Origin of the sequence: Zavarzinia sp., from assembly GCF_049306435.1 — a bacterium.
Taxonomy (GTDB): domain Bacteria; phylum Pseudomonadota; class Alphaproteobacteria; order Zavarziniales; family Zavarziniaceae; genus Zavarzinia.
Genome location: NZ_JBAQRT010000047.1, coordinates 1 through 48,955, shown reverse-complemented (window position 1 = coordinate 48,955; position 48,955 = coordinate 1). Strand labels below are relative to the sequence as shown.

42 protein-coding genes and 1 tRNA gene are annotated in these 48,955 nt (G+C 66.6%); 22 read left to right on the top strand and 21 right to left on the bottom strand.

Features of this window, described 5'->3' with window-relative positions; all coding sequences use genetic code 11:
• The 3 genes from WAZ62_RS02535 to WAZ62_RS02525 form a co-directional block, all read right to left on the bottom strand.
• Positions 1 to 973, bottom strand: a 973-nt coding sequence (locus WAZ62_RS02535; RefSeq protein WP_422641962.1) for an ATP-binding cassette domain-containing protein, incomplete at its 3' end; no start/stop codon positions are given.
• Positions 974 to 978: 5 nt separating this feature from the next.
• Positions 979 to 1,992 carry a Rieske 2Fe-2S domain-containing protein gene (locus tag WAZ62_RS02530; RefSeq protein WP_422641959.1) on the bottom strand — a complete coding sequence of 338 codons (1,014 nt, stop codon included), beginning with the start codon at positions 1,990 to 1,992 and terminating at the stop codon, positions 979 to 981.
• Positions 1,993 to 2,017: 25 nt separating this feature from the next.
• A complete protein-coding gene (locus WAZ62_RS02525) occupies positions 2,018 to 3,142 on the bottom strand; it encodes a BMP family ABC transporter substrate-binding protein (RefSeq protein WP_422641958.1) in 1,125 nt (374 codons plus the stop codon).
• A 58-nt stretch (positions 3,143 to 3,200) separates the two neighbouring features.
• Here WAZ62_RS02525 and WAZ62_RS02520 point away from each other — a divergent pair, with 58 nt between their 5' ends.
• Together WAZ62_RS02520 and WAZ62_RS02515 are read left to right on the top strand one after the other, a co-directional pair.
• Positions 3,201 to 3,512, top strand: a complete 312-nt coding sequence (locus WAZ62_RS02520) for a hypothetical protein (protein ID WP_422641957.1) — start codon at positions 3,201 to 3,203, stop codon at positions 3,510 to 3,512.
• Between the two features lie 5 nt (positions 3,513 to 3,517).
• A complete protein-coding gene (locus WAZ62_RS02515; RefSeq protein WP_422641956.1) occupies positions 3,518 to 4,543 on the top strand; it encodes an isopenicillin N synthase family dioxygenase in 1,026 nt (341 codons plus the stop codon).
• Positions 4,544 to 4,605: 62 nt separating this feature from the next.
• Here the strand turns inward: WAZ62_RS02515 and greA are convergent, their stop codons facing one another.
• The 3 genes from greA to carA form a co-directional block, all read right to left on the bottom strand.
• Positions 4,606 to 5,079 carry a transcription elongation factor GreA gene (greA, locus tag WAZ62_RS02510; protein WP_422641955.1) on the bottom strand — a complete coding sequence of 158 codons (474 nt, stop codon included), beginning with the start codon at positions 5,077 to 5,079 and terminating at the stop codon, positions 4,606 to 4,608.
• Positions 5,080 to 5,179: 100 nt separating this feature from the next.
• Positions 5,180 to 8,407: a carbamoyl-phosphate synthase large subunit gene (gene carB / locus WAZ62_RS02505; RefSeq protein WP_422641954.1), complete on the bottom strand. Its 3,228-nt coding sequence runs from the start codon at positions 8,405 to 8,407 to the stop codon at positions 5,180 to 5,182.
• Positions 8,400 to 9,605 (bottom strand): glutamine-hydrolyzing carbamoyl-phosphate synthase small subunit, encoded by a 1,206-nt coding sequence (gene carA, locus WAZ62_RS02500; RefSeq protein ID WP_422641953.1) that lies wholly within the window; start codon positions 9,603 to 9,605, stop codon positions 8,400 to 8,402. The genes carB and carA overlap by 8 nt, the downstream gene beginning before the upstream one ends.
• Positions 9,606 to 9,803: 198 nt before the next feature.
• Here carA and WAZ62_RS02495 point away from each other — a divergent pair, with 198 nt between their 5' ends.
• From WAZ62_RS02495 to WAZ62_RS02470, 6 genes are all read left to right on the top strand, one after another.
• Positions 9,804 to 10,259 carry a GatB/YqeY domain-containing protein gene (locus WAZ62_RS02495; protein WP_422641952.1) on the top strand — a complete coding sequence of 152 codons (456 nt, stop codon included), beginning with the start codon at positions 9,804 to 9,806 and terminating at the stop codon, positions 10,257 to 10,259.
• Between the two features lie 203 nt (positions 10,260 to 10,462).
• Positions 10,463 to 13,009: a tetratricopeptide repeat protein gene (locus tag WAZ62_RS02490; protein ID WP_422641951.1), complete on the top strand. Its 2,547-nt coding sequence runs from the start codon at positions 10,463 to 10,465 to the stop codon at positions 13,007 to 13,009.
• A 13-nt stretch (positions 13,010 to 13,022) separates the two neighbouring features.
• Positions 13,023 to 13,715 carry a hypothetical protein gene (locus WAZ62_RS02485; RefSeq protein ID WP_422641950.1) on the top strand — a complete coding sequence of 231 codons (693 nt, stop codon included), beginning with the start codon at positions 13,023 to 13,025 and terminating at the stop codon, positions 13,713 to 13,715.
• Positions 13,709 to 14,377 carry a hypothetical protein gene (locus WAZ62_RS02480; protein WP_422641949.1) on the top strand — a complete coding sequence of 223 codons (669 nt, stop codon included), beginning with the start codon at positions 13,709 to 13,711 and terminating at the stop codon, positions 14,375 to 14,377. The genes WAZ62_RS02485 and WAZ62_RS02480 overlap by 7 nt, the downstream gene beginning before the upstream one ends.
• A 33-nt stretch (positions 14,378 to 14,410) precedes the next feature.
• Positions 14,411 to 15,802, top strand: a complete 1,392-nt coding sequence (locus WAZ62_RS02475) for an MBOAT family O-acyltransferase (protein ID WP_422641948.1) — start codon at positions 14,411 to 14,413, stop codon at positions 15,800 to 15,802.
• 12 nt (positions 15,803 to 15,814) lie between these two features.
• Positions 15,815 to 16,945, top strand: coding sequence for an alginate O-acetyltransferase AlgX-related protein (locus WAZ62_RS02470; protein ID WP_422641947.1), 1,131 nt, complete (start codon positions 15,815 to 15,817; stop codon positions 16,943 to 16,945).
• Between the two features lie 6 nt (positions 16,946 to 16,951).
• Here WAZ62_RS02470 and WAZ62_RS02465 read toward each other — a convergent pair whose 3' ends face one another.
• The gene (locus tag WAZ62_RS02465; RefSeq protein WP_422641961.1) at positions 16,952 to 17,752 is read right to left on the bottom strand and encodes a GDSL-type esterase/lipase family protein; all 801 of its coding nucleotides are present in this window, start codon (positions 17,750 to 17,752) and stop codon (positions 16,952 to 16,954) included.
• A gap of 237 nt (positions 17,753 to 17,989) precedes the next feature.
• Between WAZ62_RS02465 and WAZ62_RS02460 the strand changes: the two genes are divergently transcribed.
• From WAZ62_RS02460 to WAZ62_RS02430, 7 genes are all read left to right on the top strand, one after another.
• The gene (locus WAZ62_RS02460) at positions 17,990 to 18,610 is read left to right on the top strand and encodes a YceI family protein (protein ID WP_422641946.1); all 621 of its coding nucleotides are present in this window, start codon (positions 17,990 to 17,992) and stop codon (positions 18,608 to 18,610) included.
• Positions 18,611 to 18,616: 6 nt separating this feature from the next.
• On the top strand, positions 18,617 to 19,186 hold the full coding sequence (locus WAZ62_RS02455) for a cytochrome b (RefSeq protein ID WP_422641945.1): 570 nt from the start codon (positions 18,617 to 18,619) through the stop codon (positions 19,184 to 19,186).
• Positions 19,183 to 19,743, top strand: a complete 561-nt coding sequence (locus WAZ62_RS02450; RefSeq protein WP_422641944.1) for a YceI family protein — start codon at positions 19,183 to 19,185, stop codon at positions 19,741 to 19,743. The genes WAZ62_RS02455 and WAZ62_RS02450 overlap by 4 nt, the downstream gene beginning before the upstream one ends.
• Before the next feature lie 73 nt (positions 19,744 to 19,816).
• Complete coding sequence (gene dnaG / locus WAZ62_RS02445; protein ID WP_422641943.1) at positions 19,817 to 21,724, top strand: DNA primase; 1,908 nt, start codon at positions 19,817 to 19,819, stop codon at positions 21,722 to 21,724.
• Between the two features lie 52 nt (positions 21,725 to 21,776).
• A complete protein-coding gene (gene rpoD / locus WAZ62_RS02440; RefSeq protein ID WP_422641942.1) occupies positions 21,777 to 23,744 on the top strand; it encodes an RNA polymerase sigma factor RpoD in 1,968 nt (655 codons plus the stop codon).
• 154 nt (positions 23,745 to 23,898) lie between these two features.
• Positions 23,899 to 24,516 (top strand): carbonic anhydrase, encoded by a 618-nt coding sequence (locus tag WAZ62_RS02435; RefSeq protein WP_422641941.1) that lies wholly within the window; start codon positions 23,899 to 23,901, stop codon positions 24,514 to 24,516.
• Positions 24,517 to 24,596: 80 nt separating this feature from the next.
• Positions 24,597 to 24,672, top strand: a tRNA-Ile gene (locus tag WAZ62_RS02430).
• Positions 24,673 to 24,767: 95 nt separating this feature from the next.
• On the opposite strand, the gene WAZ62_RS02425 is transcribed toward WAZ62_RS02430, so the two are convergent.
• From WAZ62_RS02425 to WAZ62_RS02415, 3 genes are all read right to left on the bottom strand, one after another.
• Positions 24,768 to 25,187 (bottom strand): Zn-ribbon domain-containing OB-fold protein, encoded by a 420-nt coding sequence (locus WAZ62_RS02425; RefSeq protein WP_422641940.1) that lies wholly within the window; start codon positions 25,185 to 25,187, stop codon positions 24,768 to 24,770.
• 1 nt (position 25,188) lies between these two features.
• On the bottom strand, positions 25,189 to 26,469 hold the full coding sequence (locus tag WAZ62_RS02420; RefSeq protein WP_422641939.1) for a thiolase family protein: 1,281 nt from the start codon (positions 26,467 to 26,469) through the stop codon (positions 25,189 to 25,191).
• A gap of 370 nt (positions 26,470 to 26,839) precedes the next feature.
• Positions 26,840 to 27,766: an AraC family transcriptional regulator gene (locus tag WAZ62_RS02415; RefSeq protein ID WP_422641938.1), complete on the bottom strand. Its 927-nt coding sequence runs from the start codon at positions 27,764 to 27,766 to the stop codon at positions 26,840 to 26,842.
• A 96-nt stretch (positions 27,767 to 27,862) separates the two neighbouring features.
• Here WAZ62_RS02415 and WAZ62_RS02410 point away from each other — a divergent pair, with 96 nt between their 5' ends.
• Both WAZ62_RS02410 and WAZ62_RS02405 read left to right on the top strand, forming a co-directional pair.
• Positions 27,863 to 28,609 (top strand): SDR family oxidoreductase, encoded by a 747-nt coding sequence (locus WAZ62_RS02410; protein ID WP_422641937.1) that lies wholly within the window; start codon positions 27,863 to 27,865, stop codon positions 28,607 to 28,609.
• Positions 28,610 to 28,819: 210 nt separating this feature from the next.
• Positions 28,820 to 30,529 carry an ABC transporter ATP-binding protein/permease gene (locus WAZ62_RS02405; protein ID WP_422641936.1) on the top strand — a complete coding sequence of 570 codons (1,710 nt, stop codon included), beginning with the start codon at positions 28,820 to 28,822 and terminating at the stop codon, positions 30,527 to 30,529.
• Between the two features lie 9 nt (positions 30,530 to 30,538).
• Here the strand turns inward: WAZ62_RS02405 and WAZ62_RS02400 are convergent, their stop codons facing one another.
• Complete coding sequence (locus WAZ62_RS02400; RefSeq protein ID WP_422641935.1) at positions 30,539 to 32,164, bottom strand: hypothetical protein; 1,626 nt, start codon at positions 32,162 to 32,164, stop codon at positions 30,539 to 30,541.
• A 102-nt stretch (positions 32,165 to 32,266) separates the two neighbouring features.
• Here WAZ62_RS02400 and WAZ62_RS02395 point away from each other — a divergent pair, with 102 nt between their 5' ends.
• The gene (locus WAZ62_RS02395) at positions 32,267 to 32,614 is read left to right on the top strand and encodes a cupin domain-containing protein (RefSeq protein ID WP_422641960.1); all 348 of its coding nucleotides are present in this window, start codon (positions 32,267 to 32,269) and stop codon (positions 32,612 to 32,614) included.
• Between the two features lie 17 nt (positions 32,615 to 32,631).
• On the opposite strand, the gene WAZ62_RS02390 is transcribed toward WAZ62_RS02395, so the two are convergent.
• The 7 genes from WAZ62_RS02390 to WAZ62_RS02360 all read right to left on the bottom strand — a co-directional run bounded on the left by WAZ62_RS02390 (position 32,632) and on the right by WAZ62_RS02360 (position 40,779).
• Entirely contained in the window at positions 32,632 to 33,510 is an 879-nt protein-coding gene (locus tag WAZ62_RS02390; RefSeq protein WP_422641934.1) for an RNA methyltransferase, read from the bottom strand.
• The gene (cimA, locus tag WAZ62_RS02385; protein WP_422641933.1) at positions 33,507 to 35,177 is read right to left on the bottom strand and encodes a citramalate synthase; all 1,671 of its coding nucleotides are present in this window, start codon (positions 35,175 to 35,177) and stop codon (positions 33,507 to 33,509) included. Before cimA ends, WAZ62_RS02390 begins: the two co-directional genes overlap by 4 nt.
• 4 nt (positions 35,178 to 35,181) lie before the next feature.
• A complete protein-coding gene (gene cysS / locus WAZ62_RS02380) occupies positions 35,182 to 36,570 on the bottom strand; it encodes a cysteine--tRNA ligase (protein ID WP_422641932.1) in 1,389 nt (462 codons plus the stop codon).
• Between the two features lie 91 nt (positions 36,571 to 36,661).
• Positions 36,662 to 37,720: a GGDEF domain-containing protein gene (locus WAZ62_RS02375; RefSeq protein WP_422641931.1), complete on the bottom strand. Its 1,059-nt coding sequence runs from the start codon at positions 37,718 to 37,720 to the stop codon at positions 36,662 to 36,664.
• A gap of 198 nt (positions 37,721 to 37,918) precedes the next feature.
• A complete protein-coding gene (gltX, locus tag WAZ62_RS02370; protein WP_422641930.1) occupies positions 37,919 to 39,238 on the bottom strand; it encodes a glutamate--tRNA ligase in 1,320 nt (439 codons plus the stop codon).
• A 68-nt stretch (positions 39,239 to 39,306) separates the two neighbouring features.
• On the bottom strand, positions 39,307 to 39,786 hold the full coding sequence (locus tag WAZ62_RS02365; RefSeq protein WP_422641929.1) for a L,D-transpeptidase family protein: 480 nt from the start codon (positions 39,784 to 39,786) through the stop codon (positions 39,307 to 39,309).
• 45 nt (positions 39,787 to 39,831) lie between these two features.
• Positions 39,832 to 40,779: a Gfo/Idh/MocA family oxidoreductase gene (locus tag WAZ62_RS02360; protein WP_422641928.1), complete on the bottom strand. Its 948-nt coding sequence runs from the start codon at positions 40,777 to 40,779 to the stop codon at positions 39,832 to 39,834.
• Positions 40,780 to 40,860: 81 nt separating this feature from the next.
• Between WAZ62_RS02360 and WAZ62_RS02355 the strand changes: the two genes are divergently transcribed.
• Positions 40,861 to 41,751: a sulfite oxidase heme-binding subunit YedZ gene (locus WAZ62_RS02355; protein WP_422641927.1), complete on the top strand. Its 891-nt coding sequence runs from the start codon at positions 40,861 to 40,863 to the stop codon at positions 41,749 to 41,751.
• Here the strand turns inward: WAZ62_RS02355 and WAZ62_RS02350 are convergent.
• Positions 41,672 to 43,087 carry an MFS transporter gene (locus tag WAZ62_RS02350; RefSeq protein ID WP_422641926.1) on the bottom strand — a complete coding sequence of 472 codons (1,416 nt, stop codon included), beginning with the start codon at positions 43,085 to 43,087 and terminating at the stop codon, positions 41,672 to 41,674. The genes WAZ62_RS02355 and WAZ62_RS02350 overlap by 80 nt on opposite strands.
• A gap of 299 nt (positions 43,088 to 43,386) precedes the next feature.
• Here WAZ62_RS02350 and WAZ62_RS02345 point away from each other — a divergent pair, with 299 nt between their 5' ends.
• Both WAZ62_RS02345 and WAZ62_RS02340 read left to right on the top strand, forming a co-directional pair.
• On the top strand, positions 43,387 to 43,833 hold the full coding sequence (locus WAZ62_RS02345; RefSeq protein ID WP_422641925.1) for a MarR family winged helix-turn-helix transcriptional regulator: 447 nt from the start codon (positions 43,387 to 43,389) through the stop codon (positions 43,831 to 43,833).
• Positions 43,834 to 43,891: 58 nt separating this feature from the next.
• Complete coding sequence (locus tag WAZ62_RS02340; protein WP_422641924.1) at positions 43,892 to 45,064, top strand: acyl-CoA dehydrogenase family protein; 1,173 nt, start codon at positions 43,892 to 43,894, stop codon at positions 45,062 to 45,064.
• 37 nt (positions 45,065 to 45,101) lie between these two features.
• Here the strand turns inward: WAZ62_RS02340 and WAZ62_RS02335 are convergent, their stop codons facing one another.
• Positions 45,102 to 46,559: a flavin-containing monooxygenase gene (locus tag WAZ62_RS02335; RefSeq protein WP_422641923.1), complete on the bottom strand. Its 1,458-nt coding sequence runs from the start codon at positions 46,557 to 46,559 to the stop codon at positions 45,102 to 45,104.
• Positions 46,560 to 46,735: 176 nt separating this feature from the next.
• On the opposite strand from WAZ62_RS02335, the gene ilvA reads away from it, so the two are divergent.
• Complete coding sequence (gene ilvA / locus WAZ62_RS02330; protein ID WP_422641922.1) at positions 46,736 to 48,253, top strand: threonine ammonia-lyase, biosynthetic; 1,518 nt, start codon at positions 46,736 to 46,738, stop codon at positions 48,251 to 48,253.
• A 5-nt stretch (positions 48,254 to 48,258) separates the two neighbouring features.
• On the opposite strand, the gene WAZ62_RS02325 is transcribed toward ilvA, so the two are convergent.
• Positions 48,259 to 48,955: SDR family NAD(P)-dependent oxidoreductase (locus tag WAZ62_RS02325; RefSeq protein WP_422641921.1), on the bottom strand; the 697-nt coding region annotated here is incomplete at its 5' end.

The window sequence follows — 48,955 nt, the reverse complement described above, 5'->3', positions numbered from 1 at the left end:
GGTCGATGCCGTCGATCGTCAGGCGGCCGGCGGCGGTCGCGGCGAGGCCGATCAGGCCATCGGCCAGCGGCTGCTGGCCATTGCCGCCGACCCCGGCGATGCCGAGGATTTCGCCCGCGCGCAGTTCGATATCGATCCCCTCGACCCCCAATGTGCCATCGGGTCGGCGGACGGAGAAGCCGTCCAGCTTCAGGCGTATGGGGCCCGGCGCGATGGCGGCGCGGGGCGGCGGCGGTGTCCGCTCGCCCACCATCAGCCGGGCGAGTTCGCCGGTGTCGAGGCCCGTCGTCGTCGCATCCGCCAGCACGGTCTTGCCCTGGCGCATCACGGTCACCCGGTCGGCATGTTCGAGGACTTCGCGCAGCTTGTGGGTGATCAGCACGACGGCGGTGCCGGCGGCGGCGAGGCGGCGCACGAACTCCAGCATGGCGCGGGATTCGGCGTCGGTCAGCACGGCGGTCGGCTCGTCCAGGATGACGATGCGGGCGCCGAGGATCAGCACCTTCAGGATCTCGACCCGCTGGCGCTCCGCGACCGAGAGCGTGTCGATCCGCGCCGTGGCATCGACGGCGAGGCCGACCTCCCGGCCCTTGGCCTCGATGGCGGCGGCGGCGCTGCGCAGGCTGGTGATGCCCGGCACCTGAGTGCCGGCGGCCAGCAGCATGTTCTCGGCCACGGTGAAACTGCCGACCAGGCGGTAATGCTGGTGCACCATGCCGATGCCGGCCCTGGCCGCGTCGGCCGGGCCGCGCAGGGGGAACTCCTGCTCGTCGACCTCGATCGTGCCGGCGTCGGCGGCATAGACGCCGGTCGCGACATTCATGATCGTCGACTTGCCCGCGCCATTCTCGCCGAGAAGGGCGTGAACCTCGCCCCAGCGAACGGTGAAATGGGCCCCGTCCAGCACCTTCTTGTCGCCGAACGCCTTGTCGATATGGTCGAGGGAGAGGGCGGGGCGCTGGCGCCGGGGCATATCGCTCACGATGCACCGCCCGTGAGGCCGAGGCCCTGCAGGCGGCGGCGATAGGCGATGGAGAAACGGTCGGACGGCAGATGGCCTTCCGCCTTGGCATCGAGCGGCAGCGCGGCGGGCACCTGGGATTCGACCATGGCCCGGTCTTCCTCGTTCACCGTCTTCTGGAAGTCGATCCATTCGTCGACCGGCTGGTCCAGGTCGTGGTCCCGCGCCTTCAGCATGAAGATGCGCGAGCGTCCGGCCGACAGGGGCGCGACGATGTCGAAGATATGCTCGTCGCCGCGCGGGAAATGCAGGATCAGCCGGGCGGTGAAGGGCAGATAGACGTCATATTCCGACAGGAGATCGGCGAAATTGGGCTGGCCCTGAAACAGGCTGCCATCCTGCTGCGGCGTCATGAGCTGGAAGCGCAGGCCCGTCGCCGTTTCCTCGACTGCATAAGGCTCGACCTCGGGCCGGTCGGGCCAGCCGAAGGTGGCCGCATGGGCGAAGGAGAAATGGGCGGTATCGCAGAAATTCTCGAGATGGCGGCCGGCGCCGGTCTCCCATACCGCGTCCATCTTGATCCGCTGCCAGGCGGGATCGACCAGTTCCGGCCAGTCCGGGATCGGCTGGTCGGAGCTGCCCTTGAGGCAGGTCCAGACCAGGCCATAGCGCTCCATGACCGGGAAGGTGACGAGGTCGAGCCGGCGGGGTGGTGTCATGTCCGGCGACCCCGGAATGCGCGTGCAGGTCCCGGCGCCATCGAAGCGAAGACCGTGATACTTGCAGACGATCTCACCGCCTTCGAGGCGGCCGAGGGTCATCTTCGTGCCGCGATGCGGACAATAGTCGGCGGCGACGGTGATGCCGCCACCCGTGCGATAGAGGACGAGGGGCACGTCCAGCAGGCGACCGGCGACCGGCCGGCTGCCCACCTCGGCGGAGAAACCCACCGGGTACCAGAAGCCGGCCAGGACATGCCAGTCTTCGGGCGTGAAGGACGAGACGGCCGGGCTGCCGTCGGGCCTGAACATCGACGCGTCCCCTCTTTCGCCCGGCTTACTTCGATGCCGCCGGCATGGTGCCGATCACGCCCTTGACGAAGTAATCGAGCGCCCAGAGCTTCTCGTCGTCCATCACCGCGCCGGCGGGCACGGCTTCGGTGCCGTCCTGCTTGACCACCGGGCCGGCGAAGGGGCTGAAGGTGCCGGCTTCGATCGCCGCGCGGGTCTCGGCGATCCTGGCCTGGGCCTCGGCCGGGACATTGGCGGTGAAGGGCAGCAGGTCGACGGTCTTGGTGTTGATGCCGACGAAGGCGCCGTATTCCTCGGGTGTCCAGCCGCCGGCAATGATCTTCTTCAGCGTCGGGGTCAGGTAGTTTTCCCAGCGGAACACGACCGAGGTCAGGATGCCCTTGGGGGCATAGGCGGTCATGTCGATCTGGTAGCCGATGGCGTATTTGCCCTTCTTCTCGGCGGCATTGAGGGCCGAGGCGGCGGAGAGATTGGTGGCGATCACGTCGGCGCCCTGATCGAGCATGGCTTCCGAGGTCTGACCCTCCTTCACCGGGTCCCACCAGGAATTGGTGAAGATGGCGATCGACTCGGCGCCCGGCTTCATGGCCTGGGCGCCCCGGGTGAAGGCATTGACGTCCCAGTTGACGACGCTGACCGGGAAGCCGGCCAGCATGCCGACCTTGCCCGAGGTGCTGACCGCGCCGGCCGCCATGCCGGCGAGATACCAGGCCTCGTAGGTGCGGGCGTAGAAGCTCTCGAGGTTGGCGCCGTTGGTGGTGCCGGAGGCATTCAGGAAGGCGACGTCGGGATAGGCCTTGGCGGCTTCGAGGATCGGGTCGGAATAGCCGTAGGACGTGCCGACGATGATGTTGTAGCCGCGCTTCACATAGAGATCGACCGCCGCCTTGAAGGCCGTCGACTCCTCGGCGATGCTTTCCGAGGTGGCGATCTTCACGCCCAGGGCTTCTTCCACCTTCACGCGGGCGGCATCCATCGCCTCGTTCCAGCCGCCGTCCTTGATCGCCGCGGCATAGATGAAGGCGATCTTGGGCGGGCCTTTCAGGTCGAAGGCATCGGCCGGCTGGGCGCCGGCGAGGACGGCGAGGCCAAGACCAAGCGCGAGGGCGGTGCCCCTCAGGCCGGCGCGGGCAGCGTTGAAGAATGACATGGAATGATCCCCTGATCCTGTCGATGGCTATGCCGGAGATTTAGCAAGGAGCGTGCCATTGCCATCCTCCAACGGGTTATTGGATATCAATTTCCCCGATTGCCTAAAATTAGAACAAATCTTGATGCAGACGGTACAAATTTTCGGCACGAAGGCCGCCGTGGGGGCACAAGCGATTGTACGGCCATGGAAAATTCAGGATATCCGCGCCGCTCGTGTGTTGGAGCGTTGGGAATTGTGGCTATCCAAGGCCATTTATAAGATTCTCAAGTCTGGTAGATTGGATATCAATGTTGAGGTCCGGCCTTGGCATGGTGCTTGCTGGATCATTCGGCATCGCCCCATGGCGGGTATTTCAGGAACAGGGTGAAGACAGTGACGGCAAAGGCGCAACTGGAAGCGGCGGGCCTCTCGGCGAGGGAGAGCGATTTCAGCGAGATCCCGCAGATCGACCTCGGCCCCATGGCGGGCGACGACCCGGTGGCCAAGCAGGCGACGGCGAAGGCGCTGCGCGATGCCTGCGTCAATGTCGGCTTCTTCTACATCCGCAATCACGGCCTGCCGCAGAAGGTGATCGACGATACGTTCGCGCTCTGCCCGGGCTTCTTCGGCCTGCCGCTCGAAGAGAAGATGAAGATCCATGTGAAGAAATCGGTGAACAACAGCGGCTATACCCCGCTGCTCGAGGAGAATACCGACGAAACCGCCCTCGGCGACCTGCACGAGGGTTTCGATATCGGGAACGAACTGGCGGCGGACGATCCGCTGGCCAGAGGCCGGGAAGCCCTTTACGGCCCCAACCAGTGGCCCGGGAATCTGCCCGGCTTCAAGGAGCAGATGCTGACCTATTTCGAGGAAGTGAAGGCGCTCGGCCGGCGGCTGTTCCGGGCCTTCGCCCTCGCCCTCGACCTGCCGGAGGATTATTTCGATCCGATGGTGACGAAGCCGACCGGGGTCCTTCGCATCCTGTCCTATCCCAGCCAGGAGGGCCCGATCGACCAGCGCCAGATCGGCATCGGCGCCCATACGGATTACGAGTGTTTCACCATCCTCGGCCAGCAGCTGGGCGTGCAGGCGCTGCAGGTTCAGAACGGCAAGGGCGAATGGGTCTCGGCGCCGCCGATTCCGGGCACCTTCGTCGTCAATATCGGCGACCAGATGGCGCGCTGGACCAATGACGTCTTCGCCTCGACCCGGCACCGGGCGCTCAATCTGTCGGGCAAGCCGCGTTATTCGATGCCGTTCTTTCTCGGCACCAATTACGACACGCTGATCGAGGCGCTGCCGTCCTGCGTCGGCCCGGACCGGCCGGCGAAATATCCGCCGGTCGTGGCCGGCGAATACGTCCTGTCGCGCTTCGACGCGACCTACGCCTACCGGCAGGAGCCGAAGGCGGATTGAGCTGACACCTTCCCTTCGTTCGGGCTCAGCGCCGAGGAACGAAGGGAAGGGGCCTCATGGCCTCAGCCGAAATGGACCTTGAGGATTTCGTAGGACTTGTGGCCGCCCGGCGTCGTCACTTCGATCTCGTCACCGACGGTCTTGCCGATCAGGGCGCGTGCGACGGGGGACGACACGGACAGACGCCCGGCCTTCACGTCGGCTTCATCGACACCGACGATCTGATAGTCGACTTTTTCGTCCGTATCGATATCGACGAGGGTGATGTTCGCGCCGAACTTGATGACATTGCCCGAGAGTTTCGAGACGTCGATCACCTGGGCGCGGGAAATCTTGTCCTCGAGCTCGATCACGCGGGTTTCGATGAAACTCTGCTTTTCCTTGGCGGCATGATACTCGGCGTTTTCCGACAGGTCGCCGTGTTCGCGCGCCGCCGAAATGGCCTGGATCACCGCGGGCCGGTCCACCGTTTTCAACCGTTTCAATTCGGCTTCGAGGGCATCATACCCCCCCGCCGTCATGGGCACTTTTTCCATCGCCCCTCTACCTGATTATTGGCACGCCCCAAAGACTGAAGGCCACCGGATTTGCAACAGCCCGGCCGACCTGAAAGGGCCGACCGGGCGGTCGCGGGCATCAAGTGTAGGATTGCAGCGGGGCAACTTCAAGGCGCCCGAGGCGAAGCGCCGCGATTGCCTGTACCGCCGCCTCGGCCCCCGCCGTCGTCGTGTAGTAGGGGATCTTGAGGGTGAGGGCCGTGCGCCGGATCTCGAAGGAATCGGCGATCGATTTCGACCCTTCCGTCGTGTTGAACATCAGGGCGATCTCGCCATTCTTCATCGCGTCGACGATATGCGGCCGGCCTTCGAGAACCTTGCTGACGCGCCTGGCGGGAACGCCGTTCTCCTCGAGGAAATCGGCCGTGCCCCTGGTCGCGACGATCTCGAAGCCCATGGCGACGAGCTGGCGCGCCGGCTCCAGCACAGCGGCCTTGTCGGCCCGGCGGACGGAAATGAACACCTTGCCCGACTGCGGCAGGCGGGTGCCCGAGGCCAGCTGCGACTTGGCGAAAGCCAGTTCGAAGGTCCGGTCGAGGCCCATCACCTCGCCGGTCGATCTCATCTCGGGGCCGAGCAGGATGTCGACACCGGGGAAGCGGGCGAAGGGGAAGACCGATTCCTTGACCGCGACATGGTCGAGCTTCTTCCACTTGAGGCCGAAGCTCGCCAGCTTCTCGCCGGCCATGACGCGGGAGGCGATCTTGGCGACCGGAATGCCGATCGCCTTGGCGACGAAGGGCACGGTGCGGGACGCGCGGGGGTTCACCTCGAGGACATAGATATCCTCGCCCTGGATCGCGAACTGGACGTTCATCAGGCCGACGACGCCGAGCGCCTTGGCCATCAGCTCGGTCTGGCGCTTCAGTTCGGAAATCATCGCTTCCGACAGGGAGTAGGGCGGCAGCGAACAGGCGGAATCGCCCGAATGGATGCCCGCTTCCTCGATGTGTTCCATGATCCCGGCGACGTAGACGGTATCGCGGTCGGCGAGGGCGTCGACATCGACTTCCGTGGCCTGGCTCAGGTAACCGTCGATCAGCACCGGATTGTCGCCGGAAACGACCACGGCCTCGGTCATGTAGCGGTTGAGACCGGGGATATCGCGCACGATCTCCATCGCCCGGCCACCAAGGACATAGGACGGACGGATGACGACGGGAAAGCCGATTCGCTCGACGACGGCGCGCGCTTCCTCGGCCGAGGTGGCGATGCCGTTGTTCGGCTGGCGCAGGCCCAGCTTCTGCAGGAGGGCCTGGAACCGCTCGCGGTCCTCGGCCACGTCGATCGCATCGGGCGAGGTGCCGAGGATGGGAATGCCGGCGTTCTCGAGCGCCTGCGACAGTTTCAGCGGGGTCTGGCCGCCGAACTGGACGATGACGCCGTGGACGGTGCCATTCTGTTTCTCGGTCTCGATCAGCTCGAGCACGTCTTCCGCGGTCAGCGGCTCGAAATACAGGCGGTCCGAGGTGTCATAGTCGGTCGAGACGGTCTCGGGATTGCAGTTGACCATGATGGTCTCATAGCCCGCTTCGGTCAGCGCGTAGCAGGCATGGACGCAGCAATAGTCGAACTCGATGCCCTGGCCGATGCGGTTCGGCCCGCCGCCGAGGATGACGACCTTTCTGGCGTCGCTCGGCTGGGCTTCGCATTCCGGTTCGCCGAAATCGGCCGATTCATAGGTCGAATACATATAGGGTGTGCGGCTGTCGAATTCCGCGGCGCAGGTGTCGATGCGCTTGAACACCGGGCGGACGCCGAGGGCGCGGCGATCGGCCCGCACCTTCTGCTCCGTGGTGTTGCCCAGCTTGGCCAGGCGCTTGTCGGAAAAGCCCATGGCTTTCAGGCGGCGCCAGCCGGCGGCGGTCCGGGGCAGACCACTGTCGATGACCCGGGCTTCCTCGGCGACGATCTCCTCGATCTCGCGCAGGAACCAGGGATCCATCCTGGTGATGTCGGCGATCTCCTCGACCGTGAGGCCGGCGCGGAAGCCGTCGGCGACGACGACCAGGCGATCCGGCACCGGCTTGCCCAGTTCGACCTCGATCAGGTCGCGGTCGCCGTGCAGGCGCTCCACGGGATCGAAGCCGGACAGGCCGGTTTCCATCGAGCGCAGGGCCTTCTGCACCGATTCCTTGAAGGTGCGGCCGATCGACATGGCTTCGCCGACCGACTTCATCGCCGTCGTCAGCAGCGCTTCCGAGCCCTTGAACTTCTCGAAGGTGAAGCGCGGCATCTTGGTGACGACATAATCGATGGTCGGCTCGAAGGACGCCGGGGTAACGCCGGTGATGTCGTTCATCAGCTCGTCCAGCGTGTAACCGATGGCGAGTTTGGCGGCGACCTTGGCGATCGGGAAGCCCGTCGCCTTGGAGGCGAGGGCCGACGAGCGCGAGACGCGCGGATTCATCTCGATCACAACCATGCGGCCGTCGGCGGGATTGATCGCGAACTGGACGTTGGAGCCGCCGGTTTCCACCCCGATCTCGCGCAGCACCGCGATCGAGGCGTTGCGCATGATCTGATATTCCTTGTCGGTCAAGGTCAGCGCGGGCGCGACGGTGATGGAATCACCGGTATGGATGCCCATCGGATCGATATTCTCGATGGAACAGATGATGATGCAGTTGTCCGCCTTGTCGCGGACGACTTCCATCTCGTATTCCTTCCAGCCGGCGACCGATTCCTCGATCAGCACTTCGGTGGTCGGCGAGGCATCGAGACCCGAGGTCACGATGCGGTCGAATTCTTCCCGCGTATAGGCGATGCCGCCGCCGGTGCCGCCCAGGGTGAAGCTGGGCCGGATCACCGCCGGCAGGCCGATGTCGCCAAGGGCGTCCATGGCTTCCGCCATCGAATGGGCGACGCGGGACTTGGGGCTTTCCAGCCCCAGCTTGTCCATGGCGTCGCGGAAGCGCAGGCGGTCCTCGGCCTTCTCGATCGCCTCGCGGTTGGCGCCGATCAGCTCGACATTATACTTCGCCAGGGTGCCGTCGTCGGCGAGGGCCATCGCCGTGTTCAGCGCGGTCTGGCCGCCCATGGTGGGAAGGAGGGCGTCGGGCCGTTCCTTCTCGATGATCTTGGCGACGATCTCGGGCGTGATCGGCTCGATATAGGTCGCGTCGGCCAGCCCCGGGTCGGTCATGATGGTCGCCGGGTTGGAATTGACCAGGACGACCCGATACCCTTCGTCCTTCAGCGCCTTGCAGGCCTGGGTGCCGGAATAGTCGAACTCGCAGGCCTGGCCGATCACGATCGGCCCCGCCCCGATGATCATGATCGAGGTGATGTCGGTACGCTTAGGCATGGGACTTCACCAGGTCGATAAACCGATCGAAGAGATAATGGCTGTCCTCGGGACCCGGGGACGCCTCGGGGTGGTACTGGACCGAGAACACCGGCTTGTCCAGCATCCGCAGACCCTCGTTGGTGCCGTCGAAGAGGGAGATGTGAGTCTCCTCGGCATTGGCGGGCAGGGTCTCGGGCAGGACGACGAAGCCGTGGTTCTGGCTGGTGATCTCGACCTTGCCGGTGGTCTTGTCCTTGACCGGATGATTGGCGCCGCGGTGGCCCTGCTTCATCTTGGCGGTCCTGGCGCCGAGGGCGAGGGCCAGCATCTGATGGCCGAGGCAGATGCCGAACACCGGCTTGCCGCTGTCGATCAGGCTGCGGATCACGGGCACGGCATAGACGCCGGTCGCCGCCGGATCGCCCGGGCCGTTGGACAGGAAGATGCCATCGGGCGACAGGGCGAGGATCGCCTCGGCCGAGGTGTCGCCCGGAACGACCGTCACCTTGGCGCCGGTCGCCGCGAGGCAGCGCAGGATGTTCCGCTTCACGCCGTAATCGATGGCGACGATGTGGAACTTCGCGTTGTCCTGCCGGCCGTAGCCCTTGCCGAGGGACCACAGGGTCTCGTCCCAGCTGTAGGACTGGCGGCAGAACACCTGCTTCGCGACATCGAGCCCTTCGAGGCCGGGGAAGGCGGCGGCCTTGGCCTTCAGGGCGGTGAGGTCGAATTCGCCTTTGCTGTTGTGAGCGATCACGCCGTTCGGGGCGCCGACGGCGCGAATCAGCCGGGTCAGGCGCCTCGTGTCGACGCCGGCAAGGCCGACGAGGCCGCGCCGCAGCGCCCAGGCGTCGAGATGGCTGGCGGCGCGCCATGAGCTCGGCTCGGTCACATCGGCGCGCAGGATCAGGCCGCGGGCGGCGGGGCCGACGGATTCGATATCCTCGAAATTCGTGCCGACATTGCCGATGTGCGGGAAGGTGAAGGTGATGATCTGCTCGGCATAGGAAGGATCCGTCAGGATCTCCTGATAGCCGGTCATCGAGGTGTTGAAACAGACTTCGCCGACCGCGTCGCCTTCGGCGCCGAGGCCCCGGCCCCAAAGGGTCGTGCCATCGGCGAGGACGAGAACGCCGGTCGGTTTGGCGCCCGCAGCCTCATCGGCGGTTGGGCGCGCGTCGTCAGGAATGCTGCCCCGCGGGGGGAGCGGGGGCATGGTGTCTGGCGTCGTAGGCATCAGGGAACTCCGCGGCAGGGGGTACCGGCCGGACAAATCGGGCGGACCTTAAAGGCGGGTGGCGTCCGCGTCAAGGGATCGGTCGCAATTGAAAGTGCCATTTTGCTCAACGGCTTATGGTCTATGCATGACAGGTGCGCTAATGTGCCGGGCCTTGAGCGAAGAGGATACGAAACCATGCTGCGCGATGAACTGAATGCCGCCCTGAAGGAGGCGATGCGCGCCAAGGACATGCTGCGCGTCACGACGATCCGCATGATGCTGGCGGCCTTCAAGGATCGCGACATCGCCGCCCGTACCGAAGGACCCGACGCGGGCGTCGGCGAGGCGGAGCTTGTCACCGTCATGCAGAAACTGATCAAGCAGCGCCGCGATTCGATCGAGGCTTACGACAAGGGCGGCCGTCCCGAACTCGCCGACAAGGAGCGGGCCGAGATCGCCGTGATCGAAGCCTTCCTGCCCAAGCAGATGGACGAGGCGGAAGCGAAGGTGGCCATCGCCGCCGCCGTCGCCGAGCTGGGCGCGTCGGGCATGAAGGACATGGGCAAGGTCATGGCCCTGCTGCGCGAACGTCACGGCGGCGTGATGGATTTCGGCAAGGCCAGCCCCCTGGTCAAGGCGGCCCTCAGCTGAGTCAAGGGGGTTAACGCCCCCGAACACAAAAGATATCGCCAAAATGTGGGGGATATTGTCTAATCGGCGGGAAGTGGATCGAGCCTGGCAGATTCCCGCGCCGGGGGGCGGTGCCATCAGAAAGACCGAGCTCGATGATTTCATGCTGGCCTGTGACCCCCGGATGGTTGCGTTTGCGGGAGGAACTGAGTGGCGCCCTGTTGGTGGCGGCTCTGTGTGTCGCCGTTCCGATGGCGGGCGCGCGGGCGCAGCAGGCGGATCCGGCCCCGGCGGCCACGCCGGTCCCCACGCTTCAATCCCTGCTCGACCGGGCGACCTTCTGGCGCCAGCACGGACGGCCCGAACTGGCGCGGCAATTGCTGGATCAGGTCCTCGCCGCCGAACCCGCGAATGTGGAAGCGATCTACCAGTCCGGCCTCGTCGCGACCGAAACCGGCGATGCCGCCAAGGCCGCCGCTCTTCTCGAGCGTCTGACGGCGCTGGTGCCTTCCGATGCCCGGGTCGATCGCCTGAAGCAGTCGATCGCGCGCGGCCAGATCTCACCCGCCCTGATCGAGCAGGCGCGGTCGGCTTCCCGCGCCGGTGATCAGGCTGCCGCGGTCGCTTTCTACCGTCAGGCCTTCGCCGGTCTGCCGCCGCCGCTGGAATACGCCGTCGAATATTACAACGCGCTGGCCGGCACGGAAGAAGGCTGGGCCGAGGGGCGGGAGCGTCTCGGCGCGCTGGCCAAGCGCAGCCCCGGCGATACCGCGCTGCAACTGTCCTATGCCAAGGTGCTGACCTATCGCGAAGTCAGCCGCCGCGAGGGCATCGCGATGCTGGCCCGGCTGGCGCCCACGTCGCAGGAAGCGCTCAAGGCCTGGAGCAACGCGCTGGTCTGGCTCAACGCCTCGCTGTCGGACGAGCCCTTGTATCGCAGCTATCTCGCCGATCACGCGGACGACAAGGCGGTGGCCGACAGGCTGGCCGAGTTGACCGCGCCCCTGAAGCCCGACACGGCGGAGCGGGCGGTTGCCCTTGCCTATACGGCCGTTGCCGACAAACGCTACGCCGAGGCGGAAAAACTCTTCCTGATCGCCCTGGGTTTCGAGCCGGACAACACCTCGGCGCTGACCGGCCTGGCCAGCCTGAAGATGAACGCCGGGCGCACGAAAGAGGCGATGGAGTACATGGACCGGGCGGTCGCGATCGATCCCGCTCTCAAGGACCAATATACCGACCTCTACCGGGCCGGCACCTTCGTGTCCGGTTACAACGCGGCATCGGCGGCGGCGAGGGCGGGCCGCCTCGCCGAAGCCGAGCGGCTGCTGCGCCCGCTCATCGGGGCCGGCTACAAGGAACAACGGATTGCGATCGCGCTGCTTGCCAGCGTGAAGGAGCGCCAGCGGCAGTATGCCGAGGCGGAAAAATACTATCGCATGGTGCTGAAGGCGCGCCCCGGCGACCGCGAGGCGACGGCAGGTCTTTACCGTGTTCTCATCGGCCAGAACAAGCTGGCGGCCGCCCAGGCGCTAGAAGCCCGGGTTCCGGCCGAATTGCGGGAGCGGATGCAGGACAGTTTCGCTGCCGCCGAAGCCGACAAGCTGCGCAAGGAAGCCGAGGCCATGGCGCGCTCCGGCGATGTCGCGGGTGCGCGCAGGACCTATGATCAGGCGTTGTCGCGCGCGTCCGACAGTCCGTGGCTGCGCCTGTCCTATGCCCGGTTCCTGCTGAAGCAGGGGGACGACCGCGGCGCCGAAGCCGTGATGGCGCCGGTGACGGCCGGGACCTCACCCGGTGCCGAAGGCTTGCACGCCGCCGCCCTGTTCGCGCTCGAGCGCGGTCGCCCGCAGGAAGCGGCGGCCTTGCTGAACCGTATTCCCGGGCCGAAGCGCACCAAGGCCATCAAGGCGCTGGCTGAAGACATCGCGCTGAAGAACACGTTGAAGGCGGCGCAGCTGGCCGCCGCCTCGGGCCATCAGGCCGAGGCTCAGGCGACATTCCGCTCGCTCGCCCAGCGCAAGGATCTGACCCCCGCCATGCAGGGCGAAATCGCCGCCGCGCTGGCGGAACTGGGGGATGGCGCGGGGGCCCTCGCGCTCGCGCGCCGCGAATTGGCCAAGCCCCTGCCGGCCGGGGCGAAATTCGGCGACTATGCCGCGCTCCTGGGCGTCATCGCCCGGGAAGGCGGCGAAAGCGAGACCGAAGCCATGGTCGCCCGGCTGCAGCCGCTGGCACGGAATGACGAGGACGGGCAGCAACTGGCCGGAATGCGCAGCGGCCTGATCGCGACGCGGGCCGACCGGCTGCGCCAGGCGGGCCAGCAACAGGCGGCCTATGACCTGCTGTTGCCGGCGCTGCGGGCCGATCCCCGGAACGAGACGTTGCAGGCCGCGATGGCCCGGGTCTATGCCTCGGCGAAAATGTATGGCGAGGCGATGAAAATCTATGACCGCCTGCTGGCCCGGACCCCGGGTGATCACGATCTCGCGCTTCAGGCGGTCTGGGCGTCCTTTGGCGACGGGGATTACGACCGGGCGCGCGAGCTGATCGATCCGCTGCTCGAATCCGGCTGGCAGAATTCGCAGCTCTATTACGCCGATGGTCTTCTGTCGCGGGCGGAAGGCGATACCGGGCAGGCGATCCGGTCCCTGGAGACGGCGCAGGCCTTGCGGGCCACCGAACTCGGGATCAGCCTGACGGATATTTCATTGTCTTCCGCCCCCGTCGGCGGTTCGGTCGCGGTCTCTCCCTATCCTCCCATCGAGTGAGTAGCGAAACAGCATGAGCGCGATATTGGCCGGCCTGGTGGTGCTGTTGATCGGCGACAGCCACATGGTGCACGAAGGTGGACTGATCGATCTCCTGCCGCAGTCCCTGACCGCGGATGGCGCCAAGGTCTATGCCTATGGCGCCTGCGGGACGACGCCGACCGATTATCTGACGCCGAAGACCACCGATTGCGGCATTGCCTCCCGTGTCGGCACGGGGCCGGTGCAGCGGGCCGAGGGGACCGGACGGCCGGTCTGGGATGCCCGCGACCTGATCGCGAAGACAAAGCCCGATCTGGTCATCGTCGTCATGGGCGATACGCTGGGCGCCTACAAGATGGACGCGCTGCCCCGGGCCTGGGTCTGGGATCAGGTCACCGCGCTGACCGGCGAGCTTCGCGCCGCCTCCCTGTCCTGCGACTGGATCGGCCCGCCCTGGGGCACGAACAATCCGGCCTTCGGCAAGACGCAAGGGCGCGTGACCGAGCTTTCGGGCTATCTCGCCCAGATCGTCGGCCCCTGCGATTATGTCGATTCGACCACTTTCGCTGCGCCGGACAAGTGGCGGACGATCGACGGCCAGCACCTGGACGCCGCCGGCTACAAGGCCTGGGCCGTGGCCATCACCAGAGCGATCGAGCAGCGCGCCGCCGCACCCGCGGCGATCGCGCCCGTGAAGCCCGGCCTGTGGGACGAGCCATGGTGAGGCGCCTGCTGGCCTGCGCGGCGGTCATCGCCGCCGTGCCCCTGGCCGCCAGCGGCGAGGAAATCCGGCTGTATTCGACCGGCCCCGGCGTCGTTTCCGGCTATGTTCGTTTTCTCGACGCGGCGGCGGGACCTGTTTCGATGTCGACGGCTGCCGGGTCCCAGACGCTGGGCGGCGCCGATGGCACGCTCATCGGTCGTTTCCAGGCGGTGCCGGCCGGTACGCCCCAGCGCGCCACCCTGACCGCGAGCGGCGGCGGCAGCGTGGTCGAGCTGACGGTGGCGGCGGATGAATTCGTCACCATCGCCATTCTGGCCGACGGCCAGAGCCTGCTGATCCGCGACACGCCGCGGGATTTCAACGCGCTGAAGGCGGATATCGCCTTTCTGAATGCCGATCCCGCCTGCATGGGCGCCAGGATGCGGGCCGGGGCGAAGAAGACCGTGGTCTTCGATCGGGTGGCGCCGGGGGGCATCGCCCGTCGTCTGGTCAATCCGGCCGTGGCCGTGGTCGAGGCCGCCTGCGGCGAGGTCGACGTGCCGGGCACGCTCGATCTCGGCACGCTGGAGCCGGGCGGGCGCTACAGTGTCGTCATCGTTCCCGATGGATCGGGCGGTCGCCGCCTGATCGGCGGCCGCGACGAACGCACCAGCTACAACTGAACCTGACGGCGCGCGCCCGGGAACGTCTCATCCATGGTTTTCGCTTCCGTCGAGTTCCTGGCGCTGTTTCTGCCGCTGTTCTTCATCGCCTATATGGTGGTGCCGCGGCAGGGGCGGAATTTCGTCCTCCTGCTGGCCAGCTGGATCTTCTATGGCTGGTGGAAGCCGATTTTCCTGTTGCTTCTGATCGGCGTGACCGTTTTCAGCTTCTATTGCGGGCAGGCGATCGAAAGGGCGGCGGACGACCGGGGCAGGCAGCGGGCGCTGGCCTTCGGGGCGACGGTCAACCTGCTTTGCCTGGGCTGGTTCAAATACGCCAATCTTCTGGTCGACACGACAAACGGCGGCCTGTCCCTGTTCGACCTCGGCGCCATCGCCTGGGACCCGGTGATCCTGCCGATCGGCCTGTCCTTCTATGTGCTGCAGTCGATTTCCTATCTCTACGATATCCGGCGCGGCGTCGTTAAGGCGGAGCCCCATTTCGTCGCCTTCGCCGTCTATATCGCCATGTTCACCCAGCTCATCGCGGGGCCGGTAATTCGCTACCGCTGGGTCGATGCCGAACTGGCGTCGCGGCGTTTGACCCTCGGCGGCTTCACGGCCGGCGCGCGTCGCTTCGCCGTTGGCTTCGCGATGAAGGTGATCATCGCGGATTCCCTGGCGCCTCTCGTCGACATTGCCTTCAATCTGCCGGCGCCGAGCGCCGCCGATGCCTGGCTCGGGCTGCTTGCCTATTCGCTTCAGCTCTATTTCGATTTCGCCGGCTACAGCGCCATGGCGATCGGCCTCGGGCTGATGCTCGGCTTTCATTTTCCCGAGAACTTCAACCACCCCTATCTGGCGACCAGCATTCAGGACTTCTGGCGCCGCTGGCACATCAGCCTGTCGGGCTGGCTGCGCGACTATCTCTATGTCGCGCTGGGCGGCAATCGACAGGGGCCGGCCCGGACCTATGTCAACCTGGTCCTGACCATGGCCATCGGCGGCCTGTGGCATGGCGCGGCCTGGACTTTCCTGGCCTGGGGCCTGCTCCACGGCCTAGCCCTCGCGGTCGAGCGGGCCGGGCGGCAGCGCGGCATCACGGTGCCGCCGTTCATCGCCTATCCGTTGACCATGGCCGTCGTCATGACAGCCTGGACTCTGTTCCGGGCGACGAGCTGGGGCATGGCCGAAACCGTGCTGCTCGGCCAGTTCGGCTTCAACGGGCTTCCGCTCGGCGGGACGATGGCGGTGGCGCTGCATCCGACGATGGTTCTGTGGCTGGCGGTCGGACTGGTGGCGGTCTGGTGGCCGGCGGCATCGCCCGCCATCCGGGCGCGCGTGCCGCGCTGGTGGCAGGCCCTGTGGCCGGCGCTGGCCTTCGCCTATGCGATGGCCCTTCTCGAAGGGCGCGAAACCGTGCCCTTCCTCTATTTCCAGTTCTAGGAGGGGCCGGTGATGGAGAGCGCGGAAGATCGGGATGCCGCCCGCCTGGGCCGGCCCACGGCCCTGTTGCTTGGCCTTGTCATGGTGGTCGGTCTCATGTCCTCGGTGGCCGCGGTCCTGTCGGACAGGGGCAAGGCCCTGATCGGGGGCTTCGGCCTGACCGCCCTTCTGGATGGCGAGGCGACGATGAAACTTGCCCGCCTTCTCAACGAGGATCTGGCCGGCGGCCATGAACTGGCCACGGCGGCGCGGGCCTTGGACTGGCTCGTCGTCGGCGATCTCGGTCTGCAGGTCCGGCGGGGCTGCGGCAACTGGCTGTTCCTGCGCGAGGAACTGGATATCCACCGGGACGGCGGCGCGGCCTCGTCCCGCCGGGTCGCCATGGTCGACGGGGTCAACCGCCTGCTGGCCGCGCGGGGCATTCATCTCGTCGTGGCGATCACGCCGGACAAGAGCCGGATGAAGACCGACGCGCTCTGCCAGGTCGGCCGCCCGGCCAGCCTCGCCGGGCGCTTCGATGCCTTCGCCGCCGGGCTCGGCGCCGCCGGCATCGACAATGTCGATCTTCGCGCCGCGCTCTCCGCCGCCGATGAAGGCGGCTACTACCACACCGACACCCATTGGAGCGAGGCCGGGGCGAAGGCCGCGGCGCAGGCGATCGCCCGCCATCTGGAAGCCGAGCAGCACGCCCCCGTGCGCGGCGCCGACGTTCCCGTGATCGCGGGCGAGGTGAAGGAGCGGGTCGGCGACCTGATCCGCCTCGCCGGGCTCGACGGCGTATCGCCGCCTTTCCGTCCCACGGGCGACAGGACGGCGATCAGCACGATCACCATGCCGGCGATCATCGCGGACGATCTGTTCGGCGACATGGCCGGGCCGCCGCTGGCGGTGATCGGTTCGTCTTATTCGCGGACGGCCAATTTCATCGGTTTCCTGGCCGCCGAACTGGCCGCCCCCGTCGCCGACATGGCGCGGGACGGCGCCGGCTTCGCGGGCGCCGCCATGCCCTATTTCGCCGATGGCGCCTTCACAGCGACTCCGCCCAAGGTGGTGATCTGGGAAATCCCGGAGCGCATCCTCGACGCCCCCCTGACCGCGCAGGAAATCGACTGGGAACGCCGCCTCGCGAGCGGTGCCCTGTAGGACCGGTCAGGGCTTCGCGCGCTCGCCCATCAGGGCGGCCAGGGTCGGCTCGATCGCCTCGGCCATGCGGGCTTGCGCGGCGGCGTCGGGATGCAGGGCGGGGACCGGCGGCGTGTTGCGCGGGTCCATGTAAAGACCGAGGTCGGTCACGCCGTCCTTCAGGAACAGATAGCCGACATCCATGAAGGTGACGCCCCGCGCGGCGGCATAGCGATCGGCGAGGCGCAGGTTCACCGTCTGGTCGAGGGCGGTCTTCAGTGGGCTGATGCCGCTCGGCAGGATGCCCAGCAGCAGGATCTTCGTCATTGGCAACCGCTGGCGCAGCAGGGCGACGATGGCGGCGATGCCCGCTTCGGTCTCCTCGGCGCCCTGGCCCTGGATCGTGTTGTTGGTGCCGATCAGGACGACCGCGACCCTGGGCGCGATACGGTCGATCTCGCCATTCTCGAGCCGCCACAGCGCATTGCCGGTGGTATCGCCGTTGAAGCCGAGATTGACCGCCTTGCGGTTGCCGTAGAACCGCTTCCACAGGCCGAGGAAATCATACTGCGGCGCGGTGCTGGTCAATTCGTAGTTATGGATGATCGAATCGCCGATGAAGATCAGGTCGACGGGGGCGCGGCGGATTTCCTCGAGCTTCTGCTGATGGCGCTCGGCCCACCAGGGCGTGTCGAGGCGGGACTGCGGCGTTGTCGCCGGGTCGTCCGCCCAGGCCCCGCGCGGCGATGCCAGGCTGCAGAAGGCGGCGGCCATGCCGCACAGCGCGCGACGCCGGGTCGGCGGGAGCAAGGGCAGGGGACGCAACACGGTGCTCAAGGGAAAGGGCCTCCGGCCACGGGACATTGCACCCGTACTGGTGATATTCGGCGCTGCGGGATGCGCTTTCCAGCGGGAAATTCAGTGCGGATCGACCCTATCATTGTTTCTTCAGTGGAAACGATCCCTTAACCAATCCCCGGTTTTTCCCGGGCTCCCCGACCGGCATGGTGTCCGCAGGCCCGGATGTGCCTTGCTCCCGCCTCATGTCCGCCGAAGGATCAGTCCATGAAAAAAGCCGTCTTCCTTGCCGCCGCCCTGTTCCTGTCGCCCTTCGCGGCCTCGGCGCAAGTCTCGCCGCCCGGCGACATGCCGGCCGGGACCTACACGGTCGATCCGACCCATGCCAGCCTGACCTTCAAGGTCAATCACTTCGGCCTGTCGAACTACACCGCCCGCTTCCGCCATTTCGACGCCAGGATCGATTTCGATCCCGCCGACGTGACCAAAAGCAAGGTGACGGCCACGATCGACACGCTGTCGCTCCAGACCGATTATCCCTACCCGGAGAAGGTCGATTTCAACAAGGAGATCGGCGCCGGCGAGAAGTGGCTGAACGGCGGCAAATTCCCGACCATCACCTTCGCCTCGACCAGGCTCGAGAAGACCGGCGAGACCACGGGCAAGATGCACGGCGACCTGACCCTGCTCGGCGTGACCAGGCCGGTCGTGCTCGACGTCACCTTCAACGGCGGCTATCCGAAGCATCCGATGTCGGGCCAGCCGATCATGGGCTTTTCCGCGACCGGTAGCCTGAAGCGCAGCGACTTCGGCCTGACCACCTTCGTGCCGGCGATCGGCGACGAGGTGACGGTGATCATCGAAGCCGAATTCCCCAAGGCGGAGTAAGCATCCGTGACGAAGCCCGCCGACCGTTACGCCGGCAGTGCCGTCGCCCTGCACTGGGTGATGGCGCTGGCCATCCTGCTAATGCTCGCCAGCGGCTTCGTCATGGCCTATGGCGACATCGGCCCGTCGCTGAAATTCCGCCTGTACCAGTGGCACAAGTCGCTGGGGGTCCTGGTGCTGGTTACCGCCGCCTTCCGCATCCTGCTGCGGCTCGTGCTGAAGGCGCCGGCCCTGCCGGGCTTCATGCCGGCGTGGGAGGCGAGGGCGGCCAGGGCCGGCCACCTCGCGCTCTATCTCCTGATGGTGGCGATGCCGGTGACCGGCTGGATCGTGGTCTCGGCCAGCGTCTTCGGCCTGCCCACCATCGTCTTCGGCCTGTTCGAATGGCCGCATGTTCCAGGCATCGCCGGCGATGCCGCGGTGGAGAGCGCGGCCAAGGGCGCACATTTCTGGCTGGCCATTCTCATTGCCGCCACCATCGCCGGCCATGTCGCCGCCGTCTTCAAGCATATCGTGATCGATCGCGAAAACATCCTGGCCCGCATGTGGTGGGGCCGGGGAAGGACCCTGTCATGAAACTCGCCGTCCTCGCCGCCGCCTTCGCCCTTCTCGCCGCCCTGCCGGCCGGTGCCGCGACCTATGAGGTCGATCACGGCCGTAGCAGCGTCGGTTTTTCCGGCACCAACAGCGGCGAAACCTTCACCGGCAGATTCACCGCCTGGACCGCCGATATCGTCTTCGATCCGGCCGACCTCGGCGCCAGCCACCTGAAGGTCGTGTTCGACACGGCCAGCGCCGAAACCGGCAATGCCATGTATGACGGCACGCTGCCCCAGGCCGACTGGTTCGCGGTGAAGGACTACCCGACCGCCAGCTTCACCTCGACCGCGATCACCGCCAATGCCGACGGCACCTATACCGCGACGGGCAAATTGCAGATCCGCGACGTGACCAACGAGGTCAGTTTCCCCTTCACCCTGTCGCTGCCGGCCAATGGCCCGGCGGAGGCCAAGGCCAGCCTGAGCCTGAACCGCGTCGCCTATGGCCTCGGCGTCCAGTCGGACCCGGCGGGCGGCTGGGTCGGGCCCTATATCGCCGTCACCATCGACGTCGTCGCGACGCCGAAGCCCTGAGTGTTGTTCCCGCCCGGCGGACGTATCATAGTCCCCGCTTTGTAGCGGGGCCGCGTCATCGGCCGGAGTGGACATGGCTGACGACGTCACCGCCGAGATCAAGTCGCGCCTTCTCCTGTCGACGGTGGTCGGCCGGCGCACCAAGATCACGCGCAAAGGACGGGCCGATTTCATGGCCCTGTGCCCGTTCCACGGCGAGAAGACCCCGTCCTTCCATGTGATGGACGACAAGGGCACCTATTACTGCTTCGGCTGCGGCGAGAAGGGCGACATCTTCAGCTTCGTCCAGAAGACCGAGAATCTTGGTTTCCGCGAGGCTTTGGAGCGGCTGGCGGCGGAAGCCGGCGTCGCCCTGCCGGCGCCGAACCCCGAGGCGAAGCAGCAGGCGGAGAAGCGCCAGACCCTGCAGGACGCACTGGAAGCCGCCTGCACCTGGTATGAAGCCCAGTTGCAGACCGGGGCCGGCGGCGCGGCGCGGGATTATTTCGCGAGGCGGGGTCTTTCCCGCGAGACCATCGCGCGCTTTCGCCTCGGCTATGCCCCGGCCGGCCACACCGCCCTGATGGATGCGCTGGTCGCCCGAGGCTTCCCGCCCGCCCTGCTGATCGAGGCCGGGCTGATCCGCAAGCCCGACGACGGCCGCAGCCCCTACGATTATTTCCGCGACCGGGTGACCTTCCCGATCCGCGACGCGAGGGGAAGGGTCATCGCCTTCGGCGCCCGTACCATGGGCGATGGCGAGCCGAAATATCTGAACTCGCCCGAGACCCCGCTGTTTCACAAGGGCGACACGCTGTTCAACCTGAACCTCGCCCGGGAAGCCGCGCTGAAGGCGGGCCGCGTCGTCGTCTGCGAGGGCTATATGGATGTGATCGCCCTCGACCAGGCCGGCATCGCGGAGGCGGTCGCCCCCCTCGGCACCGCCCTGACCGAGGGCCAGATCGAGGGGCTGTGGCGCCTCGCCCCCGAACCTGTTTTATGTTTCGATGGCGACAAGGCCGGGCAGCGCGCCGCCAGCCGCGCCCTCGACCGCGCCCTGCCGCTGCTGAAACCCGGCCATTCCCTTCGCTTCCTGACCCTGCCCGACAATCTCGACCCGGACGAATTGATCCGCCGCGACGGCGCCCCGGCGATGCGCGCCGCCCTCGACAAGGCGATACCGCTGGTCGATTTCCTGTGGCTGCGCGAGCGCGCGGCCGCCGACCTCGCGACGCCCGAGCGCCGGGCCGCCTTCGAATCCCGAATCGGTCAGGTCCTGCGCGAGATCGGCGACACTCGCGTGCAGGCCTATTACAAGGATGAAGTGCGCGGCCGCCTGCGTAGCCTGATGGACGAGATGCGGCCCCGCCGCCAGCAACAGCAGCGGGAGCGGGGCGGGTTTGGCGGGGGGGCAGGCTTCGGCGCCGGACGGCGCCCCCAGGGCCGCTTTCCGCAGGTTCCGCTGGGTGCCAGCCCCGCGCTCCGCGCTTCCGCCCTTGGCCAGGGCCAGGACAGCGGGGCGGATGCCACCGCGAGGCTGCTGGTGCTCAGCCTCGTGCGCCATCCGCGACTGCTGCCCCGGGTCGACGACGAGCTGGCCCGCATGGAGATTGATTCGCCAGCCCTTGACAGGCTGCGTTCCGCCCTTTTAAGCATGTCTTTTGATATGCCGGACCTTGACAGTGACAAGGTCAAAGGCCACTTAGCGGATGTGGGATTGGCCGAGACGTTTGCCCACCTCGAAGACGATCGTTTCCTGGGGCTGCATGGCATCGCCCGGAACGAGATGACCATCGATCTGGTCGAGGAAGGCTGGCGGCATGTCTTGGCGGTCCATCGCAGACAGACAGGATTGAGGGCGGAGCTGAGCGAAGCGCAGGCGAGTTACGAGGCTTCGCCGACGGAGGCCGGCATCCGGCGCATCCAGGCGATCAAGGAAGAACTGATCCGCATCGAGTCCCAGGTCCAGGCGGCCGGGGTCGATGGCGGCTTTTCTGCATGAGTTGACGGCGGCGTCCGCTGGCGGCGGGGCGCAAGGCCAAGGGGCTGATTACATGGCGAGCAAGAACGCAGAAGCGACCGGCAACGAGGAAGCCCGCGGCGAAGAAGGCGCGGACGGCCCGCTGCTCGATACCGCGGGTCAGGCGGTCAAGCGCATGATCGCCCGCGCCAAGGAGCGCGGCTATGTGACCTATGACGAGATCAACGCCGTGCTGCCGCAGGAGCAGGTGTCTTCCGAGCAGATCGAAGACATCATGGCCATGCTCTCGGAAATGGGCGTGAACGTCGTCGACGGCGAAGAACAGGAAGACCCCGAGCGCGCCAATGCCAAGGAAGAGGAAGACGGCGAATCGCCCGCCTTCCAGACTTCGGGCGCCGAGGAACTGGACCGGACCGACGATCCGGTGCGCATGTACCTGCGCGAGATGGGCTCGGTCGAGCTGCTGTCGCGCGAGGGTGAAATCGCCATCGCCAAGCGGATCGAGGCCGGCCGCGAGACGATGATCGACGGGCTGTGCGAAAGCCCGCTGACTTTCCAGGCCATGATCGGCTGGCGCGATGAATTGCTCGCCGGCAAGGTCCTGCTGCGCGACGTGATCGATCTCGACGCGACCTATGGCGCCGGTCCCGGCGCCGAGGAACTGCCCCCCGCCGAGGCGGCGGGCGAGGCCGGCGAGGAAGAAGCCGAGGCCGAGGTCGAGGATGTGCCCCCGCCCGGCGGCGATGACGACGAGGACGAGGAAGGCGGCATCTCGCTCGCCGCGATGGAGCAGGCGCTCCAGCCCGTCGTGCTCGAGATTTTCGACAAGATCGCCGTCGCCCACAAGAAATACGCCAAGCTGCAGGAAAGCCGTCTCGCCGTCGCCATGGGCGCGCCCGAGGACAGCCAGACCGCGAACGCCGAGAAGCGCTTCCAGAAGCTGAAGGTCGAACTCGTCGAGCTGATGCAGTCGATCCACCTGAACAATGGCCGGATCGAGGCGCTGGTCGACCAGCTCTATGGCATGAACCGCCGCCTGATCGGCCTCGAAGGCCGCCTGCTGCGCCTCGCCGAGAAATACAAGGTCAGCCGCGAGAGTTTCCTCGAGCATTACATCACGCACGAAATCATTCCCGACTGGCTGGGCAAGGTCGGCAACCTGCCGGGCCGGGGCTGGAAGGATTTCGCGCGCCAGGAGTCCGAGGAGATCGAGAAGCTGCGTGGGCAGATCGCCGGCGTCGCGACCGAGGCCGGCCTGACCATTCCCGAGTTCCGCCGCATCGTGACGACGGTGCAGAAGGGCGAGCGCGAGGCCCGTCAGGCCAAGAAGGAAATGGTCGAGGCGAACCTGCGTCTCGTCATCTCGATCGCCAAGAAATACACCAACCGCGGGCTGCAGTTCCTCGACCTCATTCAGGAAGGCAACATCGGCCTGATGAAGGCGGTGGACAAGTTCGAGTATCGCCGCGGCTACAAGTTCTCGACCTATGCCACCTGGTGGATCCGTCAGGCGATCACCCGCTCGATCGCCGACCAGGCCCGCACCATCCGCATTCCCGTGCATATGATCGAGACGATCAACAAGCTGGTGCGCACCTCGCGCCAGATGCTGCACGAGATCGGCCGCGAGCCGACGCCGGAGGAACTGGCGGAAAAGCTGGGCATGCCGCTGGAAAAGGTGCGCAAGGTCCTGAAGATCGCCAAGGAGCCGATCAGCCTCGAGACTCCGATCGGCGACGAGGAAGACAGCCACCTCGGCGATTTCATCGAGGACAAGAACGCGGTCCTGCCGCTCGATGCCGCCATCCAGTCGAACCTGCGCGAGACGACCACCCGGGTCCTCGCCAGCCTCACCCCGCGCGAGGAACGGGTGCTGCGGATGCGTTTCGGCATCGGCATGAACACCGACCACACCCTCGAGGAGGTCGGCCAGCAGTTCTCGGTGACGCGCGAGCGTATCCGCCAGATCGAGGCCAAGGCCCTGCGCAAGCTGAAGCACCCGAGCCGCAGCCGCAAGCTCCGCAGCTTCCTCGACAATTGACCAGCCTTTGAACAACCCCCGGTGACGGCCCCGCGCCATCGCCGGGGGTTTGTCTTGTGCCGTCACCCCCGCTTTCGATCATTGGACAGTGGACACGTCTGCTGCGCCGCGTCATCGTCCGCGCCGATATCAACTGAGGTCCAGGAGGGGCACGGTGGAACGGCTGATCGACGGTTACCGTAGATTTCGCGGAGCACACTGGCCGGAATATCGCGATCTGTATCGCGAGTTGTCGCAATACGGGCAGAAGCCGCCCGTTCTCGTCATCGCCTGTTCGGACAGCCGGGTCGATCCCGCAGTGATCTTCGACGCCGCCCCGGGCGAGATGTTCGTCGTCCGCAACGTCGCCAATCTGGTGCCGCCGGCGGAAAAGGGCGATGGTCTGCACGGCACGTCGGCCGCGCTCGAATTCGCGGTCCGCGTGCTGAAGGTCGGCATGATCCTCGTTCTCGGCCACGCCGATTGCGGCGGCGTTTCCTCGGCGCTGCGCGGGATGCCCATGGATGATTTCGAATATCTCGACGACTGGATCGGCCTGATCGATCCCGCGCTGCAGCGGCTCGGCGACATCGATCGCCAGGCCCCTGAATCGAAGGAAGCGTTGGAGCGCGAATCGATCAGACTGTCGCTCGACCGGCTGATGACCTTCCCCTTCATCGCCAAGGCGGTCGAGGCCGGCGACCTGACCCTGCAGGGCGCCCGTTTCCGCGTCTTCGACGGCCGTCTGGAATGGCTGGACAAGGGTGTCGGCACCTTCGAGCGCGTGACCTGACCCGCCGCCAGCCTGTTGGCATGGCCGCGCGAGCCTGCTAAACCTCGCTGCCCGCGAAACGCTCGCGGGCAGCGAAGGTGGGGCCTGTAGCTCAATGGTTAGAGCCGGCCGCTCATAACGGTCTGGTTGCAGGTTCGAGTCCTGCCGGGCCCACCACACCCGTACCCGCCGGATTCCATGGCCACATACATGCCCGGATGGGCGCCGCGGGGTGGCACGCCGGTGCCGCCCCGCCTTGTCGTTTCGTCCGTTCAGGTCGCGATGCGGAAGGCGAGGACCGGCAGGTCGTCCATCTGCAGCATTTCCGCCTTGGCCGGGACCGGGCCACGCGTGAAGAGACGGCCGAGGTCTTCCGGTGTCGCCTTGATGCCGAGGATGATCGCCTGGACGATCGGCCCCTCCTTCAGGCGGAGGTGGCCGTAGACATAGGGAGCGATCTTCTCGAAGCGCGGGTGGCAGGCGGGCGAAATATTGTGGGTCGCGAAGAGGAGCGTGGCTTCCCCGCTCACCTCGGCCGATGCCACGTTCCAACTGCCGCAATGCTCGCAGCAGCCGGTCGGCGGGAAGGTGTAACGCCCGCAGTCCTTGCAGGTGATCGCCCGGAAGACACCCTTGGCGAGATCTTCATAATATGAGCGGATTGCGCTCGGCTGTTCGGCGACGACGGGCATGTCAGAGTCCCTCCAGCACGACCACGGTGCCGATCATGGCGTAGCCGTGGGTATGAATGACCGAGATTTCCGGCACCTTGGGGATCTGCCGGGCGCCAGCCTGGCCGCGCATCTGGAGCACGGCCTCGTAGGTGTCGGTGCCGGCGCTGGCACCCCAGGCGTGCCCGAAGGCGTGGCGCCCGCCGTGGGTCGACATGGGGCGGTCGCCGTCGAAGCGCAGACGGCCCTCTCGGGCAGCCTGGAGTCCCTTGCCGTGTTCGAGATAGCCGAGCGTCTCCGCGGTGCAGATGCTCGAGATATGCGAGCAGTCGTGGGTGTGCAGATAGCCGATGTCGGCGGCCGTGATGCCCGCCATGTCGAAGGCGGTGTCGATCGCCCGCTTGTCGAATTCCCAATAGGTCGGGTCTTCGCCATACCAGGGCAGATCGCTGTAGCTGATGCCGAAGCCCTTCAGGGATACGGGATTCGACTTGCCGCCCTTGGCGAGGTCCGCGCGCGTGATGACCATGGCCGAGGCGCCGTCGGCGGTCGTCACCAGGCTCAGCAGCCGTGACGGCCAGGCGACGAAGGGGTTGTGCTTGTCGGACCGCCAGTAGTCGTAAGGATCGGCGAAGCCGTCCTTGGCGGCGCGGTCTTCGAGTTTCTCCTGGATGTTGGCCTTGGGATTCATCGAGCCGTGCAGGCGCCGCGTGCGGCAGAGCTCGAACATGCCGCGATCGAATTCTTCGATCGAGAGGCCATATTTGCGGCAGTAGCCGAGGGCCACGAGGCCGTTGTAGGTGGAGAAGATGTCGTAGCCCTGCGGCACGTTATAGGCCTGGTTGACCGCCATGTCGGTCCAAAGCCAAGTCTGCTGGTGGGAGATCGGCTCGCGCTCGTAGGGGCTGAAGCCCTTCACCTTCGTCCGCGTGGTCTCCAGACCGTAGACCAGCGCCGTGTCGTAGACGCCGGCCGCGACCGACATCGCCGCGAGCACAGCACCGATATTGGTGGTCGAACATTGCGCCTCGAAATGGACGCCGGCCTTGAACTGGGTGCCGGTCCATTTCGACAGTTGTGAATAGGTCCCCGGGATCTGCGAACTGTGGACCATGGCATTGCCGGCGAAGACGGCGTCGACGTCCTGCCCGCACAGGCCGGCGTCGTCGAGGGCTTCCTTGACGGCGCGGGCCGTCAATTCCTGGATGCTCAGTCCCTTCAATTCCGGCGTCTCGAGAAGATCGCCGAAGCGCGAGCATCCGACGCCCGATATGACGATATTTTCCTTCAATCGATTTCGCATGAGCGTGCCTCCGTTATCGTTATGGCTCGCTGGCCGCGGGACTTGGATGTCCGCGGGGGGCGAGATCTTTCTTGGGCGACGTGATTCCAGTCGTGGCGGCGGAGCCCAGCGATCGGCTGGCCGCACATCACTGAAGCACAAGGCCGCATGGGGCCATATGACCTGAGTCAATGCGCGGCGCTCCGGCGGGGTAGCGGTCCGGTGAGCAATGCCTGAGCCGATCCCCCGAAACGGGACCGGGTCGATCTCGAAAATTCGGCCGTGCGACCGCTGGCGGGCGCTGAGCGAACTGATCCGGGAACACCACTTCGCGGGCCGAGATCCGGCACGACGGAGGGCTGATGATCAGGTGGCCTCGAACGCCGATCGGTTATCCCGCGTCCCGCCGGAGCGAGCCGGCGAGCGCGCGGGCGTAGCCGCCCGGTGCCTGACCCACGTGACGACTGAAGGCGGTGCTGAAGGTGCTGGCCGAGCTGTAGCCGACCCGTTCGGCGACGTCGGCCAGGGGGAGGTCGCGGCGGCGCAGCAGGTCCTTGGCGAGGGTCATTCGCCAGGCGAGAAGATATTCCATCGGCGAAACGCCGACGATGCGCATGAAGCGGTCGAAGAAGGCCGAGCGCGAAAGCGCGGCTTCCCGCGCCAGTTCGGCCACCGTCCACGGCCGGGCGGGGTCGCCATGCATGTGGCGGATCGCGGCCGAAACGCGGGTATCGGCGAGGCCGCGCAACAGGCCCGGCGGCATGTCCTTGTCCTGCAAGGCCCGCAGCGCCTCGACCAGCAGCACCTCGACCAGCCGCGACAGCACGAGTTCGCGGCCCGGCCTGTATGCGCGGGCTTCCTCGCCGAGGAGCCGGGTCAGCGTCGTCAGCCGGTCGGCGCCGCGCAAATGCACCAGCGTCGGCAGCAGCGACACCAGGAACCCGGCATCGGGCGAGGCGAAGGCGAAATAGCCGCCGAGCAGCCGGACATCAGGCTCGTCCCCCGGCCGGCCGTGGCGAACCTCCTCGACCGCCGCCGCCGCCGCCGCCCTGGCATCGATCGGCACCGGCCGCACCGGCTCGAACCCCGACAGGACGAAGCCGGGCGTCGCCGGCAGAAGCACGAAATCGCCTGAATCCAGCGTCACCGGCTGCTGGCCGTCGACATGGAGCCGGCAACGCCCCTCCAGCACCACGCAGAAACTGGGCTCGCCAAAATCGGTATAGCGGACGCCCCAGGCGCCAGCCCCGCTGATGCCCTTGGCGAATACGGCGCGCGGCCGGAGCAGCGCGATGATGTCGGAGAGAGGATCGATCATGATCCGGACTATAAGCAACGAATTATGGATTTCATATCGTGGATCGTCCGGATTTCGTCGCTTACAGTCGCGCCATCGACCTTGAGGGACAAGATTATGAAAACGGTACTGATCACGGGCTGTTCGTCGGGCTATGGCCTCGAGACCGCGCGGCATTTCCTGGCCCGGGGCTGGCGGGTCATCGCCACGATGCGGGCGCCGCGGCCGGGCATCCTGCCGGCTCATGAACACCTGCGTGTCCTGCCGCTCGATGTCACCAGCGGCCCGAGCATCGCGGCCGCCCTCGACGCGGCCGGCCCCCTCGATGCCCTGGTCAACAATGCCGGGATCGGCCTCGTCGGGGCTCTGGAGGCAACGCCTCTGTCGAAGGCGCGCCAGGTGTTCGAGACCAATACTTTGGGCGTGATCGCCATGACCCAGGCCGTCGTGCCCGGCTTCCGCGCGCGCCGCTCGGGCGTGATCGTCAACGTGACGTCGAGCGTGACGCTGGCGCCCATGCCCCTGACCTCGGTCTATACCGCCAGCAAGATGGCGATCGAGGGGTTCACAGGCTCGCTCGAACACGAGCTTCGCGCCTTTGATGTCAGGGTGAAGCTGGTCGAGCCTGGCTATGGCCCCACGACGCGCTTCGCCCAGAACACGGATATTCGGCCCGAGGATGTGATTCCGGCGCCCTACGCGGGTTTTGCCCAGCCCATCCTGGCGGCCTTCGCGCAGCCGGCCCTGGTGACGACCGAGGCCGATGTGGCGGAAGCGGTGTGGCGCGCCGCGAATGACGAGAGCGGGCAGTTGCGTTTTCCGGCGGGGGCGGACGCCCTGGCCCTGGTCGCCAATCGCGGCTAGCACAGCCCACGCCGTGCCCCTTGCGGGGGTCTTGACGGATGGGAAGCCGCCTTGAACGAAATGCGCATTCCGTGATGGACGGGATTGCTGCCCCCCGTGAGGGGCCTCACAACCCGGGTTGGGGCCATCCTTGCCGCATTTGTGCCGGGATTCTGGCATGTTGTGCGCATCCGAAGGCGGCCTGTGATTCCGCTGTTGATCGAGGGACTGATGCGCAAGGCTTGGATTTTCCTGAAACAGCTCTGGGCGCTGACCGTTCCCTATTTCAAATCCACAGGTGGCCGCTGGGCGCTGGCTTTCTTCGCCTTCCTCGTCGGGCTCAGCTTCGTCATCGTCGAAGTCAATGTCCGGCTGAGCTACTGGAACAACCGCTTCTTCACCGCGCTTCAGGAAAAGAACCAGGATGCCTTCTGGGCAGAAATTATGGTCTTTGCCCAATTGGCCGCCGTGTTCATCACCATCGCCGTGCTGCGCTATGTTCTTCAGCAGGTGTTCGAGATCCGCTGGCGAACCTGGCTCACCAATCATTTCGTGGAGCGCTGGACCACCGCCGAAGCCTATTACAAGCTCCAGATCACCGACGGCCGGACCGATAACCCGGACCAGCGCATTTCCGAGGATCTGCGCCTGTTCGTCGAGCGCACGCTCGGGCTCGCGATCAGTTTCATCACCAATGCCGCCACCCTGGCCTCCTTCGCCGTCGTGTTGTGGAGCCTGTCCGCGCCGATCGAGACCTTCACCCTCGCCGGCACCGAGTTCACCATTCCCGGCCTCCTGTTCTGGGCGGCCCTGGTCTATTCGGCCTTCATCACCTGGGTCTCCCATCTGGTGGGGCGAAAGCTGGTCGGGCTGAACTTCAATCGCGAGCGGCGCGAGGCGGATTTCCGCTTCGATCTGGTCAGGATGCGCGAGAACGCCGAGGCCATCGCGCTCTATGGCGGAGCGGAGGTCGAACGGGGGCGTCTGCAGAGCCGTTTCGGGCAGGTGCGCCAGAATTTCATGGCGATCATCAATCGCCAGAAATTCCTGGTGGGCGTCCAGGCGGCATTCGATCAGGCCGTGGTCCTGGTGCCCTATCTGATCATCTGGCCGGTCTATTTCATCGGCAATGTTCCCTTCGGCCACATGACGCAGACCGCGGGGGCCTTCGGCCGGGTGCAGGATGCTTTTTCCTGGTTCGCCAATATCTATTCGACACTGGCCGAATGGGTCGCGACAGTGCAGCGACTGACCGGCTTCATCGCCGCCCTCGAGGAGGCCGAGCGCAAGGCCTGCGCCGCCACGCGCGGGACGGCGCCGGGGTCCGACTGGTCGGTCGATGTCGATGTCCGCCTGCCGAACGATACCCTGCTGCTGTCGACCGATTTCACCCTGAAAGCCGGGGAGAACGTGCTGTTCACCGGGGTTTCGGGGTCGGGCAAATCCACCCTGTTCCGTGTCCTCGCCGGCATCTGGCCTTTCGCCGATGGGCGGATCGCCGTTCCGGTATCGGCCGAGGTGAAGGGACGGCTGTTCCTGCCGCAGAAGCCCTATGTCCCCGTGGGGAGCTTGCGCGCCGCCGTCGCCTATCCCGCGCCCGAGAGCGATGTTTCCGACGACGTGCTGCGCCTCGCGCTGATCGATGTCGGCCTGCCCGCTCTCGCCGACCGGCTGGACGACGAGGGGCACTGGCAGAACCGGCTTTCCGGCGGTGAATTGCAGCGCCTGGCGATCGCGCGAGCCCTGGTGCAGAAGCCGGCCTGGCTCTTCCTCGACGAGGCGACTTCAGCCATGGACGAGGACATGGAAAGGCGCCTCTACCAGATCCTTAAAGACCGGCTACCGGACACCACCCTGGTCTCCATCGGCCATCGCTCCAGCCTGAAGGCATTCCATGACCGGGAAGTAAGGTTGTCGCCGGCTGCCCTGGCCGCGGAATAATCTCGCGCCTCAAAGCCCGCGGCTGGTGGCCTTTTCGGCGAGGGCGACCATGTCGGGGTTGCGCCAGTAGCGGACCTTGGCGATCTCGGCCCGCACGGTATTGACGTAGCCCGAACACAGCCGAAGGGCGAGGCCGTCGAGCGGGCCGGGCTCGTCCAGCCGGGAAGTGATGATCAGCTGGGTGTGGCGGCTGGTCGGCTGCAGGATCGGTACGATCGTGTTGCCCATGGCTTCGGCCAGCCGCTCGATCCGCTCCAGATGCCGGAAGCGGTCGGGCAGCGGCTCCTCGCCGTCTTCCAGCCTCGTCGCCTTCTGCACCGCGAATTCGATGTCGGCGACGATCTGGTCGCGCCATTTGTTCAGCGCGATGATCGGCAGGCCCGTTGGGCGCAGCAGGGCGCGCAGGCGCACCAGCTGGCTGATCAGGAACATGACGTCGGTCGTGTCGCTCGTGACCTGGGAGCGGTTGAACAGCGCCGCCGACAGCCGCAGCGAACTGCGCTGCAGGGGGCTGCGCACCAGTTCCGCCATCAGGTTGTTGGTCGCGTCGCGCAGCATCGGGAACAGGCGCGGCACATCGGCCAGACCCGATTCGCGCACGGCGGCGACGATTTCGTCGATCATGTTCAGATTGTTGGCCAGGCGGTACTTCACATCATCGGACAGGGTGATGGGGAAATCCTCGTGCCGCGTGTTGGTCGCCCCTTGGGTCATGACCGCGACATGGATCTGGAAATGGGCGGAGAGGGTGGCGACGACGGCTTCGCCCACCCGCAGCACCTTGCCGGCGCCGCGCTGGGCCAGCATGACGGCGACGGCGCCGAAGGCCCCGCGCCGGTTGATGAGGGCGATCGGCAGGATATCCGCCGTGCCCGAGGGCAGATTATTGGCCAGCAGGGTCTGGGACAGGTCCGATGTCGCCCGGATCAGGGCCTCGCCGCTGGCCAGCGGATCGGCGTGGGGCGGCGTTACGCGGAGGAGGGTGGCCACGGCGGGCGCCCACAGGGGCTGGGCCGTCAGGACCTCGACGAGATCGGCCAGATGCTGGATGCCGATCGGCGACATGTGCCGGGTGCGCAGGCCGTATTGCTTTTCCCGGATCATGTTGGCCAGGGTGCAGAAGGCTTCCGAGGTGGAGCGGTCGGCCGCCAGCTGGTTCAGTTTGGCGATGGCCGCGAGGCGCAGCCTGTCGCGCATCGCCCGGGCTTCGGGCCGCTCGATCGCTTCGTCGACGAGGCATTCGGCGCAGAGCGAATCCATCAGATTGGCCGCGTCCCGGGCCAGGTCGGGGAAGGCGCTCCGCGCGAGGGCGCCCCAGATGCCGCCCATGTCGGCCCGCCGGAAGCACAGCGGCATGGGCAGGGGCGAATCGATATCCTCGGGATCGTCGGTCAGCAGCGGATGGACGAGACTGGTGAAGAGGCGGCGGGCCCGCTGCGGGCGCTGGCGGTTGGCCTGTTCGATCAGGGCCTGGCGCAGGGGCGCGGTGCGCTCCCCCTTCGCCGCCATGCCGGCCGAAAGATCGGCCAGCAGGCGCGCGGCCTGATCGGCCGGCAGGGACGCGGCAAGGGCGGCCGCCCGAGAAATCGGGTCGTCAGCGGGCCAGCTCTTGTCGTCGGGATCGCGCGTCGTCATGGTTCGGAGCCTAGCTCCATATCGTTAACGACTGGTTCCGCTCGTGTTAGGCTGGCCCCGCCCGAAGGGCACAGGTGACGCCGTTTCAGAGGGCCATGGGTGATGTCGAAGATCGTGAAACTCGGCCTTTGCGCCGGCGAGGGCGAGGCCGGCGTGCCATCGCGCATTCTCTCGGGCCAGCCGGCGACAAGGCTCTGGAATGAATATACCGATGCCGGCGGCCGGTTTTTCTCCGGCATCTGGTCATCGACCGAAGGCAGCTGGGCCGTCGACTATTCGGAAGAGGAAATCTGCGTGATTCTCGAAGGCCGCGTCCGCCTGACCGGGGAGGACGGCACGGCGCGGGACTTCGGCCCCGGCGACAGTTTCGCCATTCCGGCCGGCTTCAAGGGCACCTGGACGACGATCGAGCCGGTCAGGAAGCTGTATGTGATCTACGAGCCGGCCTGAGGGCCGGCGGCGGCGATTCAAGCGCCGGCCTGAGGCTTGCCCGGGCGGGGATTGGGCTGGCCGCGCTGGAAACGGCGGGTCAGCGCCCGGACGACACCGCGCAAGGTACGCACGTCCTGTCCCGTTGGCTCCGCCCGCTGGATGAAACTGACGATGTTGCGCACCATCGACGGCTTCTTCTCGATCGGGCGCAGGAACCCCGCCTCGTCGAGTTCCGTGACCAGATGATCGACCAGGCCCTGCACCTCGGCCTGGGTCGCCGGCTCGGTCTGGCCGATGCGCAGGAACTTCTCCGGCACCTCGACGTCCAGCATGTGCCATTCATAGGCGACGAGCAGCACCGCCTGGGCGAGGTTCATCGACCAGAAGCGGGGCGAGGTCGGCACCGACAGGATGGTGTGGGCAAGGGCGATGTCGTCATTCTCGAGCCCGGTGCGTTCCGGCCCGAACAGGATGCCGGCGCGCTGGCCCTCGTCGATCAGGGCGCGGAATTCGAGGGCGGCGCGGCGCGGCGTGACGACGGGTTTCACCATGTCGCGGTCGCGCGCCGTCGTCGCATAGACCCTTGTCAGGTCGGCGACCGCCTCGGCCGTGGTCGGATAGACCTTGGCGTCCTGCAGGATCCAGTCGGCGCCGGAGGCGGCGGAAAAGGCCCTCTCGTTGGGCCAGCCGTCGCGCGGGGCGACGAGGCGAAGCTCGGTCAGGCCGAAATTGGCCATGGCGCGGGCGGTCGTGCCGATATTCTCGCCCATCTGGGGCGTGACCAGAATGACGATGGGGCCGGGACCTTCCTTGGGGCCGACGCCGACACCCTTGGGCCGGGGGCGAGAGCCGATGCCGCTGCCGAAGGGATTGGCGCCTTCGGCGCGCAGCGGCCGGTCTTCCTCGTCGCTCATTCGGCGGGACCCGTGCCGGCCGGGGCGCCGTCGCGGTACAACTTGAAGACGATGGCGTCGGCTAGAGCCTGGAACGAGGCTTCGACGATATTGGCCGAGACGCCGACGGTGGACCAGCGGTTGCCCGTCTTGTCCGCGCTTTCGATCAGCACGCGGGTGACGGCGCCGGTGCCGGCCTGCCAGCGGTCGACGCTGATGGGGCCGTCGCCCTGCGCGACGCCATTGCCGAGCTGGAGGATGCGCACCTTGAAATCGACCAGTTCGAGATCGTCGATATAGGACTGATATTTGCCGAGGTCCTGACGCAGCGCCGCGTCGAGCGCGTTGACGGGACCATTGCCTTCGCCGACCGACAGCATCTTCTGGCCGTCGACCTGGACCCGGACAATGGCTTCCGAGACGGTGACCAGCTCGCGCCGGGCGTTGTAACGCCGCTCGACCAGCACCTTGAAACTGTCGACGAAGAAATAATCAGGCACCTGGCCCAGCACCCGGCGGGCCATCAGCTCGAAGGAGGCATCGGCGCCGTCATAGGAATAGCCGAGGAACTCGCGCTCCTTCACCTCTTCCAGCAGGCGGTCGATGCGGCTGTCCTTGGGGTCCAGCTCGATATCGACATCGCGGAGGCGAGCGAGGATGTTCGATTTGCCGGCCTGATCGGAAATCAGCACCTGGCGCTCGTTGCCGACCGCTTCCGGCGGGACATGCTCGTAGGTCCTGGGGTTCTTGAGAACGGCCGAGACATGCAGCCCGCCCTTGTGGGCGAAGGCGGCCTGACCGACATAGGGCGCGTGCTTGTTCGGGCTGCGGTTCAGGATCTCGTCGAGCAGGCGCGAGGTCTGCGTCAGATGCGACAGCGCCTTTTCCGTGATGCCGGTCTCGAAACGGTCGGCGAAATCGGACTTCAGGCAGAAGGTGCCGATCAGGCTGACCAGATTGGCGTTGCCGCAGCGTTCGCCAAGGCCGTTCAGCGTGCCCTGGACCTGGCGCGCGCCGGCCAGCACCGCCGCCAGCGAATTGGCCACCGCGTTGTCGGTGTCGTTATGGGCATGGATGCCGAGGCGAATGCCCGGGATGGCATCGGCGACGGTCGCCACGATGCGCGAGACTTCATGGGGCAGGGTGCCACCATTGGTGTCGCACAGCACGACCCAATCGGCGCCCGCGCCATGGGCGGCCTTCAGGCAGTCGAGGGCATAGGCGGGATTGGCCTTGTAGCCGTCGAAGAAATGTTCGGCATCCAGCATCGCCTCGCGGCCCTTGGCGCGGAGGTGGGCGATGGAGTCGCCGATGATGTCGATATTCTCGCTGCGCGGAATCTCCAGCGCGACATCGACCTGGAAATCCCAGGTCTTGCCGACGATGCAGATCGCGGGCGCCGTCGTCCCCGTCAGGCCGGCGAGGCCCGGGTCGTTGTCGGCGCTGCGGCCCGGCCGCCGCGTCATGCCGAAGGCGGTGAAGCGGGCGCGGGAAAGCGCGGGCGGCGCGGCGAAGAAGGCGCTGTCGGTCGGATTGGCGCCCGGCCAGCCGCCTTCCACGTAATCGACGCCGAGCCGGTCGAGGGCGAGGGCGATGTTCCGCTTGTCCTCGACCGAGAAGTCGACGCCCCGCGTCTGGGCGCCGTCCCGCAGCGTCGTATCGAACAGATACAGCCGTTCCTTGCTCATGACCCTATGCCCGTTTCCACTTGGTCCCCGTCGGCCCGTCCTCGAGGATCACGCCTTTTTCGGCGAGATCGTCGCGGATGCGGTCGGCCTCGGCGAAATTCTTCGCCTTGCGCGCGGCTTTCCGCGCTTCGATCAGGGCTTCTATTTCATCATCGCTCGGCCCGCTCTCGCTGCCGGCGGCTTTCCAGCGAAACCATTGATGCGGCTCCCACGCCAGGATGCCGAGGGCATGGCCCCCGGCCTTCAGGCGGCCGGCGGCCTCGACCAGGGCATCGCCCGTGCCGCATTGATAGGCTTCGTTGGCGATGGCGTGCAGCTCGGCGATCGCCTGCGGCGTGTTCAGGTCATCGTCCAGCGCCGCCTCGATCGCTTCCGGCACGGCGGCGGGGGCGACGACGCGGCCCAGATGCGCCTCGGCCTTCTCGATCAGGCCGTACCAGCGGTCCAGCGCCTGGCGGGCGCGGGCGATGCCCTCGTCGTTCCAGTCGATGGGGGCGCGGTAATGGGTCGAGAGCATGTTGAGGCGCAGGGCCTCGCCCGGCGCCTTGGCCAGGGCATCGCGCACGACGACGAAATTGCCGAGGCTCTTCGACATTTTCTCGCCGTTCACGGTGAGAAATCCGTTGTGCACCCAATAGCGCACGAAGGGCGCGCCATTGGCGGCCTCGGACTGCGCCACCTCGTTCTCGTGGTGGGGAAACACGAGGTCGCGGCCGCCGCCGTGGATGTCGAAAGTCCTGCCGAGTTCGGCGAGACTCATGGCCGAGCATTCGATGTGCCAGCCCGGCCGGCCCCGGCCCCAGGGGCTGTCCCAGCCCGGGATGTCGGGCGCGGACGGCTTCCACAGGGTGAAATCCGCCGGGTCCTTCTTGTAGGGCGCGACATCGACGCGGGCGCCGGCGATCAGCTCGTCGCGGCTGCGGTTCGACAGCTTGCCGTAATCCGCCTTGGCGGCGACGCTGAACAGGACATGGCCCTCGGCGACATAGGCGAAGCCGCGCTCGACCAGCCGCTCGATCATGGCGATCATGTTGCCGATATGCTGGGTCGCGCGCGGCTCCGCGTCCGGGGACAGGGCGCCCAGGGCGGCCATGTCCTCGTGGAAGGCGGCGGCTGTGCGCGAGGTGATCACACCGATCGGCTCGCCCGACTGGGCGGCGCGGGCGTTGATCTTGTCGTCGATATCCGTGATGTTGCGGACATAGCGAACTTCCGCGTAGCGGCGCTTCAGCAGCCGGTAGAGCACGTCGAAGACGATGACCGGGCGGGCGTTGCCGATATGGGCGAAGTCATAGACCGTCGGCCCGCAGACATACATGCCCACGGAATCCTTATGCAGGGGGACGAATTCCTCCCGCTTGCCCGTCGCGCCATTGTGCAGAACCAGAACCACGACCCGATCTCCCGTCAAGGCGACAGGCTTTAGCAGATCGGATCATGCCGGTCCATGTTCCGGCTCGATTTTCACGGAAGGCGATCGGGGTTCAGTAGTCGTGGTTGTCGTCGTCCTCCCAGACGACGGCATTGCGGCCACGGGACTTGGCGATGTAGAGGCGGCGGTCGGCGCGATCCATCAGGGACGCGGTGTCATCGGAACTCATCAGGGACGCGACGCCGGTCGACATGGTGACGAAGATGTCGTTGCCGTCGAAGCAATAGGCATGGGCGGCCATCTGCTTGCGCAGCCGATCCGCCACCTCGGCGGCGATATATTTCGGCAGGTTGGGCAGCATGATCATGAATTCCTCGCCGCCGACCCGGCCGACGACATCGCCGTCGCGCACCGCGCCCGACAGCAACCGGCCGCAGCTGCGAATGACCTCGTCGCCGGCGGCATGACCGAAACGGTCATTGATCGATTTGAAATGATCGAGGTCGATCGCCAGAACACTGGCCGTGCCCCCCTGTTCGCGAAGACTGGTCACGGTTTGCTGGACGTTGGCCAGGAACTGTTCACGGCGCAGAGCGCCCGAGAGTTCGTCGGTGAAGGCACGGTCCCGCACGTCGACATAGGCCAGATAGTGGTTGCGTCGCAGGAAATAACCGAAGATGCCGGCACTGAAAGCGATGCCGACGGCGAGCGCCAGTATCGAACGATCCGACAACAGGACATCGATACCGCGAGGCGCGGCGTGGCGCATGGTAACGGCTTCGAGCCTGACGGTCTGGCTACCCGCGTCCTTTGCCAGCAGGATGGTCAGTCCCGCGCCGGCCGGCAGCGCCGCGGCCTTGAAATCCGCCCCCTGGCACACGGCGGATGCCAGCATCCTGTCGGTGGCTTCAGTGGAATGCCGCGGCGGCAGACCGAGCCAGCCCGTCACCTCGTCGATGCAGGTGTCGGTCGGAGGTCTGGCGATTTCTGTTTTCGCCTGAACGATGTTCAGGAGCGAATGGGGCGACCGGGCGAGGGGGGCGATGCCCGGCCTGCCCTCCAGCGCATGGGCCAGGACGGAAACTTCAGTCCTCAGCTGGGCGTGAAGCAGGCCCAACATGATCTGCAGGCTGATGATGGCGAGCGCGAAGCCGAACAGGGCGGAGGCCACGCCGGCGTGGAAGGGCCCTATTCGGGGCTCGGGCTTCCGCGGGGACTTGGATTTCAATTCAGGCATCGATGAACGGCAAGCCCCCCTGAGGGCGTTCACATCGGACCGGACGGTTTCCCGGCCCCGCCGCCATATCCCCCCCGGGACCGCCGACAAGCAATAAAACTGATCAATGATATGTCCGGTGGCAAGTCGTATTCACGCCAGACGGCTGTCTATTTCATCGCGCTGCAACAAAGGCAGCAGCGCTTTCATTTCCGGGCCATGGGCGCGGCCGGTCAGGGCGAGGCGGAGCGGCAGGAACAGGCTCTTGCCCTTGGCCCCGGTCGAGGCCGAAATCGCCGCCGTCCAGCGGCTCCAGCTGTCCTGATCGAGAAGGCCTTCCGGCAGCAGGCCACGGGCCGCGACCATCACACCCTTGGGGTCGTCGATCACGGCCCGTTCGATCGGGCCGGTGACGACACGCCACCAGTCGGCGGCATCGGTCAGGGTCGAGATGTTGCCACGCACCGCCAGCCAGAACGCCTCGCCCGCGCCCGCCGGCAGGCGATCGCGTATCGCCTCGAAATCGAGCAACTGCAGGACATGGGCCGACAGGGCGCGCAGTTCCGATGGGTCGAAACGGGCCGGCGCCTTGCCGAAGCGGCCAAGATCGAAGCCTTCGACCAGGGCCGTCAGGGCGGCGACCGGCGCCACCGGATCGGCGGAGCCGAGACGGGCGAGCAGGGCATCGACCGCCAGCGCCTCGATCCCCTCGGCCCGGAGGGAAGCGAGGGAAAGCGAGCCGAGGCGCTTGGACAGGCCGGCGCCGGTGCCATCGACCAGCAGCGACAGATGGCCGAACGTGGGCACCGATCCGCCCAGCGCCTCGAACAGTTCGATCTGCACACCGGTATTCGTCACATGGTCTTCGCCGCGAATGACATGGCTGATGGCGAAGTCGATGTCATCGACGACGGAGGTGATCGTATAAAGCGGCTGGCCATCGCCACGGATCAGCACCGGGTCGGACAGGGACGCGGTATCGACCACCGTCTCGCCCTTCACGAGGTCGGACCAGGCGAGGCGCCGGCCGTCGAGGCGGAAACGCCAGTGCGGGGCGCCGCGCTCCGCCGTCAGGCGGTCCTTGTCGGCATCGCTCAGCTTCAGGGCGGCGCGGTCGTAGAGGGGCGGGCGGTGCTGCGCGATCTGCAGCTTGCGGCGCAGTTCCAGCTCTTCCGCCGTCTCCCAGGCGGGGTAGAGCCGGCCGCTGGCCTTCAGCGCGGCGATCGCTTCGTCATAGCGCGGGAAACGGTCGGATTCGCGGGCGAAGCCGTCCCAGTCGAGGCCCAGCCAGCGCAGGTCCTCCTCGATCGCGGCGGCGAATTCGGCGGTCGAGCGTTCCTTGTCGGTATCGTCGAGACGCAGCAGGAAATGCCCGCCGTGCTTCCGGGCGAACAGCCAGTTGACGAGGGCGATACGGGCATTGCCGACATGCAGTCGGCCCGTGGGGCTGGGGGCGAAGCGGACGGCGACCATGTCAGGCGCGGCAGGCGAGGGGGCGGATCATCATGGCGGCAAGGATTAGCCGCCGCCGCCCCGCTTGGCTAGGGTCTGATCTCGATCGCGGTGCCATCCGGGGCCAGGGACCAGATTTCCCGGATGGCGTCGTTGGAGACGGCGATACAGCCAGCCGTCCAGTCCCAGGGCAGGGTGACGAAATCGGGCAAGGCGTCGGGCTGGCCGTGGATCATGATGTCGCCGCCGGGCGACAGGCCGCGCTTCACTGCGGCGGCCAGATCCCACGGTTCGGGATAGGAAATCCGCAGCGACAGCGTATAGGCCGAGGCCGCATTGCGCCCGCTGATACGATAGAGACCTTCGGGCGTCCGCCCGTCGCCCTCGACCTGCTTGCGGCCTTCGGGGGCGGAGCCGAGGCGGATATCGTATTCCCGGACCAATGTTCCGCCGTCGAAGAGGCGGAGCTTGCGTTCCGCCTTGGTGACGACGATGCGATCGACATCGGCGAGGGCGGGCGACGCCGAGAGCAGGAGCAGGGACAGGAGGGCGGCATATCGTCTGGACATGCCGCAGAGATTATCGCCCGGCCGCGATCTTCGCGGTGAGGCGGATCACAGGTCGCGCGCCGCCTTCAGCCGCTCGGCGAGGGCGAGGGTCTGGACCGCCTGATCGGGGGTGACGCGGGGCGGGCGCTTGTCGCGGATCGCGTCGAGGAAATCGGCGAGTTCGTCGAGCAGGGGTTCGCGTCGCTCGACCGGGACCGGCGTCTCGACCACGCTGCTGCCTTCGCCCGGGCGGCGGATCACCAGGGTCTGGGCGATATAGTCGGCGACGGCGCCGGCCTCGGTGCCCAGCACCTCGAGGGTGCGGATGCGGATCGGGGTCATGCGGCTGGCGCTGATCGCGGCCAGAATGCCGCCCGGAAAGCCGACGAGGGCGGTCGCATAGTCGTAGCCCGGGACATCGGCGCCGCGCAGGCCATCGACCTGGGCCTTGACCGCCTCGGGCCGGCCGAGGAGGTCGAGCACCACGTCGATGTCGTGCACCATCAGATCGTCGATCACGTCGACATCGGTGATGCGGCCGGCCTTGGCGAGGCGGCGGGCGGTGATGGCGTGCAGGGGGCCAAGCTCGGGCAGGATGGATTTCAGGGCGACGACCGCCGGATTGAACCGCTCCAGATGGCCGACGGCGAGGGTGACGCCCGCCGCCTTGCCGAGGGCCGCGATCCGCGCGCCTTCCTCGGCCGAAAGCGCCAGCGGCTTCTCGATCATGCAATGGATGCCACGGCGGATCAGATGATCCGCGAGGCCCGCATGGGTGACCGAGGGCGTGACGATCGAGACGGCGTCGACCTTGGGCAGGCGATCCAGCGTCTCGAAGGTGGTCACGCCGAAGATCTTGGTCGCCTCGGCCCGGTTGGCCTCGCTGGGATCGACGGCACCGACGATCTCGACACCCGGCAGGCGGGCGTAGCAGCGAAGATGGTTGCGGCCCATCATGCCACAGCCAATGACGGCGACACGAAGCGGTGAAGGGGAGGCGGCGATGTCGGACATGATGGAGTCGATTAGACCCTGCCCGGGCAAAAGGCAATGGCCCGCCGTAACTTCGCCGCATCGCGAAACGAATGTTCAGCCATGACGATGACCGCATCATCCCGCGCGAAACTCCCGGCTTTTCCCTGGCAAGACCGGCGGGGGCGGCTGTCCTGGCTGAAGCTCGGCGCCTTCGTCGGCCTGTTCGTTCCCGCCATCTTCATCGCCGGGTCATGGGCGGCCGGCGACCTCATGCCGCGCCCGCTCAATGCCGTCATCCATCTGACCGGCCTGTGGGGGATGCGTTTCCTGCTGCTGTCCCTGTGCCTGACACCGCTGCGGACGGGGCTTGCCCTGCCGGAACTCATCCTGTTGCGGCGGATGCTGGGGCTGGGGGCCTTCGCCTATATCGCGGCGCATTTCCTGCTGTTCGTCGGCGATCAGGCTTTCGATCCGCTCGCCATCGCCCGCGAAATCACCGGGCGCTTCTATCTGACCATCGGCTTTGTCGCCTTGATCGGACTCTGCCTGCTGGCGGCGACCTCGACCGACGGCATGGCGCGGCGGCTGGGGGCGGCGCGCTGGCGGCGGCTGCACCGGATCACCTATGGCCTTGGTCTTCTCGCCCTCGTCCATTTCTTCATGCAGTCGAAGGCCGACCCGGCGGAGGCGACGATCGCCGCCGGCCTCTATCTCTGGGCGCTGGCGCGGCGACGCTGGTCGGCGCCGCTGGCGATCCCCGCCCTTGTCGCCATCGCCGGGATCGGCGCCGCGCTGGCGGAGGCGGGGTTTTTCTTCGCCTTGCGCGGGATCGATCCCTTGCGGGTGCTGGCGGCCAATCTCGACATCGAATTCGGCCTCAGGCCCGCGCTTTGGGCCGGGCTGATCGCCGCCGCGGTCGAGATCGCCGGGCTTATTCGGCGGACCGCCGCTCGGAAAGCACGCGGTGCACCTCGGCCAGTCGCGGCGCGTCGAGCGGGAAGCGCGCCATGATCGCCGCCGCCGCGAGGTTCATGGCGAAGGGCAGGAAGACGAACAGGGCCAGCAGGGCGCCGGCACCTTCGATCGGTTGATCGATCCCCGCGCTGGCCGCCGCGGCCGGCGAGAAGCCGAACAGTGCCAGCAGGGGATAGGTCACGCCGACGGCAAGGGCGAAGCCGACCTTGTTGGTCATGGTCAGCACGCCGAAGAACAGGCCGGTGCGGTTGTGGCCCGTGCGCATTTCATCCTCGTCCGCGACATCGGCCATGATCGCTTTCAGAAGGAAGGTGCCGGAAGCATAGCCCAGCCCGTAAAGCAGGGTGATCACGGTCAGCGCCGCCGTGTCGCCCGGCGAGACCAGCAGGAAACACAGGGCGAGGGCGCAGTTCCACAGGGCGCCGAGGGCGAAGGCGCGGTGCTTGCCGAAGCGGTAGGAAATCGCCATCCAGCCCGGAATACCGATGATCCCGGCGACGAAATAGCCAAGCAGAAGGGTCGCCGTGATGCCCGGCGCGCGGGCGACCGCCTCGACCATGAAGACGAACAGGGCGCCCGTTACCGCTGGCGGCACGCCCGCCATCAGATCGGCCAGCAGCACGCGGCGGACCAGGCGGTTGCGGGCGATCGTCAGGAAGGTCTCGCGCAGGCCCGGGTGATTGGATGGCCCGGCTGAAGCGGTGGACGGGTCGGGCACCTTGAACACGCACCACAGGACGCCCAGCGGGAAGATCGCCATAATGAACCAGCCCATGGCGGCGATATGGTCGGCCTTGGTGCCGCCCTGGATCTGTTCGAGAATCGCGGGCAGCGCCAGCAGCGAAACCATGCCGACAATGCCGGCCATCTCGCGCCAGCCCTGGATCCGGCTGCGCTGGTGATAGTCGGGCGACAGTTCGGCGCCCCAGGACATGTGGCTGATGACGCCAAGGGCATAGCCGGCATACATGACGACCAGCCAGCAAAGGACATAGAGCGCACCGGCCCCCGCGGGCGGCATGAACATCTGCCAGGCGCCAAGGCCCATGAGCGGCACGGCGAGGACCAGCATCGAGCGGCGTCGGCCGAAGCGGCTGCGCACCCGGTCGCTGATGGCGCCGAGCCCGAGGTCGGCCGCGAGGTCGAACAGGCGGCACAGCATGAAGATCTGCCCGACCACCGTGAGGCCGAGGCCAAGGTTGTCGGCATAGAAGGGCGGCAGATAGACGGCGACGGGAAGCCCGACCGCATAAAGCCCAAGGGCAGGGGCCGCGAAGGCGAAGAGCGTACCGATGGAAACCGGCTTTGCCGTTGATGACGCCACGCCCGTGCTGGACGCGGTGATGCCCACCGGCTGGTCCAAGCTGCTCATACAATTCTCCCCTTACGCAGCACTGTCTTGTCGTTTTTATGAGATTGCTGCGGCGGCAAGGGTTGCAAGCGGAAGGGGCGGCGGTCAAGGCAAACCGCTTACGTTTTATTCACGTTTTGCGCGCATTGTCAGGATCGGAAGGCCCTGAAACATCCCCTCGGGCTTCTTCGTTTCCTCTCTGATCACTGGTCCTTGACCCAACCCTTCGCCCGGACCCCTCGGCGAAGGGTTTTCTTTGTCCGCTCCGCTCCGCGCCCGCTACAATCGGGCCGGGCGGCAAAGACGCGGAGAGGGAAGACATGGTGGACAGGCGGGCGATTCTGCTGGCGCGGGCGATCGTCGTGCTGTTTCGGGATTTCGAGCTGGTGGCGCGGGAGGCGGAAATCACCGTGCCGCAATATCGTTTCCTGCTGTTCCTGAAGCGGGGGCCGAAACGGGCCGGGGACCTCGCGCTGCAGGCCGCCATCGGCAAGCCCACCGCCTCGGCCCTGATCGCCGAGATGGAAAAGCGCGGCCTGATCACCCGCGAGCCCGATCCCGTGGACGCCCGCGGCATTCGCCTTCGCCTGACCGAGGAAGGCCTCGCCCGCCACGGTGCCTTCGAGGCGGCGCTGGCCCGCAAGCTCGAGGACCTGATGGGCGAGAAGGCCGACGACATCCTGGGCGCGGCGACCGAACTCGCCTATCTGATCGATGCCCGCCGCGACCTCGCCTCCCTCGAACAGGTCGGCGACCTCATCGCTTGACTCCCCGGCGCTTCCGCCGAATAGTTCGTGTCACGAACTATAAAATCGGGAGAGAGCCATGGAATTGACCAGCCAGCACGAGGAATTGCGCCGCACCATCCGCCGCTTCGTCGAGGAAGAGATCAATCCCCGGTGCGACGCCTGGGAAGAGGCGCAGATTTTCCCGGGCCGGGAACTCTTCGGCAAGATGGGCGCGCTCGGTCTGCTCGGCATCAACAAGCCCGAGGAATTCGGCGGCATGGGCCTCGACTATTCCTATGCGGCGGTCGCGGCCGAGGAATTCAGCCGGGTGCGTTCCGGCGGCATCGCCATGGCGATCGGCGTGCAGACGGATATGGCGACACCCGCGCTCGCCCGTTTCGGTTCCGACGAATTGCGCCGCGAGTTCCTGGCACCGGCCATCGCGGGCGAGGCGGTCGCCTGTATCGGCGTGACAGAAGCCCACGCCGGCTCCGACGTCGCCGCCATTCGCACCAAGGCGGTGCCGGATGGCGATGATCTCGTCATCAACGGCTCGAAGATCTTCATCACCAATGGCACCCAGGCTGACTGGATGTGCATGTTGGCCAATACGTCCGACGGCCAGAAGCACCAGAACAAATCGCTGATCATGGTGCCCCTGAAGGACGACAAGGGCAATCGGGCCAAGGGCGTCACCGTCGCCCGCAAGCTGAAGAAGATGGGGATGCACTCCTCGGATACCGCCGAGCTGTTCTTCGACGATGTGCGGGTGCCGAAGCGCAACATCATCGGCGAGCCGGGCATGGGCTTCGTCTACCAGATGCTGCAATTCCAGGAGGAGCGGCTCTACGGTGCCCTGTCGTCGATCGGCGGCTGCGACTGCACGATCGAGGAGACGATCGAATACACCCGCAACCGCAAGGCCTTCGGCAAGTCGATCCTCGACAATCAGGTGGTCCATTTCCGCCTGATCGAGCTGATGACGGAAGTGGAAGCCCTGCGCGCCCTGACCTGGCGCGCGGTCGACATCCATGTGAAGGGCGGCGACTGCACCGTCCTCGCCTCCATGGCCAAGCTGAAGGCGGCGCGCCTGACGCGCGAGGTGAACGACAGCTGCCTGCAATATTGGGGCGGCATGGGGTACATGGACGAGACCATGGTCTCGCGCCGCTATCGCGACGGCCGCCTGACCTCGATCGGCGGCGGCGCGGACGAGGTGATGATCGGCATCATCGCCAAGTTCAAGGGCCTGCTGCCCGGCCGCGCCTGAGGGCAGGGGGCGTGGCCGTGGCCGCGCCCCCCGATGTTCAGCCCTTGGCGAATTCGAGATTGCCGTCGTCGATCGCGTCGTTCAGCAGCATGACCTTGTCGCGCTTGTAGTCGTGCAGCACGGCCCAGGGCAGCTTGCGACCCTGACGCGGCAGGGTGTCCCTGGCCCGGCGGACATAGCCGGACGACAGGCCGCCCATGATCGTATCGTCGAGGGCGCTGCCCTCGAGGTCGCGCGGCGTCGCCACCTTGATGCCGTTGCGGTCCATGTGGTTCAGCAGGCGGCAGACATAGCTCGAGGCGATATCGGCCTTCAGGGTCCAGGGCGCGTTGATATAGCCGAAGATGCAGGCGAAATTCGGCATGTCCTGCACGAGGACGCCCTTGTACATCATCGAGCTGGCGACCGAGCGCGGCTGGCCGTTCAGCGAGACCGTGGTGCCGCCCAGCATCTGGACATTGAGCCCGGTCGCCGAGATGACGATGTCGGCTTCCAGCAGCTTGCCCGATTTCAGGCGGATACCGGTTTCGGTGAAACGGTCGATCTGGTCGGTCACGACCGAGGCCTGGCCAGACCTCAGCGCGGCGAACAGATCGGCGTTGGGCACGGCGCACAGGCGCTCGTCCCAGGGATTATAGGTCGGGGTGAAATGGCTCATGTCGAAATCGGGGCCGACGGCTTTCCGCACGTTCGACAGCAGCCAGCGCCGCACGAGGTGGGGCCAGCGCCGAGCGGCGATATAGAGCCAGCGCTGCACCGTGATGTTGCGGCGGCGGGCGAAGCCATAGACCCAGGATTCCGGCAGGAAGATCTTGAGGAAGCCCGAGAGCTTGTCGAGCGCCGGCACCGAGAAGATATAGCTCGGCGAGCGCTGCAGCATGGTGACATGGCCGGCCTCGCCCGCCATGGCGGGGACGAGGGTGACCGCGGTCGCGCCGCTGCCGATGACGACGACGCGCTTGCCCTTGTAGTCGAGACCTTCCGGCCATTTCTGCGGGTGGATCACCTGGCCCTTGAACGTGTCGAGGCCGGGGAAGTCGGGCTGGAAGCCGGTGTCGTAATTGTAGTAGCCGGTGGCGCCGATGGCGAAGCGGGCCTTGCGGCGGAGCGTTTCGCCCGTCGCCTCGTCGGTGCCGGTCACTGTCCAGCAGCCCTCGGCGGACGACCAGTCGACGCTTTTTGTGCGGAAGCCGAAGGTGATCTTGTTCTCTATGCCATATTCGCGGGCGGTGTCGCGGATATAGCTGCGGATCGACGGGCCGTCGGCCAGAACCTTCAGGTCGTTCCAGGGCCGGAACTTGTAGCCGAAGCTGAACATGTCGCTGTCCGAGCGGATGCCGGGGTAGCGGAACAGGTCCCAGGTGCCGCCGATGGCGTTCCGCCGCTCGAGGATCGCGACCGACTTGCCCGGGCATTCCCGCGCCAGATGGCAGGCCATGCCGATGCCCGACAGGCCGGCGCCGATGATCAGGACATCGGTGATTTCACCGCTCATGTGTTCTCTCCCTCGTTCTTGTCTCTCACCCGGCTGATCGGGCGTTGACGGTAATCTAGTGACAAATTCAGGTCGTTGCACCGCCCGCGTTTGGGGGGCATGGGGGGCTGCCGTTTTCGTGCAGCGCGGGCGGCGCCATTCGCGCTATACCGGCGGCCAGCCTTGGAGGGGCCGCCGTGACTGATTATGTGCGCAAGATTCTCGATGCCCGCGTCTATGACGTCGCCCAGCAGACGCCGCTCGATCCCCTGACCCGCCTCGGCGGCCGGATCGATGCTTCCGTCTTCCTGAAGCGCGAGGATCTGCAGCCCATCTTCTCGTTCAAGATCAGGGGCGCCTACAACAAGCTGGTCCGGCTCGATGCCGCCGCGCGGGCGGCCGGCGTCATCTGCGCCTCGGCCGGCAATCACGCGCAAGGCGTCGCCCTGTCGGCGAAGCGGCTCGGCCTTCGCGCCGTCATCGTCATGCCGGTGACGACGCCGCCGATCAAGGTCGAGGCCGTCCGCTACTGGGGCGCCGAAATCGTCCTGCACGGCGATACCTTCGACGTCGCCTACGAACACGCCCGCAAGCTCGAGGCCGAGCAGGGCCTGACCTTCGTGCACCCTTACGACGATCCGGACGTGATCGCGGGGCAGGGCACGGTCGGGGTCGAGATCCTGCATCAGCACCCCGATCCGATCGAGGCGATCTTCGTGCCCATCGGCGGCGGCGGGCTTGCCGCCGGCATCGCCTCCTACGTCAAGTTCCTGCGGCCCGAGACCAGGGTGATCGGCGTCGAGCCGGTGGACGCCGCTTCCATGAAGGCGGCGATCGATGCCGGGCGCCGCGTCGTCCTCGACCGGGTCGGGCTGTTCGCCGATGGCGTCGCCGTCCGCCAGGCGGGGGAAGAGACCTTCCGCCTGTGCCGCGCCCTGCTCGACGATGTGATCCTCGCCGATACCGACGCGATCTGCGCCGCGGTCAAGGATGTCTTCGAGGATGTTCGGGTGATCGCCGAGCCGGCGGGGGCGCTGTCGCTGGCCGGGCTGAAGGCTTATGCCGCGGCGAACCCGACGCGGACAGGATCGCTGGTCGCCGTCGCCTCCGGCGCCAACATGAATTTCGACCGGCTGCGCCATGTCGCCGAGCGCGCGGAGATCGGCGAGGCGCGGGAGATCCTGCTGGCCGTGACCATTCCCGAAGTCGCCGGCTCCTACCGCCGCTTCATTCAGGTGTTGGGCAATCGCAGCATCACCGAATTCAACTACCGCTATGCCGCCGGCCAGCAGGCCCATGTCTTCGTCGGCCTGAAACTGGGCGATGCCCGCAAGGAAAAGCCGCCGATCATCGAAAGCCTGACCGGCCTCGGCTATCGCGTGCTCGACATGTCGGCGGACGAGACCGCCAAGATTCACATCCGCTACATGGTCGGCGGCCGGGCGCCGCAGGGCCTTGCCGACGAGATCCTGCTGCGCTTCGAATTCCCCGAGCGGCCGGGGGCGCTGATGCGCTTCCTCGACGGGGTGGGGGCGGACTGGAACATCACCCTGTTCCACTACCGCAACCATGGCGCCGACTACGGGCGCGTTCTGGTCGGCCTCCAGGTGCCGACGGGCGGACGGGCGCGGCTGCAAGCCCAGCTCGACGCCCTCGCCTACCCGTGGGAGGACGAGACCGACAATCCTGCCTACCGGCTGTTCCTGGGGGCCTGAACGGTTCACGGCAGATAGCCGATCTGCCGTGCGCTGATCAGGGTGAACTTGCGCGACAGCGCGGGCGACAGCCGGGCGAGGAATTGCGCCGGCCAGGCGATGGGGCCGCTGAAGATATGCGCCTTGCCCCGGGCGATGCCCTTCAGCACCGCCTCGGCCACCACTTGGGGGCCACAGCCCTTGGTGATGTAATAATGCTGCAACCGGTCGAGCTGGGATTGCGGCACCGAGGGCAGGGCGGATTTGGCCGTCGCGATCGGCGTGTTGATGATGCCGGGATAGAGCGAATGGACCATGACGTTCTGCCCGGCGAGTTCGAGCGCCAGCACCTCGCCGAGGTTCTTCACCGCGCCCTTGGAGGCGGCATAGGCGACCATGTTGGGCGCCGGCGAGACCGAGGCGGCGGAGGCGGTATTGACGATGTGCCGCGCGTCCCCCGCCTTCAGCATGGCGGGCAGGAAGGCGCGGATGCCGTGGACGATGCCCATGACGTTCACGCGCATGATGCGCTCCCAATGCGCCGGCTCGTGTTCGAGGAAGCCGCCGAAATAGGCGATGCCCGCATTGTTGAACAGGACATGGGGCGCCCCCTGAGCCGCCAGGACACGGCCGGCCATGACCTCGACCGCCTCGGCGCTGCCGACGTCGCAAACCTCGGCCATGGCGTCGGCGCCGAGGGCGCGGACGCGGCCGGCCGCGTCC

Coding starts and splice junctions, on each gene's coding strand:
- WAZ62_RS02495 (WP_422641952.1), top strand. CDS start 9,804: ATGCTGCGCGATGAACTGAATGCCGCCCTGAAGGAGGCGATGCGCGCC.
- WAZ62_RS02460 (WP_422641946.1), top strand. CDS start 17,990: ATGAAAAAAGCCGTCTTCCTTGCCGCCGCCCTGTTCCTGTCGCCCTTC.
- WAZ62_RS02400 (WP_422641935.1), bottom strand. CDS start 32,164: ATGACGACGCGCGATCCCGACGACAAGAGCTGGCCCGCTGACGACCCG.
- WAZ62_RS02525 (WP_422641958.1), bottom strand. CDS start 3,142: ATGTCATTCTTCAACGCTGCCCGCGCCGGCCTGAGGGGCACCGCCCTC.
- WAZ62_RS02345 (WP_422641925.1), top strand. CDS start 43,387: ATGGTGGACAGGCGGGCGATTCTGCTGGCGCGGGCGATCGTCGTGCTG.
- gltX (WP_422641930.1), bottom strand. CDS start 39,238: ATGGTCGCCGTCCGCTTCGCCCCCAGCCCCACGGGCCGACTGCATGTC.
- WAZ62_RS02450 (WP_422641944.1), top strand. CDS start 19,183: ATGAAACTCGCCGTCCTCGCCGCCGCCTTCGCCCTTCTCGCCGCCCTG.
- WAZ62_RS02405 (WP_422641936.1), top strand. CDS start 28,820: ATGCGCAAGGCTTGGATTTTCCTGAAACAGCTCTGGGCGCTGACCGTT.
- WAZ62_RS02350 (WP_422641926.1), bottom strand. CDS start 43,087: ATGAGCAGCTTGGACCAGCCGGTGGGCATCACCGCGTCCAGCACGGGC.
- carA (WP_422641953.1), bottom strand. CDS start 9,605: ATGCCCCCGCTCCCCCCGCGGGGCAGCATTCCTGACGACGCGCGCCCA.
- WAZ62_RS02475 (WP_422641948.1), top strand. CDS start 14,411: ATGGTTTTCGCTTCCGTCGAGTTCCTGGCGCTGTTTCTGCCGCTGTTC.
- WAZ62_RS02365 (WP_422641929.1), bottom strand. CDS start 39,786: ATGTCCAGACGATATGCCGCCCTCCTGTCCCTGCTCCTGCTCTCGGCG.
- cimA (WP_422641933.1), bottom strand. CDS start 35,177: ATGAGCAAGGAACGGCTGTATCTGTTCGATACGACGCTGCGGGACGGC.
- WAZ62_RS02360 (WP_422641928.1), bottom strand. CDS start 40,779: ATGTCCGACATCGCCGCCTCCCCTTCACCGCTTCGTGTCGCCGTCATT.
- WAZ62_RS02470 (WP_422641947.1), top strand. CDS start 15,815: ATGGAGAGCGCGGAAGATCGGGATGCCGCCCGCCTGGGCCGGCCCACG.
- WAZ62_RS02340 (WP_422641924.1), top strand. CDS start 43,892: ATGGAATTGACCAGCCAGCACGAGGAATTGCGCCGCACCATCCGCCGC.
- WAZ62_RS02395 (WP_422641960.1), top strand. CDS start 32,267: ATGTCGAAGATCGTGAAACTCGGCCTTTGCGCCGGCGAGGGCGAGGCC.
- WAZ62_RS02420 (WP_422641939.1), bottom strand. CDS start 26,469: ATGCGAAATCGATTGAAGGAAAATATCGTCATATCGGGCGTCGGATGC.
- WAZ62_RS02390 (WP_422641934.1), bottom strand. CDS start 33,510: ATGAGCGACGAGGAAGACCGGCCGCTGCGCGCCGAAGGCGCCAATCCC.
- greA (WP_422641955.1), bottom strand. CDS start 5,079: ATGGAAAAAGTGCCCATGACGGCGGGGGGGTATGATGCCCTCGAAGCC.
- carB (WP_422641954.1), bottom strand. CDS start 8,407: ATGCCTAAGCGTACCGACATCACCTCGATCATGATCATCGGGGCGGGG.
- WAZ62_RS02415 (WP_422641938.1), bottom strand. CDS start 27,766: ATGATCGATCCTCTCTCCGACATCATCGCGCTGCTCCGGCCGCGCGCC.
- WAZ62_RS02410 (WP_422641937.1), top strand. CDS start 27,863: ATGAAAACGGTACTGATCACGGGCTGTTCGTCGGGCTATGGCCTCGAG.
- WAZ62_RS02485 (WP_422641950.1), top strand. CDS start 13,023: ATGAGCGCGATATTGGCCGGCCTGGTGGTGCTGTTGATCGGCGACAGC.
- WAZ62_RS02530 (WP_422641959.1), bottom strand. CDS start 1,992: ATGTTCAGGCCCGACGGCAGCCCGGCCGTCTCGTCCTTCACGCCCGAA.
- WAZ62_RS02480 (WP_422641949.1), top strand. CDS start 13,709: ATGGTGAGGCGCCTGCTGGCCTGCGCGGCGGTCATCGCCGCCGTGCCC.
- WAZ62_RS02425 (WP_422641940.1), bottom strand. CDS start 25,187: ATGCCCGTCGTCGCCGAACAGCCGAGCGCAATCCGCTCATATTATGAA.
- dnaG (WP_422641943.1), top strand. CDS start 19,817: ATGGCTGACGACGTCACCGCCGAGATCAAGTCGCGCCTTCTCCTGTCG.
- WAZ62_RS02355 (WP_422641927.1), top strand. CDS start 40,861: ATGACGATGACCGCATCATCCCGCGCGAAACTCCCGGCTTTTCCCTGG.
- rpoD (WP_422641942.1), top strand. CDS start 21,777: ATGGCGAGCAAGAACGCAGAAGCGACCGGCAACGAGGAAGCCCGCGGC.
- WAZ62_RS02335 (WP_422641923.1), bottom strand. CDS start 46,559: ATGAGCGGTGAAATCACCGATGTCCTGATCATCGGCGCCGGCCTGTCG.